Consider the following 57,671-nt stretch of genomic DNA (forward strand, 5'->3'; position numbering starts at 1 on the left):
TGAGGGTGGTGCGGCCGGCGGTGGCGCCGAGGACGAACCCGCGGGCCATCTGATCCGCGGCGGCCCACAGGCCGTCGCCGGTGCGTTGGAACCCGAACATCGAGTAGAAGATGTACAGCGGGATCATCGGCTCACCGTGGGTGGCATACGAGGTGCCGACCGCGGTGAACGAGGCGGTCGAGCCGGCCTCGTTGATGCCCTCGTGCAGGATCTGCCCGATCTCCGATTCCTTGTAGGCGAGCATCAGCTCCGCATCCACCGCGGTGTACAGCTGCCCGTTGCGGTTGTAGATCTTCAAGGACGGGAACCAGGAGTCCATCCCGAAGGTGCGGGCCTCGTCCGGGATGATCGGCACGATCCGCTTGCCGATCTCCTTGTCCCGCAACAGCTCCTTCATGATCCGCACCAACGCCATGGTGGTCGCGACCTGCTGCTTCCCGGAGCCCTTGCGGACCACGTCGTAGGTCGAGTCCGCCGGCTGCGGCAACGGCGCCGGGCTGGTGCGCCGCTGCGGCAGGAACCCACCCAACGCCTTACGCCGGTCGAGCATGTACTGGATCTCCGGGGCGTCCTTACCGGGGTGGTAGTACGGCGGCATCTTCGGGTCCTTCTCCAACTCTTCGTCGGAGATCGGGATGCGCTGCAGGTCCCGGAAATTCTTCAGATCATCGAGGGTCAGCTTCTTCATCTGGTGGGTGGCGTTGCGGCCCTCGAAGTGCTTGCCCAGGGTGTAGCCCTTGATGGTGTGCGCCAGGATCACCGTCGGCTGCCCCTTGTGCGCCATCGCCGCCGCGTACGCGGCGTAGATCTTGCGGTAATCGTGGCCGCCGCGCTTGAGGTTCCAGATGTCGCGATCGGAGAGGTTCTTCACCAGTTCCTTCGTCCGCGGATCCCGCCCGAAGAAGTGCTCGCGCACGTACCCGCCGTCGTTGGCCTTGTAGGTCTGGTAGTCGCCGTCGGGGGTGACGTTCATCAGGTTGACCAGGGCGCCGTCGCGGTCCGCGTGCAGCAGTGCGTCCCACTCGCGGCCCCAGACCACCTTGATCACGTTCCAGCCGGCGCCGCGGAAGAACGACTCCAACTCCTGGATGATCTTGCCGTTGCCGCGGACCGGGCCGTCGAGGCGCTGCAGGTTGCAGTTCACCACGAACGTCAGGTTGTCGAGGCCTTCGGTGGCCGCCACGTGCGCCAGGCCGCGGGATTCGGGTTCGTCCATCTCGCCGTCACCCAAAAATGCCCACACGTGCTGATCGGAGGTGTCCTTGATGCCGCGGTCGTGCAGGTAGTGGTTGAACCGGGCCTGGTAGATCGCGTTCATCGGGCCCAACCCCATCGACACGGTCGGGAATTCCCAGAAATCCGGCAGCAGCCGCGGGTGCGGGTACGACGGCAACCCGCCGCCCTGATCGGCGTGCGAGTGTTCCTGCCGGAACCCGTCCATCCGCTCCGCCGGGATCCGCCCCTCCAGGAACGCGCGGGCGTAGATGCCCGGCGAGGCGTGGCCCTGGATGAAGATCTGATCCCCGCCCCCGGGATGGTCCTTGCCGCGGAAGAAGTGGTTGAACCCCACCTCGTACAGGGCCGCCGACGACGCATACGTCGAAATGTGGCCGCCGACCCCGACGCCGGGGCGTTGCGCGCGGGTCACCATCACCGCCGCGTTCCACCGGATGAACGCCCGATACCGGCGCTCGGTCTCCTCGTCGCCGGGGAACCACGGCTCGTTCTCCGTCGGGATGGTGTTCACATAATCGGTCGACGTCAACGCCGGCAACGCGACGTGCTTCTCCCCGGCCCGCTCGAGCATCCGCAACATCAGATACCGGGCACGGGTCGGTCCGGACCGGTCCAACAGTCCGTCGAACGATTCCAACCACTCCGTGGTCTCGTCCGGGTCGATATCCGGCAGATAAGACGCAACACCCTCACGGATGACGCGAACCGAGCCGGCGCGGCCGGGGTCTACGGAGGTCGTGGTCTGTTCGAGCAAAGGGATACTCCATCGTTGCGGGCGCGGGATAGGGCGCCGTAGTGGCCGTCCGGGGTGAGGACGAAGCTGTACAACTCACTGCAGAGGTGACTACCGCGGTTTCGCGAGCGGCCATCCCGTGATCTGCTTGGGACGCGGGGGCGCGTAGGTGCGCACCTTCGAAGTCGAGAGACCCAACCCTACAAGAGATTCCGCCAATGTGACAGCGGCACTGACGCCGTCGACCACCGGAACGCCGGCGCGCTCACGGATCCGGTCATCGAGGCCGGCCATTCCACCGCAGCCGAGGCAGATCACCTCGGCCTTGTCTTCGCGCACAGCAGCTTCGGCCTCGTCGACGATCGCCTCGATCGTGTGCTCGGGGTCGGATTCCAGCGCGAGGACGGGCAGTCCGCTCGCGCGTACACTCGCGCACTTGGCGTCGAGGCCCGCGAGCCGGAGCCGGTCTTCGATGAGCGGTACGGTGCGGTCGAGGGTGGTGACGACGGAGTACTTGTGTCCCAGCATCATTGCGATACTGGCGGACGCCTCGGTGATGTCGACGACGGGTACGTCGAGCAACTCCTGCAGTCCTTCCCTGCCGTGTTCGCCGTATCCTGCCTGGATCACCGCGTCGTACGGTTCCGGGTACGACCGCACCCGGTCCATCACGGCGATCGCGGCGAGGTAGCTCTCGAAGTTCCCTTCCACGGATTCCGCACCGATCTCCGGTGTGAGCCCGACGATCTCGGTACCGGGTGCCGCGGCGGCCTCGGCCTGTTTGGCGATGGCGTCCGTGATGGACGTGGTGGTGTTGACGTTGACGACGAGAATACGCATCGAAAGCTCCTGTCAGTGGTCGCCGTGGCCGCTGTCCACGGCGATGGACTCGCCGGACACGTCCACGTACTGCCGGGTGCGGTCGCCGACGACCGCGTAGATTGCCGCCGCCAGGCCCGCTCCGATGAACCAGGAGAACGGGGCGACGAGATGGAAGGCGGGGACGATCGCGAACAGGGTGCTGACGAGCGCGGCGGGGACGAGGGCATAGATCGCCCGAAGGTTGAATCCCTTGCGGTAGTAGTAGGGTCCGGTCGGGCTGTCCGAGTAGAGGGCGGGTACGTCGACCTTCGTGCGGCGGATGAACCAGTAGTCGACGAAGATGATGCCGAACAGCGGGCCGAGGACGGCGCCGAGGCCGCCGAGGAAGTAGTTGATCACCACGGGGCTGTCGTAGAGATTCCACGGCAGCAGGACCACGCCGATGCAGGCGCTGATGATGCCGGCCTTGCGGAAGCTGATCTTCTCGGGGGCGAGGTTCGACAGCACGTACGACGGTGCCACGAAGTTCGCCATGACGTTGACGGCCATCGTCACGATCACGAGGGCCAGGCAGGCCAGCGACAGGAACAAGGTGTTCGGGATCGCCGCGACGATGTCCGTGGGGCTGTCGATGATGGTGCCGTCGATCTGGAACTGCGCGCCGCACAGAATGAACGCGATGACGGCGAACGCGAGGACGTTGACGAACAGGCCCCAGAAGTTGCCGCGCACGACGGCGGTCTTCGACGGGGAGCGCCGCGAGAAGTCGCAGAAGTTGAGGATCAGGGTGCCGTAGATCGACATCCACAGGGCTGCGCCTGCGAAGACCTGCCGCCACATCTCCCCACCCGAGGCGGGCTGATCGGACGTCCACGCGATGGAGAAGTCGGTGCGGAACAGCATCCACAGGGCGAGCGAGCCGACCGTGACCAGGATCAGCGGACCGGCCAGGCTCTCGAATCGTCGCACGGCCTCCATCCCGTAGACGAGGACGACGATCTGGATCGCCCAGATCCCGATGAAGCAGATCCACCCGAGGCTGGAGAGTCCGAGGATCGAGTTCTGGTCGAAGCGGTCGAGCGACGGCGCCACGGCGACGAGGAAGATCCGGAAGACGATCGACGCGAGGTAGGTCTGGATTCCGAACCAGACGATCGCGATGACCGCGCGGACGATGGCGGGAATCTGGGCGCCGCGGATTCCGAAACTGATCCGGCTCATCACGGGGAAGGGCACGCCCGTCTTCTGTCCCATGAAGCCGGCGTAGGTCATCGCGACGCACACGATGACCGCTCCGATCATGAGCGACAGGATCATGTGGCCGCCGCCCAGGCCGAGCGCGAACAGGCCGATGGCGAACGAGTAGTTGGCGATGTTGTGGACGTCGTTGGTCCACAGCGTGAAGATGCTGTAGCTACCCCAGCGGCGACCCGAGGCCTTCGTGGGTGCCAGGTCCAGGTTGTAGAGTGTGGTACTCGTCTGGGTCGCTGGCGGCGCCGGCGGCGCGACGGTGGTGGTGTGCCGCGAGACTGTGTCGTCTATGAGCATGTGCCTGTCCTTGCGTGGCGGCGAACGAACTTCCGTATCACGGAAAGCTTGTTCCATTGTCCCTCCAAGTGTGAGCCAGGCAACAGTGACCGGTCAATGATTTCCGCAGGATATATCTTGGTTCCGTACCACCCGGAACACGACAAACCCGCTGCAGCACTGGATCTTTCGGACCCAGGCCCATGCAAGGGTGCGGCGGCGTCAGGCCAGACCGCGGCTGAGCAGCCGGCCCCGGGGGGCCTCGTCGAGGTCGATCCGCTTGCCGGCCAGCCAGGTACTGCGCACGACGCCGGCGAGGGCACGCCGGTCGTAGGCGGAGACGGGATTCTTGTGCTGCAGGGCGGCCACGTCGACGACGAACGCCTCCTCGGGCGCGAACACGGCGAAATCCGCCGCATACCCCAGCGCGATGTGCCCTTTCGTGTTCAGCCCGACCTGCTCGGCCGGGTTCTCCGCCATCCACCGGACCACGTCGTTCAGGCTGTGCCCGCGACGTTTGGCCTCCGACCACACCGCGGACAGCGACACCTGCAGCGAGGCGATGCCGCCCCACGCCACACCGAAGTCGCCGATGTCGAACCTCTTGAGGTCGACCGTGCACGGGGAGTGATCGGTGACGACGCAGTCGATCACGCCGTCGGCCAGGCCCTGCCACAGCAGCTCACGGTTCCCGGCCTCGCGGATCGGCGGGCAGCACTTGAATTGCGTTGCACCCGAGGGAATCTCCTCCGACACGAACGACAGATAGTGCGGGCACGTCTCGACGGTGAGCTTCACGCCGTCCTTGCGTGCCGACGCGATCATCGGCAACGCGTCGGAGCTCGACAGGTGCAGAATGTGCACCCGGCATCCGGTCCACCGCGCCAGCTCGATAACCTCCGCGATGGCGAGATTCTCGGCGCCCCGCGGCCGCGAGTCGAGGAAGTCCGCATAGTTCTCGCCGCCGGGTGACGTCGCGCGGTCGATCGCGTGCGCATCTTCCGCGTGCACGATCATCATCGCCCCGAAGCCCGCGATCTCCTTCAGCGCCAGTTCGAGCTCGGCCGGATCCAGCGGCGGAAACTCGTCGACGCCGGAGTGCAGAAGGAAGCACTTGAACCCGAACACGCCCGCGTCGTGCAGGGCCCGCAGGTCCGGGACGTTGCCGGGCACGGCGCCGCCCCAGAACCCGACGTCGACGTATGCCTGATCGGCGGCGACCCGGCGTTTCACGTCGAGTGCCAGGGCGTCGACGGTCGGCGGGATGCTGTTGAGCGGCATGTCGACGATCGTGGTCACCCCGCCTGCGGCCGCGGCCCGGGTCGCGCTCGCGAATCCCTCCCACTCGGTGCGGCCCGGTTCGTTGACGTGCACGTGCGTGTCGACGAGACCGGGGATCAGCACCTCGTCGTCGCCCAGTTCGACCACGACCTCGGCGTCGAGCTGGGCGCCGAACGGTTCGATGACGACGATCCGGCCGTCCCGCACACCCACGCAGCGGGCGACCTCCCCCGCCGCGGTGATCACCCGCGGGGCGCGGAACAGCAGGTCGAGCCGGTCAGACATCGTGTTCACCACCTGCGCCGGCAACGCTGCGCACCGCCGCGGCCACGGCCGGGGCGACTGCGGCATCGAACACGCTCGGCACGATGTACGTGGGGTTGAGTTCCGACGGAGACACCGAATCGGAGATCGCGCGGGCGGCCGCGATGAGCATGTCGTCGGTGATCTCGACGGCGTGCGCGTCGAGCAGGCCCCGGAACACGCCCGGGAACGCGAGCACGTTGTTGATCTGGTTCGGGAAGTCCGACCGTCCGGTCGCGACGACGGCCGCGTGCCTGCCGGCTGCGACCGGATCGACCTCGGGCACCGGATTCGCGAGGGCGAACACGACCGACCGCTCCGCCATCGTCTCGATGTCGCTGCCGGTCAGGATGTCCGGCGCCGAGACACCGATGAACACGTCCGCACCGACCAGTGCGTCCCGAAGCGATCCGGACCGAGCTTCCGGGTTGGTGTTGTTCGCGATCCAGGACCGGAACGAGTCGGATGTGTCGTCGGGCGAGAGGATGCCGTTCCGCCCGCACGCCACGATGTTCGTGGCACCCTGCGCGACCAGCAGTCGGATGATGGCGTGTCCGGCGGCGCCGACCCCCGAGACCACGATCTTCACCGTGTCGAGGCTCTTCTCGACCACCCGCAGGGCGTTGGTCAGTGCGGCGAGAACCACGATGGCGGTGCCGTGCTGATCGTCGTGGAACACCGGGATGTCCATCATGTCGCGGAGCCGGGCCTCGATCTCGAAGCAGCGTGGGGCGGAGATGTCCTCGAGGTTGATTCCCCCGTACACCGGTGCGAGGGCCCGGACGATCTCGACGATCGCGTCCGTGTCCTGGGTGTCCAGGCAGACCGGCCACGCGTCCACGTCCGCAAACTGTTTGAACAGGGCCGCCTTGCCCTCCATCACGGGAATCGACGCGGCGGCACCGATGTTGCCCAGCCCCAGCACGGCCGAGCCGTCGGTGACGACCGCGACGGTGTTGCGCTTGATCGTCAGCCGCCGCACGTCCTCGGGGTTCTCCGCGATCGCGGTGCAGACCCGGGCGACGCCGGGTGTGTACGCGCGGGACAGGTCGTCGCGGTGCTTGAGCGGAACCTTCGGCACCACTTCGAGTTTCCCACCGAGATGGAGCAGGAACGTGCGGTCACTGACCTTGCCGACCACGACACCGGGCACGTCGGCGATCGCGGACGCGATCTGCTCGGCGTGCTCGACGTCGGAGGCGTCGCACGTCACGTCGATGACCATGTGGTCGGGGTGGCTCTCCACCACGTCCAACGCGGTCATGGCGCCCTTCACGGAGGCCACCGCCCCCGCGAGAGTCGAGGTGGTGCCTGCGCCGACCGGGGCCGTGACGCGAACGGTGATGGAGTAACCGGGACTGGGATTGGGCATGCGTGTTTCCTCGGGTTCGTCAGGTAGGGGTGGAGAGCGCGCCGGTGCTCCGACTAGCGCGGCGCCTGGTCGGCGACGAGCGCTTGATGGCTCTGGGGCAGGGCTTCCCACCAGGTGCGTCGCGTCTCCGCCAGCGCAGTCGCGTCGAGGTCGCCGAACAGCCGCAGCCGGGACAGGCCACCGTCGGGGTAGACGTCGAGTCGCAGGTGCGTGGCCGCCTCGGTGGCGTCCAGAACGAAGCGGTGCCTCGTGTCGGGCTGCACGGCCGTGCGGGACAGCAGTTCGGTCCACGCGCTCTCGTCGGCGATGTCGGCGGTCCGCGCGTCGGCGGTGCTCAGCCGCACCCAGCCGGGCGCGTTCCCGACGTAGTAGCTGGTGTCGATCTCGACGTGCCGGGGAATGCCGGCCGCGGCCAGCGAGAACACCGCGAAATCGTTGCCGCCGCCACGACGCCGGGAGTTCTCCCAGCCCTCCCCCATGTTCCGGGCCCGCCCGGGAAGGATGATGTTCGCGGGCGACGCGTAGAACGCGTCGGAGCAGCCGACGAGGCGTCCGCCGTTCTCCGCGGCCAGCAGGTCCACCGTCCCGTCGAGGAACCGGGGGTCGGGCACGACCTCACCGTGCACCCGCAACCGTGCGACGCCGCCGTCGGGGTAGATGGACAGCCGCACGTGTGTCCACCGGTGCCGGTCGGCGACGGCGTAGGCGTTCGCGGCGTGGCCCTCGGCCGGGGACTTCTCGACGATGGTCTGCCAGTCCGCCTTCATGACCTCCTCGATGGACGGGTAGCCCTCGATCGACGCCGCCTCGATGGAGATGAAGGGCGGGTAGTTGCCCTTGAAGTGCGCGGTGTCCACGATGATCCCGTGGATGATGCCCGCAGCCCCGAGCCGGACGATCGCGTAGTCGTGGCCGTCGTCGCGGCGGCGGCGGGTCTCCCACCCGTCGTACACCTTGCCCTTGTGCCCGAAATCGGACGGGTCGAAAAACGGGGCCTCCGCCTTGATGAGGTTCTCCCGCTGGGCGAACAGTTCGTCGTTGGCCGCGGATACGCTTCCGCCGAGGGCGCGTGAGGCGAGGTCGGGTAGTGCGGTGAAGTCGGGTGACGTCATGATTCTCCTCGTGTGCTGAGTGGTGCGAGTTCGGCAGTCGATGCCGCGATCGTGCAGCCGATCCGGCGCAGTAGTTCCGCCGCATCTCTGATCGATCGATGAAGGTCCGGTTCGAGGTCCGCGAGTGCGTATGTCGCGGAGATGCCGGCGGCGTGTAATTTGATGTCGCTGAGCAGGTTTCGGCCGCAGACGGCGAGGACGGGAATTCCGGCCTTGCGCGCCTCGATCGCGACGCCGATCGGCGCCTTGCCGTGGAGGCTCTGCGCGTCGAGTGCCCCCTCACCGGTGATGACGAGGTCCGCCCCCGCGAGTCTCCCGGGAAAGTCGACGAGCCCGAAGACCGTGTCGATGCCGGGCCGCGTGTCGGCCCCCAGCACCGAGATCGCGCCGAACGCCGCGCCTCCCGCAGCGCCCGCACCCGCGATCCGGCTGTCGTCGCGGCCGGTCGCGGCGCGCACGACCTGCGCCCACCGGGACATGGCGTCCTCGAGGACGACCAGTTCTTCTGCGGCCGCGCCCTTCTGGCTTGCGTATACGGCGGTGGCGCCCGTCGGGCCGAGGAGCGGATTGTCGACGTCGCAGGCGAGCCGGAAGTGCGCCGCACGCGCCGCCGGGTGGAGACCGGTCAGGTCGACCCGGGCGGCGTGGCGCAGCGCCGCTCCCCCCTGCGCGACCTCGTTGCCGCCGGCGTCGAGGACACGCACGCCGAGGGCCTGTAACAAGCCGGCACCGCCGTCGGTTGACGCGCTGCCCCCGAGACCGACGATGATCTCGCGGGCTCCCCCCTCCAGCGCGTGCCTGACGACGGTGCCGAGTCCGAATGTACTGGCACCCATGGGATCCATCACACCGTCCGGGAGCAGTACCAACCCCACGGCCGAAGCCAGTTCGACCACCGCGGTCGAGCCGCGCACCGCGTAGGACGAGGTGACGGGTAGACCCGTCGGCCCCGTGGTGGTCACCGCGACCGGAGACCACCCTGCGGCGACGGCCGCGGCGACGGTGCCGTCGCCGCCGTCCGCGACCGGAACACGATCGATCACCCAGGACGGATCACCGGCCAGGAGTCCGTCAGCGAGGGCGTCCGCCACTTCCGCGGCGGTGAGGGATCCCTTGAACTTGTCGGGTGCGACCAGTACACGTGTCACGGTGCCCCCCCTAGTCCAGCAGCATGAGGGCTGTGGGAGCGTGCTCCCAGCTCTCCGCCAGATCCTCGAACTCGGCGACGTTGTCGAGTTCGGTTCCCATCGCGATGTTGGTGACCCGCTCGAGGAAGACCTCGACCACCACCGGCACCTTGTGCTCACCGGCGAGCTCACGGGCCTTCTCGAGGGCGCCTGCGATCTCGCCGGGCTCGGTGACCCGCAGCGCCTTGCAGCCCAGCCCCTCGGCGACCTTGACGTGATCGACGCCGTACCCCTTCGGGACCGCGGGCAGCACATCGTGTTCGGTGGTTTCCTGGGTGTTGATGTTGTCGAAGCCCAGCTGCACGCAGAAGTCCATGTCGAATGCGCGCTGCGCCTGACGGATCAGTCCCAGGTAGGAGTTGTTCACCACGACGTGGATGTACGGCAGGTTGAACTGGGCGCCCACCGCCAGTTCCTCGATCATGAACTGGAAGTCGTAGTCACCGGACAGCGCCACGACGGGTGTCTCCGGCTCCGCGGCCACCACTCCGAGAGCGGCGGGGATGGTCCAGCCCAGCGGCCCGGCCTGGCCGCAGTTGATCCAGTTGCGGGCCTTGTAGACGTGCAGGAACTGGCCGCCGGCGATCTGCGAGAGCCCGATCGTGCTGACGTACCGGGTGTTGCGCCCGAAGACGCGGTTCATCTCCTCGTACACCCGCTGCGGCTTGACCGGGACGTCGTCGAAGTGGGTCTTGCGCTGCATGGTCCGCTTCCGGGTGGCACAGTCCTCGACCCAGGTGCTGCGGTCCGCGAGTGTTCCGGCGGCCTTGCGCTCCTTCGCGACGGCGACGAACAGTTCGAGCGCCGCCTTGGCGTCGGAGACGATCCCGTAGTCCGGTGCGAACACGCGGCCGATCTGGGTGGGTTCGATGTCGACGTGAACGAACTTGCGCCCCTTGCGGTAGGTGTCGAGACCGCCCGTGTGCCGGTTGGCCCAGCGGTTGCCGATGCCCAGGACGAAGTCCGACGCCAGCATGGTCGCGTTGCCGTACCGGTGGGCGGTCTGCAGACCGACCATGCCCGCGGCGAGGCGGTGGTCGTCCGGGATGGTGCCCCAGCCCATCAGCGTCGGCACCACCGGAACGTCCAGCAGTTCCGCCAGTTCCACGAGCAGATCCGCGGCGTCGGCGTTGATGATGCCGCCGCCGGCGACGATCAGCGGGCGGTCGGCGGCCCCCAGCATGTCGAGGGCCTTCTCCGCCTGCGCCCGGGTCGCCGCCGGCTTGTACACGGGCAGCGGCTGGTAGGTGTCCGGGTCGAACTCGATCTCCGCCAGTTGCACGTCGATCGGCAGGTCGATGAGAACCGGTCCCGGCCGACCGGACCGCATCAGGTGAAATGCCTGCGCGAACGCACCCGGAACCTGGGCCGGCTCGAGCACCGTCATCGCCATCTTCGTGACCGGACCCGCGATCGCGGCGATGTCGACGGCCTGGAAGTCTTCCTTGTGCAGGCGCGCGACCGGGGCCTGCCCCGTGATCGCGAGGATCGGGATCGAGTCCGCCATCGCCGAGTACAGGCCGGTGATCATGTCGGTCCCGGCCGGCCCGGACGTCCCGATGCAGACACCGATGTTCCCGGCCTTGGCGCGGGTGAACCCCTCGGCCATGTGGGATGCGCCCTCGACGTGGCGGGCGAGGACGTGCTTGATCCCACCGTGGTCACGCATTGCTGCGTAGAACGGGTTGATCGCCGCACCGGGGAGGCCGAAGGCCTGGGTGGCACCTTCGAGTTCCAGAATCTTGACCGCTGCGTCAGCGGCGCGCATACGAGGCATATCAGTTCTCCATCGAGGATTACGAGTTGAAGCGGGTCACTGGGAGGGGCGGCCGGACAGCCGCTCCACTCCGCGCAGCAGACCCGAATGATCCAGGCCACCATCACCGTTCGCACGGGCGGAGGCCATCAGCTGGGCGACGACGGCGCCGAGGGGTGTCACGACGCCTGCCTCACGGGCAGCGCTGGTCACGATGCCGAGGTCCTTGTGGTGCAGGTCGATCCGGAATCCGGGTTCGAACGACCGGTCCAGCATCTTCTGCGCCTTCTGGTTCAGGACGGCCGATCCGGCGAGCCCGCCGCCGAGTACCTCCACGGCGGCCGCGGTGTCGACACCGTAGGCCTCGAGGAAGATGATCGCCTCCGCGAGGAGCTGGATGTTGCCGGCCACGATCAGCTGGTTCGCTGCCTTCACCGTCTGTCCGGAGCCGTTCGGGCCCACGTGGACCACCGTCTTCCCGACGACGTCGAGGATCGGCCTGGCCGACTCGAAGTCTTCCGGGGCGCCGCCGACCATGATCGACAGTGCGGCGTTGACCGCACCGGCCTCGCCACCCGACACCGGGGCGTCGATCAGCCGGAATCCACGCTCGGCCGCCTGCGCGGCGAGTGCGGTGGTGACGTCGGGCCGGATGCTGGAGAAGTCGATGATCAGAGCGCCTGCCGGGGCGTGCTCGAAGACTCCGTCCTCACCGGCGAGTACGGCCTGCACGTCGGGCGAGTCGGGGACCATCACGGCCACGACGTCGGCGCCGGCAACGGCCTTGGCGATGGAGTCCGCTGCGGTGCCGCCGGCCTCGACGAGTGCCGCGGTGCGCTCGGGCGAGCGGTTGTATCCGACCACCTGGTGGCCGGCCTTGGCGAGATGAACGGCCATGGGGCTGCCCATGATTCCGAGTCCGATGAATGCGATAGTGCTCACGAGTGTCCTCGATTCCGTCGAAGTGGTGGTGTGTCAGTGGCCGGCGCGGGACGCGCGCTGTTCGCGGGGCAACCAGTCGAAGGTGTCCGGTCGGGTGGACTTGTACTCGAGCCCTACGTATCCGCGGTAGCCGTGTCCGGCGAGCCTCGTCAGGTAGCCGTCGATGTCGAGTGTTCCGGTGCCGGGTTCTCCGCGACCAGGAGCATCCGCGATCTGTACGTGCCCGATGCGGTCCGCGTACGTGTCGATCGCGGCGCCGACGTCGTCGCCGTTGACCTCGAGGTGGTAGAGGTCTGCGAGGAGCCGAAGCGAGTCGACACCGTGTTCCGCCTTCACCCGGTCGATCACGGCAATCGCGTCGGCCGCGCTCTTCAGCGGGTACGCCGGCGTGCCGCTGACCGGTTCGACGAGCACGACCGCACCGATACGATCCGCCGCCTTGCCCGCCTGGGCGAGGTTCTCGGTGGCCGTGTCGTCCTGAATCTTCGGATCCGTGCCGTCGATACGATTACCATACAGGGCGTTGAAAGCTTTGGTGCCCAACCGTTCTCCGATTCCGACAGTGATGTCGATGTTGTCGCGGAACGCCGAGACCTGCGCCGGGTCGGACAGCAGTCCGCGGTCCCCCGCCGGCATGTTGCCCGCCGCGAAGTTCAACCCGGTCAGCTGCACTCCGGCGTTCTCGATCGCGCCCACGAACGCGTCGACGTCGCTGTCCCGCGGTACGGCGGTGTCGAAGGGCCACCAGAATTCGACGGCGTCGAATCCGGCATCCCGGGCAGCCTGTGGGCGCTGCAGGAGCGGCACGTCGGTGAGCAGGATCGAGCAGTTCAGGGTGTAGGCCAAGGTATCCATCGGTTGTTTCTTCACTTTCCGGGTTTTCAGGAGACTGTGGTGTTGTCGGGCTCGGGCAGGCCTCGGTAGCGTCGCCAGCCGCCGTGATCGGTGATCTCGGTGAGCTCGCCGGCTCGGCTCTCGAGGAGGCCCGGTCGCAGGCCTACCGCCAGAACCGAACGGCCGTCGGACAGTTCGATCACGGTGAGCTCGAGCTCCTCGGGCTCCTCGGGGAGGAAGTCGGTGCGAATGTCTCCGATCGGCACGTCGTAGAGCTCGCCCTCGATCGAGGCTCCCCCAGTCTCCATCAGCAGCAGTGCGGGGAATTCGTCACGCACGGAGAAGAATCGGTACTTCGGGGCGGTCCGGACCGTGCCGAGGAACGTGTGCGCGGACACGTTGTGATGCAGGTTTCCGCCACGCATCGCTCCACCGTTGCAGAACAATTCGGCCATCTTGTCAGCTCCTTCTTCCGTGGGCAGGTGTCGCCGCTTCGGGCTTGCCCGCCAGTTCGATCGCTACCTGGAGCAGCGCTTCGCGTAGTCGTTTGGTGTTGGCGTCGAGTCCTTCGCGCACCAGGTCCTGGGTGACCGGCCACGGGGTGTCGCTGATGACGTCGTGATCGGTGACCAGGGCGATGCAGGTGTAGGACATGCCCAGTTCCCGGGCCAGCGCCGCCTCGGGGTACGGGGTCATGCTGATCAGGTCCCATCCCTGGGCCGCGTACCAACGTGATTCGGCGCGGGTCGAGAATCGTGGGCCGCGGATCGCCACCATCACACCGCCGTCGTTGACCACCCAGCCGTTCCGGCGGAGCGTCGACACCACCGCTCGGCGCCCGTGGGCGCAGAACGGGTCCGCGAAGGAGATGTGGACGTCGTCGTCGTGGAAGGTGTCGTCGGTGCGGCCCGTGCGGTCGACCAGCTGGTCGGGCACTACGACCGAGCCGACGCCGATCGCCGGGCGCAGCGAGCCGGAGGGGGTGGGCGCGAGGATCGTGCGCACGCCGAGGCTGTGCAGGGCCCAGATGTTGGCGCGGGCATTGATGCGGTGGGGCGGGATGTTGCGGTGTCGTCCGGTGCGGGTCAGGTAGGCGAGCCGGCGGCCCCCGGACGACCCGAGGACGATGCTGTCCGACGTCGGCCCGTACGGGGTGTCGATGTCGACCTGTTCGGCGTCGTCGAGGAGTCCGTGGTATCCCCAGGTGCCGAGCACTGCGACGGTGGGCTGGGTGTCAGGCATGGTGGTTCACCGTTCCTTCCGCGGCCCCGTTCGTGGTCAGCGCTTCGCGCCTCTCGATCGCCGGCCGTGCCGGGGCGTCCTGGAGGTGTTCGTGCCCCGGGTGCGGGTGGATGGTGACGTCGTCCGGGTCGTCGGGTGTGACCTTCCCGTCGAGTACCGCTCGCATCTTGTCCTTGTCGAGCATGCCCTCCCAGTTCGCGACCACGAACGTGGCGAGGCAGTTGCCGAGCAGGTTCGTGAATACGCGCATGGAGTCCATGAGCCGGTCGGCGCCGAGCAGCAACGCGACCGCGGCCACGGGGAACGCGCCGATTGCGGCAGCGGTCGCGGACAGGGCGACGAAGGCCGACCCCGGCACACCCGCCATTCCCTTGGAGCTGAGAATGAGGATGCCCATGATCGCGAGCTGCTCGCCGAATCCGAGGTCCACCCCGACCGCCTGCGCCAGGAACATCATCGCCAGCGACAGGTAGATCGCGGCTCCGTCGAGGTTGAATGAGTAGCCGGTAGGGATCACCAGACCGACGACGGCGCGGTCGCATCCCGCGTTGTCCAACTTCTTGATGATGCGGGGCATGACCGCCTCGGACGATCCGGTGCCCAGGGCGAGCATGAATTCTTCGCGGCAGTACTTGATGAACTTCCACGCGTTCACTCCGGTGATCAGCTTGACCACGATCGACAGGACGGCGATGAAGACCAGTGCAGCGCCGTAGCACGCCAGGATGAGTACTCCGAAGGATTTGAGGGAGCCGGCACCGTAGTTGCCGACGGTGAATGCCATCGCACCGAACGCTCCGAGAGGCGCCAGGTACATGATGTAGCCGACGATGCGGAAGATGACGTGCAGCGTCTGGTCGATCACATCCATCAGGATCGGCGGAGCCGATTCACTGAAGGACGCCAGCGCGACACCGAACAGGATCGCGAACAGCAGCACCTGCAGCAGGTTGTTCTGTGCGAACGCATCGAACACGCTGGTCGGGATGATGTGCATGACGAACTCGACGCCACCCGGCAGGTGGCCGCCCTGTGTCTTCTCGTCCAGGGCGCTGGTGTCCAGCGTGGCCGGGTCGATGTTGAGCCCGCTACCCGGCTTGACGAGGTTTCCGACGAGCAGGCCGAGCCCGAGCGCGAAGGTCGTCGCGGCCGTGAACCAGAGCAGCGCCTTGCCGCCGATCTTGCCGAGCGCCTTCATGCTGCCGACCTTGGCGATGCCGGTGACGATCACCAGGAAGATCAGCGGCGACACGACCATCTTGATCAGCTTGATGAAGCCCTCACCCAGTGGCGCCAGGTGATGGGAGAACTCCGGAAACAGGATTCCGGTGGCGATGCCCAGGGCGATTCCGATCAGGACCTGGACGAAAAGTGATCTGTACCAACGCTGCTTTGTGGGTTTCGCAGCGATTTCGACTTCAGACACGGGGCCCTCCCTCGGGGCTTGGTGTTTTCCATATTATGGAAGTTGTATTTCGTATCTCGATATAGTGAACGCCGTCACACCGACGTTTGTCAACCGATGTAGCGCAGGAATCGTCGCGATCCGCCACTCCCGCGCTATCGTCATACGGAGCACCCTTTCCGTCTGACGGAAAGAATGTGGGGGCTCTCGCGCAGTCAGAGGATGGAGACAGACATGACGAACGGTCAGAGTCCGGCCGGCGGCGTGCAGTCGGTCGAGCGCGCATTCGACATACTCGAGATCATGGCGAGTGCCGGCGGGTCCATCGGGGTCAGCGAACTCGCCGACCTGGCCGGACTCCCCCTCCCGACCATTCACCGGCTCATCCGCACCCTGATGAACCGCGGATACGTGCGGCAGCTACCCACCCGGCGGTACGCGCTCGGGCCCAAGCTCATTCGCCTCGGCGAGAGCGCCACCCAGCTGATCGGCGCCTGGTCGCGACCGCACCTGTCCGAACTGGTGCGAGGCACCGGCGAGACCGCGAACATGGCCGTCCTCGACGGCACCATGGCCGTCTACGTCGCGCAGGTGCCGTCCGAACACGCGATGCGCATGTTCACCGAGGTCGGCCGACGCGTCTACCCGCACTGCACCGGCGTCGGCAAGGCCATCCTCATGCAGCTCTCGAATGACGCCGTGCGCTCACTGGTCGGCCGGACCGGAATGACGACGTACACCGAGAACTCCCTCACCGACCCCGACATGCTGATCGCCGATCTCGAATTGAGCCGAAACCGCGGGTTCGCGATCGACGAGGGCGAGCAGGAGATCGGCGTCCGCTGCTTCTCGGTGCCGGTGCCGAACGCTCCGACCCCCACCGCCATCTCCGTCTCCGGGCCCGCGGCCCGGGTCACCCTCGAGTCGGCGGACCATATCGTGCCGCTGCTCAAGCGCGTGGCGAAGGAACTCGGCACCGAGTTCGACAAGAACGCCGCGCTCTGATTCCGGTCGACCCATCAACAAAGGTTGACGGATCCGTCTCATCAACTTAAGTTGATACCGTGGGTGACGATCCGAACCCGGCGACCGCTTTCGCTGCCGTCGTCGCGCTGCGGCGTCAGGCCGATCAGCTCGAGCGTGACGCCGTCGCACACGCACTGTCCGCGGGCTGGACCTGGGCGGACATCGGTCACGCTCTCGGCGTCTCGGGTCAGGCGGCGCACAAACGCCTCGGTCCCGGACGATCCTCCGACAAGAAGACGAGGGGCACACGATGACATTCACCCGGGCATGGCGCGACATGCGGACGATGAAGACGCTGTTCTCGGAAACGGAGGCCGAAGCCGACCGGCTGGGCGACCGGGATCCGGGCCTCGAGCATCTGCTGCTCGCCTCGTTCGTACTGCCGGACGGTACGGCAGCCCGAGTGTTCGAGCGTCTCGGATCGAACCGGGACGCACTGCGCGAGGCGGTCATTCGCGTGCACGGGGAAGCCCTCGCGGCGGCAGGCATGACGGACGCGGGCGTCGCCACCAGCGCCCTGAGCCGCCCGCGCACCGGGCCGCTGCGACTGACCGAACCGGCCCAGGCCGCGTTCCGCAATGCGGTGGCTCTCGCGAAGTCGGAACGGCGACCGATCGTCGGAGCCGACCTCGTCGCAGCCGTCGCCACCATCACGCACGGCACCGCGGCGCGGGCACTGGAATCACTGGGACTCGTCCGGTCCGACGTCGTCGATGCCGCCCGCGCCGAGCCGGCACCGTGAGCGGACGGCCCAGGCCCGGCAGCCGCCGCCTGCGCGGATAGGCTCGACACGTGGTTCTTCCCAGCTCGACTTCTGTGTCCCCTGCAGATGTTCTCGGCTCCATGCGGGACGTCATCGACGGTCCGCTGCCCGACATCGCCGTCCGCTTCTCCAAGTTCCTCGCCGACATCTGGCCGCACACCGCGCTGGTGATCTTCACCCGGGAATGCACGGGACGTCCCCGCAAGGTCAGCGGAGATCCGTCGGTGGTCGAGCGCGTCACCATCGCCGAACTGGACGCGTTGCGCACCCGCATGACGGAAGGCACTCCTTTCGACGACCACACCGTGATTGCCGGAGCGAAACGGAAGGTGTGGGCGCTGCTGGACGCGACGGGGACCCTCCTCCTCGTTCTGCCCAAGCCGCGGCAGCGCATTCGTGAGGTCCCGCTGGTGGCGGGCGCGTTCGGCGTCGTCGCCGTGTCGATCCGGCATCAGGTGGCGCAGGCGAGCCCCGCATACCTGGCGGAGTCGCGGGCGGCGTCGAGCGAGCGGGCCAGGACCATCGTGGAGCTGACGGACCTGCACGCGGCAACGCTCGAATCGATCCTGTCGACGCTCCGGTCCAAGGACCTCGACGACCGTCGGTCGCGGATCACGGCGAGCGAGACGGCGTCCTCGGCGCTGGTGACCCTGCGCTCCGCGGGCGAATCCGACCGCAACCTCGCGGAGGAAGCCGTCACCACCGCGTTCGCCCGGCTGCAGGGCGAACTGCGGCCGCTGCTCCAGCACCGGCCCGTGCGGGTCGACTACGTCGATCCGCCGGTGGACGGTCGCGCGCTGCCCGGCGAGGTGGCCAGTGCCGCCCGGGCCGTCGTCCGGAGCGCCGTCCTGGCATTCGCGGCGCAAGCCGCCCTCGAGCGAATCCGCATCGCCTGGGACTGTGACGGCGCGAACCTCCTGGTCGAGGTCCGCGACGACGGCGACGGCGGTCTCGACACCGACGCGCTGGTGCGGCAACTCTCCGGCCGGGTGCACACGCTCGGTGGCCGGATCGACGTGGAGTCGGTCGACGGGTGGGGGTCCCGGGTAGCCGTCGCGATCCCCCTCGACGTACCGGTGGCGCGACCGGACGAACAGCAACTGGGCGATCTCAACCCCCGCGAACTCGAGGTCCTGGGTCACCTCGCGACCGGCAAGCGGAACAAGGCGATCGCCGACAGCCTCGGCATCAGCGAGAGCACCGTCAAATTCCATGTCGCGGGTGTGCTGAAGAAGCTCGGTGTGGCGTCCCGAGGTGAGGCGGGCGCGATCGCCCTGGAGGCGGGCATCCGCGCCGACACCACCAGTAGGCACGCATGAGCGTCGCGACGCCGCCGATCGGGCACTGACCCCCTCACGTGAGTGGCAAAGTGTGCGGGCGCACGCTTTGCCACTCACGTCAGGTGATGCGGTCCGGGTGGGTGTAGATGTTCATGGTGGTGCCGCGGAGGAACCCGATGAGGGTGAGCCCGGTGTCGTGGGCGAGGTCGATCGCCAGCGAGGAGGGTGCGGACACGGCGGCGAGGATCGGGATGCCGGCCATCACCGCTTTCTGCGCCAGCTCGAACGACGCCCGGCCGGACACGAGCAGGATGCTTCCCCGCAGCGGGACCCGGTTCTGTTCGGTGGCCCAGCCGATCAGCTTGTCGACGGCGTTGTGCCGCCCCACGTCCTCCTTGATCGCGAGCAGTTCCCCGGTCCGGGTGAACAATCCGGCCGCGTGCAGGCCCCCGGTGGTCTCGAACACCTTCTGCGCGGCCCGCAACCGGTCGGGCAGCTCCGCGATCGTCGCGGCCGGCACCCGCACCGTATCGGTGGCCGGTGAGTGCTTCGTGCGTTGCCGGATCGCATCCAGCGACGCCTTCCCGCACACCCCACACGAGGAGGTGGTGTAGAAGTTGCGTTCGATACCGGTGTCGGGCAGGAACACCCCGGGCGCGAGATCGACGTCGAGGACGTTGTAGGTGTTGACACCGTTGTCGTCGACGCTGTTGCAGTAGCGGATCGACGCGATGTCCGCGCGGTCGCCGATGATGCCCTCGGTCAGCAGAAACCCCTGCGCCAGTTCGACATCGGAACCGGGGGTGCGCATGGTGACCGCCAGCGGTGTCCCGTTCACCCGGATCTCGAGCGGCTCCTCCACCACCACGGTGTCCGGTCGGGTGGACTGCCGGGTGTCGGTGATCCGGGTGACCGGGGTCCGGGTGGTCACACGCCCCATCAGGGTCGCCGTTCGAGACGGATGGTGATCGCCTTCGACACCGGGGTGTTCGACTTGCGGGCCACGTGATCGAGTGGGATCAGCGGATTCGTCTCCGGGTAGTAGGCTGCGACGTTCCCCCGCGGCGTCGGGTACGGCACCAACCGGAAGTCGTCGGCCCGGCGCTCCTGCACCGTCCCGTCCGGGGCTTCCCACTCGGAGATCAGGTCCACCCGGTCCCCGTCGACGTACCCGAGGGCGGCGATGTCCTCGGCAGCGATGAACAGCACCCGCCGACCGCCCTTCACGCCGCGGTAGCGGTCGTCGAGACCGTAGATGGTGGTGTTGTACTGATCGTGTGAGCGCATCGTCTGCAAGATGAGCTTCCCCTGCGGGACCGGCAGCCAGGACAGCTCGTTGACCGTGAAATTCGCCTTCCCCGTGTCCGTCACGAACCGGCGCTCGTCCCGCGGTGGGTGCGGCAGTCCGAACCCGTCCGGTTGACGGACCTTGCGGTTGAAGTCCTCGAACCCGGGAATGACCCTTGCGATGGAATCGCGGATGCGGTCGTAGTCGGCGGCGAATTCCGCCCACGGCACCGAATGGTCGGGACCGAACAGGGCCTGCGCGATCCCGCAGACGATGGCGACCTCACTGCGCAACTGGTCGCTCGCGGGTGACAGGCTGCCGCGGGACAGGTGCACCATCGACATCGAGTCCTCGACCGTGACCTGCTGTTTCTTCCCGGACTGCACGTCCTTGTCGGTGCGCCCCAGCGAGGGCAGGATCAGCGCGGTCTGCCCGGTCACCAGGTGCGAGCGGTTCAGTTTCGTCGACACCTGCACCGTCAGCGCACAGCCCCGCAACGCGGCCTCGGTGGTCTCGGTGTCCGGGGTCGCCGAGACGAAGTTGCCGCCCATCCCGAGGAACACCGACGCCTTCCCGTCCCGCATCGCCCGAATCGAGTCGACCGCGTCCAACCCGTGCTCGCGCGGCGAGCGGATACCGAATTCGGCGTCGAGCGCGGCCAGGAACGATTCGGGCATCTTCTCCCAGATCCCCATCGTCCGGTCACCCTGGACGTTCGAGTGCCCGCGCACCGGGCACACCCCGGCCCCGGGTTTGCCGATCATCCCCTGCAACAGCAGCAGGTTCACCGCGTCCTGGATGGTCGCGACCCCGTGCGTCTGCTGAGTCAACCCCATCGCCCAGCAGATGATGGTCTTCTTCGAGGAGATCAACGCGTCCGCCGTGGCCTGGATCTGTTCGAGGGTGAGCCCGGTCGCCGCCGCCACCGTGCCCAGATCGACCTGCCGCAGATGCGCCGCGCACTCCTCGAAGCCTGCGGTGTGCCGGTCGATGAACTCCCGGTCCAGCACCGTCCCGGGATTGCGGTCCTCCGCCTCGAGCAGCAACCGGCCCAATCCCTGGAACAGGGCCTGGTCGCCGCCGATCCGGATCTGCAGGTACTCGTCGGCGATCTGCACACCGTCGCCGACCACCCCGTGCACCTTCTGCGGGTCCTTGAACCGCATCAACCCGGCCTCGGGCAGCGGGTTGATCGCGATCACCTTCGCCCCGTTGGCCTTCGCCTTCTCGAGGGTCGAGAGCATCCGCGGGTGGTTGGTGCCCGGGTTCTGCCCGGCGATCAGGATCAGGTCCGCGTTCTCGAGGTCGGGAACCGACACCGACCCCTTCCCGATCCCGATCGTCTCCACCAACGCACTGCCCGACGACTCGTGGCACATGTTCGAGCAGTCCGGCAGGTTGTTCGTCCCGAACGCCCGGATCATCAACTGGTACACGAACGCCGCCTCATTGCTGGTGCGCCCGGACGTGTAGAACACCGCCTCGTGCGGCGACGCCAACGCCCGCAACTCCCCGGCGATCATCGCGAACGCCGCGTCCCAGCCGATCGGCTCGTAATGCGAGGCCCCCGGCAACAACACCATCGGATGCGTCAACCGGCCCTGCTGCCCCAACCAGAACTCGGTCCGACCCAGCAGATCCGACACCGAATGCGCCGCGAAGAACTCCGGCCCGACCTTGCGGGTGGTCGCCTCCTCCGCGACCGCCTTCGCCCCGTTCTCACAGAACTCCGCATGCTTGCGGTGCCCCGGAGTCTCCGGCCACGCACACCCCGGACAGTCGAACCCCTCCCGCTGATTCAACTTCATCAACGTCCGGGCCGTGCGCACCGGACCCATCTGCTCGAGCCCACGACGCAACGACACCAACACCGCAGGAACACCTGCCGCATAGGATTTCTCGTGCGTGACGACGACATCATCTTCGTCGAAGGTGTACCTGTCGGTGGTGTCGGTCATGGAGTCAGTTTCCTCGTGCAATCCATTCGGCGAGGTGCGGGGCCTCGGTGCCGATCGTGGTTCCGTCACCGTGACCGGTGTGGACGAGCGTGTCTTCGGGAAGAGCGAACAGCCGGTCCCGGATCGACCCGATGATGGTCGGGAAATCCGAGTACGACCGGCCGGTGGCGCCGGGGCCACCCGAGAACAGGGTGTCGCCGGAGAACAGTGCCCCGGCCTCGGGCAGGTACAGGCACACCGACCCCGGCGAGTGACCGGGCGAGTGGATCACCTGGATCTCGGTGCCCGCGATCGCGATCCGCTGTTCGTCCTCGAGATGCCAGTACTTGGCGTCGGGGTGGCTCATCTTCCACAGCACGTCGTCGCCGGGGTGCAGCAGCACCGGGGCATGCAAACGCTCGGCCAATTCGGGGGCGACGGTGACGTGGTCGTTGTGACCGTGCGTGCAGATCACGGCATTCACGTGCCGGCCTCCGACCGCGTCGATGATCGGCTGCGCGGTGTGGGCGGCGTCGACGATCACGACGTCGGTGTCGTCACCGATCAGCCAGATGTTGTTGTCGACGTTCCACTCTCCGCCGTCGAGGGCGAACGTTCCCTCGGTGACGACCCGCTCGATCCGCAACTGCCCGCTCACAGAACGACCACCGAACGCAGCACCTCACCGGCGTGCATGCTGTGGAACGCCGCTTCCACCTCGTCGATCTTGATGCGCTCGGTGACGAACTTGTCCAGCGGCAGCCGGCCCTGCTGGTACAGGTCGACGAGCATCGGGAAGTCACGCTCGGGCAGGCAGTCGCCGTACCACGAGGACTTCAGGGATCCGCCGCGGGAGAAGAAGTCGATCAGCGGCATCTCGAGGGTCATGTCGGGGGTCGGGACACCGACCAGCACGACGGTGCCGGCGAGGTCGCGGGCGTAGAACGCCTGCTTCCACGTCTCGGGGCGGCCGACCGCATCGATCACGACGTCGGCGCCGAAACCGCCGGTGAGTTCCTGGACGGCCGAGACGGCATCCACCTGGCCGCCGTTGATCGTGTGCGTCGCGCCCAGGTCCTTCGCCCATTCGAGCTTCTTGTCGTCCCGGTCGATCGCGATGATCTTCACGGCGCCTGCCAGGCGGGCGCCCATGATCGCGGCATCGCCGACACCACCGCAGCCGATGACGGCGACGGTGTCACCGCGGGAGACGTTGCCGGTGTTCACGGCGGCACCGAGGCCGGCCATCACGCCGCAGCCGAGCAGCCCGACGACTGCCGGGTCCGCGGAGGGATCCACCTTGGTGCACTGTCCGGCGTGGACGAGCGTCTTGTCGGCGAACGCGCCGATCCCCAGGGCGGGAGTCAGTTCGGTGCCGTCCTCGAGCGTCATCTTCTGCGCGGCGTTGTGCGTGTCGAAGCAGTACTGCGGGCGGCCGCGCTTACAGGCCCGGCACTGACCGCAGACGGCGCGCCAGTTCAGGACGACGAAGTCGCCGACCGCCACGGACGTGACGCCTTCACCGACACTCTCGACGATCCCCGAAGCCTCGTGGCCCAGCAGGAACGGGAACTCGTCGTTGATCCCGCCGTCGCGGTAGGTGAGGTCCGTGTGGCACACACCGCACGCCGCGATATCGACCACCACCTCACCCGGACCGGGGTCCGGAATGTTGACGGTCGCGATCTCGACGGGGGCACCCTTGGAGCGGGCGATGACGCCTCGTACCTGCTGCGGCATTGGACTCATTCCTTCGGTCGATCAGTCATAGCGGGATCGATGCATGGCCATATATGCACCTCTCCCGAGACCTTACGTTCCGGAAGATCACCGAGGGACTGATCGAAGTGAGAGGTTGACCTAGCCGGAATGCCAGCCGCTCACCACGGTCTTGCGATGGAGGTCATGACGGGAAACTGACGGTTGACACGTCGCGGTATATACAGGACTATACATCTCGAAGAGTGAGGCACACCACATCGATCACGGAGTTCTGATGACCCGGAGAGATTCCAGCTCGACCGAGGAACCGCACCCGCCCCTTCCTGTGGTGCTCGACGGCGCCCAGCTCACCGTCGACCAACTCACGGCGCTGGCCCGGGAACCCGTCGTGATCGAGCCCGACCCCGCAGCGCTCGACCACGCACGCCGTTCGTGGGAGACAGCCGTGCGCATCGCCGAACGGCAGCCCATCTACGGACGCACCACGGGTGTCGGGGGCAACCGGGACACCTCCGTCTCCGACGGCGTCGACCAGGACCTTCGACTTCTCCGCAGCCACGCCACGGGTTCGGGCCCCGCGCTGCCGGATCACGTCGTCCGCGCCGCCATGATCATTCGCGTCAACCAGATTCTCAACGGCGGATCCGGTCTGCACCCCGACATCGTGACCGCGCTGATCGATGCCGTCGCGGCGGACGAACAGCCCACCGTGCACGCTCGCGGGGCGATAGGCACCGGCGACCTCAGCGCGTTCTCCGAGATCGCGCTCGGGTTGATGGGCGAGGCACCGCTGAGGGACGGTCGACTCGTCACCCGGTGGACCGCACACCAGGGTGACGCACTCCCGCTGATCTCGACCAACGCGATGACGGTCGCGCTCGCGGCGTCGGCCACCGACAGCGTCGCGAACTGGCTGGAGCACTCGCTGATCGTCGGTGTGGTGTCGCTGCTGGCGACGCGCAGTTCCGTCGAACCGTTCGCGGCACGGGTGCAGGCTGCCCGCAGGCACCTCGGCCAGGAGGAGGTGGCCGGCCGGGTCCGGGAGCTCCTCGCGGGCCACCGCGTACAGGCTGCCCGCGTGCAGGATTCCTACGGGTTCCGCGCCCTGCCGCAGATCCTCGGGGCGACGTGGCAGGCGCTGCAGCGGTTGCGGGGCACGCTCGCGATCGAGATGAACTCGTCCTCCGAGAACCCCCTCATCTCCGTCGAGGACGACGCCGTGTTCCACAACGGGAACTTCCACGGAATGCCGATCGCCCTCGCCGTGGACGAGGCGAAACTCGCGCTGTCGAGCGCGGCGCTGTTGTCGCAGTGCAGGCTTGCCAATCTCTCCGATCCGGTGGTCACCGGTCTCCGGCCGTTCCTGGCCGACGGTCCGGCGGGCAGTAGCGGCACCATGCTGCTGGAGTACACGACGTCCGCGGCCATCGCCGAGATCCGGATGGCCGCGGCGCCGGGCTCTCTCGGACACACCGTGATCTCCCGCGGAACCGAGGACCACGCGAGCTTCGCGTCGCAGGCCGCCACCCAGCTCACCGACATCCTCGCCCAGTCTCGCATCGTGCTCGCGTGCGAACTGATCTCGGCGGTGCGCGCCCTCGGCCAGCAGAACCACGAACTCGACACGACCACCGAACTCGGCGCGTACCTGGACCGGGCACGCGCATGCCTGGACCCCCGGACGACCGACCGTCCTCTGAGCGACGACCTGAAAGCAGCGGTGAAGTTTCTGGAACAGATGCCGAATCCGGAGAAGGACACAACTCGGTAAAGCAGTCCCACGACACCGAACTTCCGAGTGTGTCTCCACTCGGATTACACGAAAGTAGCACGCGGATGATCACATTCGACAAAGTCACCAAGGCATATCCGGACGGCACGACAGCGGTGAACGAACTGGACCTCGAGTGCCCGAGCGGGAAGATCACAGCACTCGTCGGGCCGTCGGGATGCGGCAAGACCACGTCGCTTCGCATGATCAACAGATTGATCGAACCGACGTCCGGAACCATCTCCCTCGACGGCGAATCCACGGCGGACATGGATCCGGCGCTGCTGCGCAGGCGGATCGGGTACGTCATCCAGCATGCCGGACTGTTCCCACACCGCACCATCGTGGACAACGTCGCGACCATGCCCAGATTGCTGGGAAAGACGAAGAAGGAGGCCCGAACCCGGGCGATGGAGCTGCTCGAGACGGTCGGTCTCGCGGCGAACTTCGCGGACCGGTATCCGTGGCAGCTCTCGGGTGGCCAGCAGCAGCGAGTGGGGGTCGCGCGCGCCCTCGCCGCGGATCCGGCCTTCATGCTGATGGACGAACCGTTCAGCGCTGTCGACCCGGTGGTCCGGAGCCAGCTCCAGGACGAGTTTCTGAGACTGCAGAAGGACATCGGCAAGACGATCATCATCGTCACGCACGACATCGACGAGGCACTCAAGCTCGGCGATCAGGTCGTCGTGTTGCGGACCGGCGGGATCCTGGCGCAGGCGGCGACGCCGCTGGAGTTGCTGACCGAACCCGCCGACGAGTTCGTCGCCGACTTCGTCGGACGCGACCGCGGCTACCGTTCGCTGGGTTTCTCGAACCTCGGCGGCCGCGTGGAGACGGTCGCCGAACCCGTTGCCCGTCTGGGTGATTCGGCGTCCGACGCCCGCACCCGGACCACGGACGACTGGTTGCTCGTCGTCGACCCGGCGAACAAGCCGATCGGCTGGGTGCAACCGGCGAAGGTCGTCGACCGCATCCGCCCGGACGACGTGAATCTCAGCGGGACGGTCGCCGATGCGCACGGAACGATGCGGGCCCTGCTCGACGCCGCCCTGTCCGCACCCAGCAAACGCGGTGTCGTCGTCGACGGCGACGGTGTGCTCGTGGGAACCGTGACGGCACACGCGGCGGTCGCGGCGATCGAGTCTGCGGATCTCGTAGCCACGGAGGCGATGGCCCGATGAACATCGAATGGCTCGGCCGCCAGTCCGATCGCATCGCCGAACTGGTCGGCTGGCACATCCTCCTCGCGCTCGTGCCGCTCGTCGTCGGTGTGATCGTCGCGTTGCCGATCGGCTGGCTGGCGCATCGCAGTCGCCGGATCAACCCCTATGTGGTGGGCACGGCCGGCCTGCTCTACACGATCCCGTCGCTGGCGCTGTTCGTCCTGCTCCCGCCGATCCTCGGAACGAAGATTCTCGATCCGATGAACATCGTCGTCGCGCTGACGATCTACACCGTCGCCCTGCTCGTGCGCGTCATCGCCGACGCCCTGGATTCGGTGCCGCAGGAGACGGTGCTCGCCGCCACGGCGATGGGCTACCGGCCGTACCAGACTCTGCTGAAAGTTCAGCTGCCGGTGGGTGTTCCCGTCATCTGCGCCGGACTGCGCGTCGCGGTCGTGTCGAACGTCAGCCTGGTCTCTCTCGCCGCGCTGCTCGGGATCCCGCAGATCGGTTCCCTGTTCACCCAGGGCTTCCAGTTGCGTTTCTACACACCGATCATCACCGGTATCGCGCTGTGCCTGCTGCTGGCGCTGGTTCTCGACCTGCTCATCGTGCTCGCCAATCGGTTACTCACACCGTGGACCCCGAAGGTGGTCTCATCATGATCGACTTTCTGCTCGACGGTGCTCATTGGACCGGGCCCGAGGGCATTCCTGCTCTCCTCCTCCAGCACCTGCTGTACACATTCCTCGCCCTGTTCGCGGCGGCGCTGATCGCGGTTCCGCTCGGTTTGTACATCGGGCACACCGGTCGCGGAGCGGTCGTCGTCGCGGGCCTGGCCAACTCGCTGCGCGCTCTTCCCACCATCGGCTTGCTGATCCTGCTGGTGCTCGTCATCGCACCGTCGTTCTCGACCAAGCTGGCCTATCTGATTCCGAGCCTGATCGTGCTGGTCTTGTTGGCCATCCCGCCGATTCTCACCAACACGTACGCAGGCATTCGCTCGGTCGACCCGGCCGCCGTGGACGCTGCGCGGGGCATGGGGTTCCGGTCGATGCGCATCCTCACCGAGGTGGAGATGCCCTGCGCGCTGCCGCTGATGCTGTCGGGTGTGCGCAGCGCCGTGCTGCAGATCGTCTCGACCGCGACCGTCGCCGCCTACATCTCGCTGGGCGGACTGGGACGTCTCCTCATCGACGGCAAGGCGCAGAGCGACTACGCGCAGATGGCCGCCGGAGCGGTCCTCGTGTCTCTCCTCGCGCTCGCATTCGACCTGGCGATCGGATTCCTCACGGTTCGGGTCGTCTCACCCGGTCTGACGCGACGCGAGCGGAGCGGCGCGAACAAGCGATCCGATTCCGAAGACACCGCCGTCGCAGCCCGAACCGCGTCCGCTCCCGAGCCCTCGCTGATCTGAAGGACATCATCATGAAGAAGGCATTGATCGTCGCCCTGACCGGCGCCACCCTGATGTCGTTGACGGCATGCGGGATCGGCAAGGACCCGTTGGCATCCGACGACGGCGGAAGCAGCGACGGTGCCATCGTCGTCGGCTCCGCGGACTTCCCCGAAAGCCAGCTGATCGCGACCATCTACGCGGAGGCGCTGCGCGCGAACGGCATCGACGTCACCGAGAAGCTGAACATCGGAAGCCGGGAGGTGTACGTCCCGGCCATCCGGGACGGCTCCATCGACCTGCTGCCCGAGTACTCGGGTGCGTTACTCCAATACCTCGACAGCGCCACCACCGCTACTGCGTCGGACGAGGTGACCGAGGAGATCAAGGCCAAGCTGCCCGCCGGGCTCATCGCACTGGAACCGTCCCCCGCCGAGGACAAGGACGTTCTCGCGGTGCGGCAGGAGACCGCGGACGAGTACTCACTCGAGACGATCGAGGACCTCGTGCCCCACGCCGACGAGCTCACCCTCGGCGGCCCGCCCGAATGGAAGACCCGGGAGAACGGCGTCGCCGGCCTGCGGGACAAATACGGACTGACGTTCAAGGAGTTCCTGGCACTCGACGCCGGCGGTCCCCTGACGCTCAACGCCCTGCTGAGCGGTCAGATCGAGGTGGCGGACGTGTTCAGCACCGACCCGGCGATGCGGTCGGAGAACCTCGTGGCACTCGAGGACACCAAACACCTGTTCCTGGCGGAGAACATCACCCCGATCATCAACGAGAACAAGGCAGGCGACGATGTCCGCGGCGTCCTGGCCGACGTGTCGGCAGCACTGACGACCGAGGATCTCATCGAGATGAACCAGCGGGTGGCCGACCTCGAGGACATGGGCGACATCGCCCGGGAATGGCTGCAGGACAAGGGGCTGGCGTCCTGATCACGCCCCGGGCGGGCGCGTCAGCTCAGCGCATCGAACGTCGCCGTCGCATATTGGGCGGTCCGGTCGGAGCCGAGAAGTCCCGGCCCCATCTTGTTCATCACGTACGTCATGGTCATCCGGCGTTCGGTGTCGACGACGACCTGCGAGCCGCCCCAGCCACCCCAGAAGCAGATGCGTCCCTCGGGGACGAACGGCACCGACACGGGCGTCGGCAGACCGTACCCGATGCCGAATCGAATCGGTTGCCCCAGAGCCAGATCCACGCCGTTCGACTGCTCCTCGAAGATCAGGGAAATGGTGTCCGGCGACAGCAGGCGGACGCCGTCGAGTTCTCCCCCGCAGGCCACGACGGACTGGATCCGGGCGAGCGACCGGGCGTTGCCCTGACCACCGGCCGCACCGTTCTCCGCCTGGCGCCACTCGTCGGACCACGACGCGGACGCGTCCGGTCCGGGGCCGGTGAACGTCCTGACGATGACACTGGCGGGGTCGAGGGAGGCCAGATCGATCGGCAACGGCGGCGGCGGGACCACGTTCGACACCCGGCCGAACTCCGACGGGTCCAGTCCGATGTGGAAGTCGGCCCCCAGCGGTCCGGCGATCTCCTCCGCGACGAAACGGCCGAGCGTGCGCCCGTCGATTCGGCGGACGACCTCACCGATCAGATGGCCGTAGTTCAGCGCGTGATATCCGGACGCCGTGCCCGGCTCCCACCACGGCGCCTGGGCGGCGAGCCGTTTCGTCGACCCGGCGAGGTCGAACGTGTCCTCGACCGTGATCGGCTGATCCCACCCCGACACACCCGACGTGTGCGACAGGAGATGGCGGACCTCGACGCGGTCCTTGCCTGCCGCGGCGAATTCCGGCCAGTACTTCGCGACGGGCGCGTAGACGTCCAGCAGTCCGCGGTCGACGAGCATCAGTGCGGCGAGCGCGGTGACCGTCTTGGTGCACGACCACACGTTGGTGATGGTGTCGCGCTCCCATTCGGTGGCGTGATCGGTGTCGGACCATCCGCCCCACATGTCGACCACCGGCTCTCCGTCGAGGGTCACGACGATCGACGCGCCGAGTTCCTCACCGGAGTCGAGATTGTCCTTCAGTGCCTCCTGCAACGCCGTGAAGCGCTTGTCGCACACTCCTCCGAGCTTGGTCACCTGTGGTTCCTCTCCACCAGCCGACGCAATTGATCTTGACATCGGATTCAATTTGAGGGTTCCAGTGTGATCCCGACCCTCCTGTGATGTCAATCACTCGTTTCGTGGCGACTCATCCGGACGAGCCCCGACCTCAGCCGGTCACGGGCAGCACCAGCGCCTGCCCCGGGTCGCCCGAGGCGATGGTGACCTGGTGCGGCACCAGACTTCCGCGGAAGCTCGGATCTCCCCCGGACACCACGAGGCGAACGCGGTGCCCCTCGTCGAAGCGGTGGACGATGGCCGGCATCGTGACCCGGACGGGCCCACCGGGTGCCACGATGCGCACCGGAGCGACCTGTCCGTTGATCAGCGTTTCGGTGCCGTCAGGAGCCACGTCGTACAGCTTCGCGAAGACCACGACCGAGTCCTCGACACCGGTGACCGCGGGTGCGGCGGCGACGCGGACGTCGAGCGTCGGGGCGCCGACCACGTCCAGCGGGGCGTCGAGGATGCCGGACGACCATTCGGCCTGGGTGCCGGGGATCATGCCCTGCGGGACCTGATTCCCCGGCCGGGTGTCCGGTGCCTCCCGGTCCGTGGGGAGGCCGCCGGGCAGCGTGTTCAGCGTCTGCGCGCCGGGAACGATGCCGTCGAGTCGGTCGGTCAGCGCGCCGTCGCCGGAGAGGTAGAGCGAATAGTCCTGGCCTACCGCGATATCCGAGGATTCGGCGTACGCGGGTGCGGCGTTGCCGGTGTAGTCGACCCAGTTGCGGAAGTAGCTGAACACCGGCCCGGTGTCGACCGCGCGATCCTTCAGGTAGTGGTCGAACCAGTCGACCATCCGGCCCGTCTCGTACTGGGTGTCCGGGTTCGGATCCTTCATGCTGATCTCGCCCTCGGCGGGAGTGAGATCGGAATGCCCCCAGCTGTGCCAGATCATCTTCACGTCGTTGCCCTGCGCCTGCAGGGTCTCGAACGTGGCCGTCGCTTCGTTGAGGTCGAAGAGGGTGTCCTGCTGACCCTGCATGATCAACGCCGGAATCTTCACCCGGTCCGCGTACGACACCACGGACGACTGGCGCAGGAAGTCGACGGACCCCGGGTCCGGGTAGCCCTGCACCGCTGCCTGCGTCAGCGCGGGGCACGCGGGGTCGGCGAAATTGGGGCAACCCAACGCCCGCACAGGGTCCTGCGCGTAGCCCTCGGCCCGGGGGTTGGTCACGCCGATGGCCCCGAACATGAGCGACCACACCACCTTCGACGCACCGGGAACCGACGTGCTGACCCCGGTGATCTGGTCGGTGCCGTTGGGCGCGAGGGAGTAACTGAGGTCGTTCCACGTGATCATCGGGATGATCGTGTCGATCCGGGGGTCCACCGAGGCCGCGGCGAACTGTACGGCCCCGCCGTAGGAGCCGCCGACCATGCCGACCCGCGGATCGTGCGCCTCGGCGACGCCGTGGTGAGCGGTCGGGTCCTGCACCACGTAGTCGAGTCCGGGGACGGGGACGGTGTGCGCGGGATCGACGAACGCCATGCCGTCGCGTCCGCCGAGGAAGCTCACCAGTTCACTCGCGGCGCGCCCGTCGTAGTCGGGGTTGTCCATGTGAATCTTGCAACCGGAACCGCCGAAGCCCAGCCCGGAGTACGCGAGCACCGCGTAGCCGCGGGACGCGAGGAACGACGCGATGCCGGCCTGATCGTTCTTGGAACCGCCGAAGCCGTTGGTGGTGAGCACGGCGGGCACCCGATTCGACGCCGACGCCGAGTCGGGCTTGTACACGTCGCCGATCACGTCGCACGGCTCGTCCCGGTTCGGTCCGACGAGAACCTGGAAATGGAGCGTGGTCTTCGTGAACCCGAGCGGATCGGCTGTCACCGGGGCCGACGCCGCGATCGGTGTCAGTACCGCGGCCGCCGCCGTCACCACCGCCAGAGTCGATCTACGCGCCCTGTGTTTCACAGCCCACCCGCCGTCCGTCACTCCGCCCCGAGCACCTCCGACGAGCGTAAACGCTCTGGACGCACGACCAACTCAGGCTGCCGGTGTGTCGCGGCACCGGTGTGCGGCGCGGCGCGCAGACTCGCGCAGGTCGTCTGGCGCACGGCTGCGCCCCTCGTGCGGTTTATATTTGAGCTGTGGTAATGACCAAGCGCGCCGAAACGTCCCTGTTGACCGACCAGGTCTACGAGACGATGCACGAGGCGATCATGAACGGCGATCTGCCTGCAGGCTCCCGCCTGCGCATTCGCGACATCGCCGCGCAGGTCGGGACGAGCGTGATGCCCGTGCGCGAGGCGATCCGGCGGCTCGAGGAAGCCGGTCTGGCCGAGCGCGTCCCCCACAAGGGCGCGGTCGTGAAGGGCTTGACCTTGGCCGAACTGGTCCACGTCTACGACGTGCGACGGTTGCTCGAAGTGGAAGCCGCACGATTGGGCGCCCAGCAGATCAGCCCGGCGGACGTCGACCGGATGCACGCCGAGTACGAACTCATGCAGACCGCCATCGCCGAACGCCGGGTGGTGGCGCTGCTCGATCACGACGAGGCGCTGTTGACGATTCTCTACGAAGCATCAGCGAACCCCGTGCTGGTCGACTCCATCCGTACCCTGTGGCAGCACTGCCGTGCCTACAAGATCGTCGGTGCGCAGGGCACCCTCGACACGCCGGGGGACGACTCGTTGTGGAGGTACCAGGAACGTCTCGTCGAGGCCGCCCGCAAGGGCGACGCCGACGCTGCGGCCGCCGTCAACAACGAGTCGTTGATCAACGCGACGTCGCGGATCAGGGTGCAGCTCGCCGCCCAAGAGGATGCCGGTTAGCCCGTAGCGACAACGGTTTTCGCGGACCCGCCGGGTGCAATCCGTCCACCTCCACGGTGAGCGTCAGGGCACCTTCGGCGGGTTGTCGGGGAAGAGGAGGGCGCCGATCTCCTTGCCGATCGGCACCGTGTTATTGGCGTTGGCATTGGCCGTCGGTCCGAGCGTGGCGTAGACGACGATCGTGGTCTTCGACTCCGTTTCGTAGAGGGCGATGCCGTTGTAGCCCCCGAATGCCGGGTTCATGAGCAGCCAACTGCCCAGGTGAACGGTTCCGAATGCGAAGTACTTGTCCGCAGTCAGCGGGCCCAGCCCGGCGGTCTTGTCCGCCATCATCTCCGTGAACGCCGTGTCGGACAGGAGTTCGCCGGTGCCGAGCGCACGAACCCACCGCGCGACTTCGGCCACCGTCGAGTTCATGTTGCCGCTGTTGAGGAACGCCGTGGGATTCCAGAACGTGGAGTCCTCGAAGACGCCACGTTCGTTGGTATAGCCGTGCAGGATCGGTTCACTCATCTGAGGTGTCAGCACCACGCTGCTCGCGTCCATCCCCAGCGGCGTGAAGATCCGCTCCTTCAGGAGGTCTCCCAACGGCTTTCCCGCCGCCTTCTCGAGTACCACACCGAGCAGGCACAGGTCGCTGTGCGCGTAGGCAAAACTGGTCCCCGGTTCGAACAGCGGCGGGCGGGCGTTCGCCAAGTCGAAGATCTCCTGAGACGTAAAGCCTTTGATCGGATTTGCGTAGAAGATCTTCAGGAAATCGGGGTTGGTCACGTAGTCCGAAATGCCGGTGGTGCTGTTGGCGAGCATCCGCGGGGTGATCTTGTCGGCTCGCGGAAAGTCGGGCACCCACTTGGCGATCGGCTCGTCCAGGCTCAGCGTTCCGGCCTCGCCCAGCTGCAACAGAATTGTCGACAGCATCGGTTCCATCGGCTGGCCGACTCGCAATTGCATGTCACGCGTCGCGGGAACGCCGAGCGGAGACTCCCCCACCGCCCCGGCGGCGATCTCCTCGTCGCCGCGCCACACACCGAATACGGCGCCGCTGAGATCGAGCTCCGTCAGCTTGTCGCGAACGATAGCGGCGATCTTGTCGGCGTTGGGATCATCGGTGTGCGCGACGTCGGGACCGTTTTCCGCTGATTGCTGTTCGCCGCTGCGACCGTCCGATCCGCACGAAACGGTGGCGAGGGCAAGAACGATGCTGAGCGCGGTGGCCGTTCGACGCAGCCGGCTACGAGTCGACAAGCTCATGGGGTCGATCCCTTCGTACGCAGAGGTCGAGTGGGAGTCGCTGCTCACTGGGATTCTAGGCGCAGACCGTCGTTGCCCAGGGAGGTTCCGGCCGTTATCCGATCGGCTGGTCGAGCGGCAACAACCAGCACTTTTCATCCGAGAACGGCCAGGTGGTGCCATGTGGCACCACATTTGAGCCACTAAACCCTTGCCGTGGTGCCATTGCTGTGCCACGATGGCACCATGGATTTGACACCGTATGTGAGCAACCTCGGACGTGAATTCGCCACCCTCGCCGAAGCCGGCGGTGACGAATCCCGTGCGTTGGTCGAGCGCCTGACCGGGTCGCTCGAGTCTGCGATCCGGATGACGTTGCTGGACGCACTGTCCGCCGCCACGGACGAGATCACCCAAGATCTGGCCCCGGGATCGGTGGAGTTGCGCCTGCGCGGACGCGACCCGAACTTCGTCGTGACCGCACGGCCCGCCGAGCCGATCGAAGACGCGACCGAGGACGATGCCGCACCGGCGGACGGCGGCACACCGATCGCCGAGGACGGCCCGACCGCGCGGATCAACGTGCGCCTCCCCGAACAGCTCAAGGCCGCGGTCGAGGAGGCCGCAGCCAAGGAGGGGCGCTCGGTCAACGCCTGGCTGGTCCGCGCGGCCTCGACCGCGCTGCAGCAACCGGACCGCGTCCAGCACGCCCAGCAGCGCGGCAAACAGACCAAGCAGAGCCTCACCGGCTGGGTGCGCTAGCCGCACCGCCTCACCTCACACCACGTCCCCGACCTGCGGGGATGTTTCACCAACTCATCCCGAGGGGACAGCTATGCCCAATTTCGATACACCCGAACCGATTTCCGTCACGCTCGAACTCGGCGTCGGCAATGTGCGGATCACCGCGAGCGACCGCACCGACACCACCGTCGACGTGCGCCCGAGCGACGCATCCGATGAGTCCGACGTGCAGGCCGCCCAGCGGGTCCGCGTCGACTACGCGAACGGCGTGCTCCAGGTCATGGGACCGAAAGCGCGCGTACTCGACTTCTCCCGCAAGTCCAGGTCGGTGGAGGTGTCCATCGACCTGCCCAGCGGTTCGCAGGTTTCCGGCGAGGTGCAGGTGGGAGACCTCAGCGGCACGGGCCGGCTCGGGCAGTGCCGGTTCAAGACCTCCACCGGGAACGTCCGGCTCGAGCAGACCGGTCCGTTGCGTGTGGACACCGCGGCCGGTCACGTCACCGCGGACGGCGTCGCGGGCAACGCCGAGATCCGCACCGGCTCCGGGAAGGTCCGCATCGGCGAGATCGAGGGCTCCGCAATCGTCAAGAACTCCAACGGTGACACCGCGATCGCCGCGGTCACCGGCGACGTCCATGTGCGCTCGGCGAACGGCGACATCTCCGTCGACCGGGCCGGCGCGAGTGTCGAGTCGAAGACGTCCAACGGCAGCATTCGCCTCGGCGAGGTGGCCCGCGGTTCGGTCGAGCTCGGGACCGCGATGGGCGACCTGGAGATCGGCATCGCCGAGGGCACCGCCGCCTGGCTGGAGGTGAACACCAAGTTCGGGCAGGTTCGCAACCTGCTGGACAACACCACCCGGCCCGAGGCGTCCGACGAGACCGTCGAGGTCCGCGCGCACACCTCGTTCGGCGGCATCACGATCCGTCGTTCCTGATCCACTTCTGGACCTCGAGAAAGGGAAACCATGACCACCAGGCAATCTCAGCCGGCCATCGCGGTGACCGGGTTACGCAAGTCGTTCGGCGACCACATCGTGCTCGACGGCATCGATCTGACCGTCCCGCAGGGAACGGTCTTCTCCCTGCTCGGCGCGAACGGCGCCGGGAAGACCACCACGGTCAACATCCTGTCCACCTTGATCAGCGCCGATGCCGGTGACGCCCGAGTCGCCGGCCACGACCTCACCCGCGAATCCGACGCGGTGCGCGCCGCAATCGGTGTCACCGGCCAGTTCTCGGCGGTGGACAACCTGCTCACCGGCAGGGAAAACCTACTGCTGATGGCGGATCTGCACCACCTCGCCCGCAGCGACGGCCGGCGGCGCGCCGCCCAGCTGCTCGAACAGTTCGACCTGGTCGACGCGGCCTCGAAGCCGGTCTCGACCTACTCCGGAGGCATGCGGCGGCGGCTCGACCTCGCGATGACCCTGGTCGGCAGCCCGCGCGTGATCTTCCTCGACGAGCCGACCACCGGCCTGGACCCACGCAGCCGCCGGGCCATGTGGCAGATCGTCCGGGACCTGGTGGCCACCGGCGTCACCATCTTCCTGACCACCCAGTACCTGGAGGAAGCCGACGAACTGTCCGACCGGATCGCGGTCCTCGACCACGGCCGCCTGGTCGCCGAGGGAACCGCGGACGAGCTCAAGCGCCGCATCCCCGGGAGCCACGTCCGCCTGCAGTTCGCCGACCCACACGGCCTCGAAGCGGCCGAGCGCGTCCTCGACCAGGTCTCGCGCGACCCCGACGCACTCGCCCTCCGCGTGCCCAGCGACGGCGGCCTCCGCTCGCTCAAGACCCTGATCGACCGGCTCGACGACGAGGCCATCGAGGTCGACGAGCTGTCCGTGCACACCCCCGATCTCGACGACGTCTTCCTCGCCCTCACCGGCAACCCCCACAACGAGAAGGTGACCTCATGAGCGCCCCCGCCCCCACTCTCGCCGGGCCGGCCCCGGCGGACCTCCGGTTCCACCCGCTGCGCGACTCGGCAACGATGCTGCGCCGCAACCTCAATCACATGCTGCGGTACCCGTCGATGACCGTGACGCTCGTCGGAATGCCGGTCGTCTTCCTGCTGCTGTTCGTCTACGTGTTCGGCGGGACGTTGGGCGCAGGGCTGGGCGGGGTGTCCGGCGGGCGCGCCGAGTACGTCAACTACGTTGTGCCCGCGATCATCCTGATGACCGTGACGGCCGCGGTGCAAGGGACAGCGATCTCGGTCGCGATGGACATGACCGAGGGCATCATCGCCCGGTTCCGCACCATGCACATCGCACGCGTCTCGGTGCTGACCGGACACGTGCTGGGCAGCGTGATCCAGGCGATGCTCAGCGTCGCGATCGTGATCGGCGTGGCACTGCTGGTCGGCTTCCGGCCCACCGCGGGGGTGGGCGCGTGGCTGGCCACCGTCGGCTTCCTGGTGGTGGTGACGTTCGCGCTCGTCTGGCTCTCCGTCGCGCTCGGCCAGGTGAGCAAGACCGTCGAGGCCGCGAGCAATGTGGGTATGCCGCTGGTTCTGCTGCCCTTCCTCGGCAGTGGGTTCGTCCCCACCGACTCCATGCCTGCCGGATTGCGCTGGTTCGCCGAGTACCAGCCGTTCACCCCGATCATCGAAACCCTGCGCGGCCTGCTGATGGGTACCCCGATCGGGAACAACGCATGGATCGCGCTCGGCTGGTGCGCCGTCATCGCCCTCGGCGGATACCTCTGGTCGAAAAGGCTTTTCAACCGCGAGTACTCGCGGTAGCGGCACGGCCCCGCAACCGACACTGCCACGAAAGGACATCCGATGAGTAACACGGTCGCCGTCCCGTACGGCCTCCCCATGGAACGCGATGCGGGCCCCTTCGACCCGCCCCGGCAGATCACCCGGCTGCGCGAGACTCGTCCCGTCAGTCCCATGGTCTTCCCCGACGGTCACGAGGGCTGGCTCGTCACCGGCTACGACGCGGTCCGCCGGCTCATGGCCGACACCCGGTTCAGCTCCCGCCAGGACATCGGCATTCTCCACGTGCCGTACGAGACCCCCGGCATGCCCGCCGCCACCGAGCCGTCCCCGCAGATGCCGGGCGTGTTCATCGCCATGGACCCGCCGGACCACACCCGGATGCGGCGCACACTCACCGGCGCCTTCACCGTCAAACGCATGAAGCAGCTCGAAGACCACATCATCGACGTCGCCGAGCGGCAACTGGACGAGATGGCGCGCCTGACCCCGCCGGTCGACCTGGTCAAAGAGTTCGCGCTGCCGGTGCCCTCGCTGGTGATCTGCGAACTGCTCGGTGTCCCCTACGCGGACCGGGACACCTTCCAGGTCAACTCCGCCAAGTTCCTGATCAAGGACCAGCCGCTCGACGAGAAGATGGCCGCGTACGGCGCACTGAGCACGTACCTGGCCGAACTGGTTACGCACAAGCGCGCCGCCCCCGGAGACGACATACTGTCCGATCTGGCCCGCGATGACGACCTCACCATCGAGGAGCTGACCGGCGCCGCCTTCCTGCTGCTGCTCGCCGGCCACGAGACCACCGCCAACATGCTGGCGCTGGGCACCTTCGCGCTGCTGGAGAACCCCGAGCAGCTGGCGGAACTGCGCGCCGACCCCGACCTCCTCCCCGATGCCGTCGAGGAACTCCTGCGCTACCTGTCCGTCGCCGACATCTTCTATCGCTACGCCACCGAGGACATCGAACTCGGCGGCGAAACAATTCGCGAGGGATCGACGGTCGTCGTCTCGTTGCTGGCCGCCAACCGCGACCCCCAGCGCTTCGACAACCCCGACACCCTCGACATCCGCCGCAAGGCCCGCGGTCACCTGTCCCTGGGCCACGGCGTCCATCTGTGCCTGGGCCAGCAACTGGCCCGCCTCGAGATGCGCGCCGGATTCGAGGGACTGCTGCGCCGCTTCCCGACCCTGGGGCTCGCCGTCCCCGCCGGCGACGTGAAACTCAGGACCGACATGAACATCTACGGCGTCCACGACCTGCCGGTCACCTGGACGGAAGCGTCCCGGTAGAACCATCGGCCGAGCGCGTCAGCCGATCCAACCAGTCGCCGAACAGAGCGGCAAGTAGTTCGGGCCGCTCGTGCATGAGTGCATGACCGACGTCCTCGACGACAGCCAGGGTGGCGTGCGGGTAGCGCTCGAGCAATTCGGCCGCGTCGGTGTACCCGACGACCGAATCGCGGCGGCCCGCCACGATCAACGTCGGCCCCGGGAACGCATTCGATCCGACGTCGACCGTCCACCCGGCGAAGATGCGCCCGAGAGCGTCCTCGTCGACGAGCGTCGTACCCGGCAGAACATGGTCGCGGTAGCGGCGCGCAGTGGCCGGCGTGCGCACGACGAAGTACTCGTCGAACCCCGCCCACTGTGCACGTTCGAGTTCGTCGTAGGCATCGGCGTCCTGGCGAACCACGGCGTGGTCGGGCACGTGTCGTGACCGCTCGGTGACCGGGCACAACAACGCCAGGCCGAGCACCGTGTCCGGTCGCTGTGCGGCCACCCCGCGTGCCAGGTAGGCGCCGTAGGAATGTCCGACCAGCAACACCGGGCCCGCACCCAGGCTGTGGATGAAGTCACCGAGCAGCGTCACCACATCGTCGTTGCAGGTCAGGCCGTCGGCTGTCGACAGGCCCATCCCCGGCAGGTCCGGGTAGATCCGTCGGTATCCCGTGCCGGGAACGACGGCCTCGATTGCCGCCTCGATCTCACGATGATCGACGCCGGCGCCGTGCAGAGCCACGAGCGGCACGCCGGTGCCGTGCTCGACGTAATGGACCAGGGCTTCGTCGATCCGGCGTTCCATGTCGACACCTTAACGATCCACGCGACCACAGGAGCCGCGCTCGACCAATTGCCCGATCCCCCGTCGACGACTGAAATATGCTGTGTGAGGTGGACATTGTCGATGCTCATCATCACTTCATCAACCTGCCCGATCTCGCGTACCCGTGGATCGACAGTCGCCCACCCCCGCTCACCGCCTTGCTGCCGAACTACTACGACGCTGCGCACCGGTACCTGCCGCACGACTATCGGGCACAGCTCGAGGGGACGCCCGTCACGGCCTCGGTCGTGTGCGAGTTCGGTGCTGCAGACGGTGTCGCGGAGGCCATCTGGGTTCAGCATTGCGCCGACCGTGTCGGTGTTCCGAACGCCTTCATCGCGGCCGTGCAGCTCGATTCAGGCGATCTGACAGGCGTTCTCGCGCAATACCGGGATCTCCCGGTGGTCCGGGCTGTGCGTCAGCCGCTGTACTGGGCGGCCGACCCGATCAAGCGCCTGGGTGCGCGCGGCGACTACCTGTCAGACCCGGCCTGGTTGCGTGGATTCGAGCAGGTCGCCGATGCGGGGCTGGTGTGGGATCTGCTCGTCTACGACGAGCAGTTACCCACCACGCACGAACTCATCGCCGCGTTTCCCGACACCACCTTTGTGCTGGAGGCGGCCGGTTGGCCGGTCGATCTCACTGCCGAGGGCTTCACCCGTTGGGAAGAACGCCTCACGGCGGTGAGTCAGTTTCCGAACGTCGTCCTCAAGTTGCAGGGAATCGCCCTCATTTTCGGAACATCCCTGGAGGCGATCGGTCGGTGGGTCCGGACGGCCCTCAGCATCTTCGGCGCCGGGCGATGCATGTTCGCCTCGCATTACCCGATCGACCATCTGCTGTGGGATACCGAAACCATGGTGTCCACCGTCCAGGCAGCACTCGGCGACTTGTCACCGTCAGAACAAGCGCTCTTCTTCGGCGAAACCGCACGACGGGTGTATCGCCTGCCCGCCGGTGACGCCTAGTATGAGGGAGATCGGAGTACCTGCAGTTTCGACGCCGCCAATCCACTTTCGGCGTCCGGCCCACACTGTGAGGAGTCCACGTGACGCGAGAGGGCAGTATCCGGGTCGGCGACCGGACCATCACGTATCTCGAAGCCGGTGACCCGGGCGGACCGCTCGTGCTGCACAACCACGGCGGACCCTCGAGCCGGCTGGAGGCCGAACTGTTCGATTCGCATGCGAAGGCCAATGGACTGAGATTCGTGTGCGCGGACAGGCCGGGCATGGGCGGGTCCGATCCTCAACCGGGCCGCACCTTCGAAGGCTGGACCGATGACCTCCTGCTGCTGGCCGACTCCTTCGGCGCACAACGATTCGCGGTGACCGGCTGGTCCGAGGGTGGACCGTGGGCACTGGCGGCCGCCGCGTATCTGGACCCCGCGCGCCTGGCCGATGTCGTGTGCATCGCCGGTGGCAATTACGGAACGTTCGGATCGAACTGGGCCGCGAAGTATCTCAGCAGCGTCGACGCGCTGGGCGGCCGCCTGGCACTTCACTTCCACCCCGGTTTCACACTGATGTACGACGTGCTCGGGATCAGTGCCACCCACTTCGCGGATCGCTACGCTAAGGCGATCACGCAGTCGGCGTGCACCGCGGACCGGGAGGTGCTCGCTGACGAGAAGGTCCTCGACGCGTTCCTGAGGGCAGGGCGCGAGTGCTTTCGGCATGGCGCGGACGGACTCGTCGTCGACGCCACGATGCTCTACAAGGCCTGGCCGTTCGACATGACGAAAGTGACGCGCCCCGTGCACTTCTGGCAGGGCAGCGCCGACACCCTGGTGCCTGAGATCATCAACAAGACGGTAGCGGACAAGACCCCGGGCGCCGTCTGGCACCCGATCAGCGGTGGTGGTCATTTCATTGCCGTCAGTCACGCGAACGACATTCTCGCACTGGTATCGAACGATCTTGCGCCAGTGCAAAACTGACCCTCCAGGTCAGGCCGGGACTTCTCGGGCGTCGAACCGAGTCTGATAGAACAGCACCGTCACGGCGACGATCGCTTCGAGTGCGGCCGTCGCGAGTGCCGCCGCCATCGGAGTCGACATCGAATGACCCATCGGAGCCGACGCCGCTGCGTGCATCGCGTGCCCGTGGTGACCGCCACCGGACCCGGGACTCATCACGGTGACGTGCAACGCGATCATGCCGACGTTCATCAGCGCGACGAGACCCCAATCCCGGTGTGAACCACGCATCCACAGGTGCCGGGCGCAGTACAGGCATCCGAAGATCATCGCGGCGGTCACCATGCCGACCATCGGCGACGACGTCGCATGCTCACCGAGCGACGCGGCGTGGAGCGCTGCCGCGGCAACCGCGAGGGCCGCGGCCGCCCGCCGCAACCAATGACTGGCGCGGCGGGCGATCGGAGAGAAGACGGCGGACACGACTTCTAGCCTTCGCAGCAGTGCGTCGCGGTGCTCGCCGGCACGTCGAGCGCGGGGTTGCGGTCGAAGAATCCGACCGGCTTCAGCGTGAACCCGGCATAGTCGACCGGCATGACCGGCCAGTCCTCGGGCCGGGGGAAGTGCGTCAGCCCGAACGTGTGCCACAGCACCAGGTCTTCGCCCTCGATGTCCCGGTTGCCCGCCACGAACGTCGGCAGACCCGCCTGGCCCGGGTGCTGGTTGACGAAGTCGCCTGCGGGATAACGCTCGGACTCGTCGTATTGCGTGACCCACAGGTGCTTGGTCGCGAACGCGGCACGGGAGGCGATCGAACTGGACGGATCCGCCAGGAGCACCGGCTGACCTTCGGGGTGCAGCGCGTACCCGACGTCCTGCCCCAGCCGGTTCTGCTTGGTGGGATTGGTGATGTGCCAGACCCGGGCCTTGAGGTTGTCGGCGGTGCGTTGCCCCTCGGATTCGGTGGTCAGCTTGGTCTTCTGGCAGCGGAAGGCATTGCCCCACGGGTTCTCCGGACCCATCGGGACGGGCACGGCATCCACTTCCTCGACGGTGTTCACATTGCCGTCGACGGCCATGTCGAGCCGGGCGGAGAAGAGGTGCTGGTGGAACGGGGCGCCGAGCCCGGGCGCCATCTGGGTGGAGAATCCGTCGGCACCGCGGTAGGCGGAGGTGAAGACGATTCCGGTGGCCTTCGCCTCGAGTTCGATGGTGCCGTCGAGGTAGAGGTACCAGTAGAAGCCGTAGTCGTAGTTGCCGATGGTGAGGAAGAACGAGATGACGAGGCGGCGCGAGCGGCGGGTCTCGGTCATGCCGTTGAACATGTCCGTGTGCTTCCACAGGACGCCGTAATCCTCCTCGTGGAGGCAGATCGCGTTCTTCATGACGCGCGGGTCACCGGACTCGTCGGCGATCGTGACGTCGAAGTACTGGATCTCGCCGAGGCAGTCGCAGCCGAGTTCGAGCGAGTTGGTGTACCGGCCGAACAGGTACTCGCCCTGGTCGAAGTAGTTCTGCCAGTACCGGACCGGGGACGGATCGGCGTAGGGAACCACCATCTCGGCGATCGAGGCACGATAGATCACGGGACGTTCCACTCCCCCGTCGTCGAACGAGAGCTGGTGCAGCGTCAGACCCTCGCGCACGTCGAAACCGAAGCGGAACTTCCAGTCGGCCCAGGTGATCTCGTTGCCGTCGACGGAGAAGCTGGCACCTTCGGGTTGAGTGATCTCGATCGGCTTGAGGTCGGTCCGCGTGGGTGTGGCATGCGGTTCGGCGTTCCATTCGCCGCGCTCGGCGGGGACGGGTAGCTCGATCTCGTCGACCACCTTCACGACGCGACGCTCGGTGAGGTCGACGTAGGCTACGACCCCGTCGATGGGGTGAGCCCACGGCAGGTCCGCCTTGTCCTCCTGGTGGAAGGCGAGGACGCGGACGATGCGGTGCCCGACCTCGTCCTCGTGACCGAACACGCCCGCCGACAGGGGAACCGCCCGGACCTTCGACGGCTCGATGCCGCGCTTGGCCATCGCCGCGAGCCAGTCGGAGCTGCCGAGCAGGAACGCCTCGATGTCCTCGAACTCCTCGTCGAGGATCGGCACGTGGCCGTCGGTGGCGGAATCGACGATGGCCCTGCTGATCACGCGGTTCTCCGTCACCGACACGACGAGGTCGGTGCCGATGCCGGTGGATCGGTCGAGCAGCAGGATCCGGGCGCGTCGCTCGATCGGGTCGCCCGGTGTGAACGCGAGGACCGTCGACTTGTGCGGCTCGGCGAGCGCGACGAAGACGAAGCGCACGTTCTCGCCGATCAGTCCCTCGTCGGTGAGGAGTGCCTTCGCCGAACGGATCTCGTCCGCAGACAACGGGGTGAGCGGATGATCCGGGGCGGCGGAACCGACGGTGGCCGGGGTCTCGGTGGTGGCGGTGCTCATCGTGCGATCTCCTTGTCGATGATGGTGTCGTTCGTGTCGTGCTGCGGTAGAGCGGTGTCGTGGCGTGCGGCGTGGGGTCGGAGCACGGCGACGGCTGCTCCGCCGGCGAAGGTTCCGACGAGCAGGATCCCGATGACGGCGGCGAGAGTGCTCGACCCGCCGACGAGAAGGGGAAGGTTGGCGACGGTCATGATGAGTAGCCCGGCCAGGCCGACGAGGCCGAGCAGGGGTGCGATCACGGTGTTCCACACCCGCCGGTCCACCCGGGTCCGGCCGAAGTAGACGAGGACGGCGACGGAGGTCAGGGTCATCAGTGCGACGATGCCGACGGAGGACACACCGGCGAACCACGCGAACACCTCGGTCACCGGGTCGAGTCCGGCAACGGCGGACGCGACGATCAGGACGAGAGCCGATGCCGTCTGCACGACGGACGCGATGTACGGCGACGCGTGCTTGACGTGCGAGCGGCCGCATCCCGCGGGCAGGGCCGCACTGTTCCCGAGGGAGAAGATGTACCGGGAGAGCACGTTGTGGAAGGACAGCAGGGCGGCGAACAGGCTCGTGATCAGGAAGATCTGGACCAGGTCGCCGGCGATCGCGCCCACGTAGCGGGTGGCGGTCTCGGTGATCATCCCTTCCGGATTCTCGGTCGCGATGACCACGGCACCCTCGTCGCCCCACGCGCTGACCATCGCCCAGCTCGACAGTGCGTAGAAGCCGCCGATGACCAGCAACGCCACGTAGGTGGCCCGGGGGATGGTGCGGCCCGGGTCCCGGGCCTCGTCACGGAAGACGGCGGTGGCCTCGAATCCGATGTATCCGGCGATGGCGAAGATCAGTGCGATGCCGGGTGCTCCGGAGAAGAACTCGGCGGGGTGGAACGCCGCCGTCGAGAATCCTTCGTCGCCGCCGCCGCCGCGGACGATGACGGCGGCGTCGATGACGAGGACGATTCCGACCTCGCAGACGAGTAGTACACCGAGCACCTTGCCGGACAGGTCGATGTGCCGGTATCCGAGGATCGCGACCACGGCCGTCACGGCCAGGGCCCACACGTACCAGGGAAGTTCGGGGCCGCCGTGAGCGGTGACGAAATCGTTGACGGCGGCTCCGATGTATCCGTACACCGCGCCCTGGACGGCCGTGTAGGACAGCAGCGCGAGGAACGCGGAGCCGAGACCGGCATGCCGGCCCAGGCCCTGCGTGATGTAGGTGTAGAACGCGCCGGCGCCGGGGAGGTGCTTGGCCATCGCCGTGAATCCGACGGCGAAGAACAGCAGTACCACCGTGCAGACGATGTACGACGCGGGGTAGGCGGCGCCGTTGCCCGCTGCGATGCCCAGAGGGACGGTTCCGGCGATCACGGTCAACGGGGCCGCCGCTGCGACGACCATGAACACGATGGCACCCGGACCGAGGGTGCCTGCCAGTCTGCGAGGGGCGCCGTCGCTGACCGCACTCGAGTGCGTGGGGGCGTTGGTTGTCATGGTTTCCTTCGACTTTCACGAGGAGAGGGCCTGCGTGGAGGCTCCGCGGTGAGCTCTGGGACGAGCATGCGACTGCGGGTTGTCGGCGCAGTTGCCGAAGCGTCACAGTCCGTCGACAGCAAATGAGAACGCACGCAGGACGATTCTCATTCGGGTCCGGTCGAGGAATCTAGAGGGCGATGTTGACGGACTTGCTCTGGGTGTATTCGGCGATGGCGCCTTCACCGAGTTCGCGTCCCCACCCGGACTGCTTGTAGCCGCCGAACGGAAGCGCCGTGTCGAAGGCATTGTGGCAGTTCACCCACACCGTGCCCGCCTTGATCTCGGCGGCCACCTCGTGGGCGCGGGACACGTCCCGGGTCCACACGCTGGCGGCGAGGCCGTAGGGGGTGTCGTTGGCGGCCGCGCGGACGCCTTCTTCCCGGTTGAACGGCACCGCCACCGCGACCGGTCCGAAGATCTCCTCCTGGTACACGCTGAAGTCACGGTTCACGTCGACCAGCAGGGTGGGCTCCACGTAGAAGCCGGTGTCGCCGTGCCGCTGCCCGCCGGAGAGCGCGCGAGCACCGTCGGCGAGTCCGGCGTCGATGTATCCGGTGACCTTGCCCAACTGCTCCTCGGAGATCAGCGGGCCGATGTCGTTGGTGGGGTCGAGTCCGGGTCCGATCTTCTGGGACTTCGCGAAATCGGCGACACCGGACGTGAATTCGTCGAAGATCCGGTCTTCGACGAGCAGGCGCGTTCCGGCCGTGCAGGCCTGGCCGTGGTTGAACAGGAAACCGCCGGCCACGCCCGGGATCGCGGCCTCGAGGTCGGCGTCGGAGAAGATCACCTGCGGGCTCTTGCCACCGAGTTCGAGGGACACCTTCTTCAGGTTCCCCGATGCGGCAGTGACGATCTTCTTTCCGACCTCGGTCGAACCGGTGAACGCGACCTTGTCGACGTCGTCGTGGCTCGACAGCGCCGCGCCGATGTCGCCGAAACCGGTGAGCACGTTGAACACGCCGTCGGGGACACCGGCCTCGGCGATCACCTCGGCGAGGAGCAGCGCGCTGAGCGGTGTCTGCTCGGCAGGCTTGAGGATCATGGTGTTCGCGCAGGTCAGCGCGGGTGCCACCTTGAACGCGGCCATCACCAGCGGGAAGTTCCACGGGATGATCTGTGCGCACACACCGACCGGTTCACGGGTGGTGAAGGCGTGGAATCGGGCTCCGGGCGCCCACGGCACCGACACGGGGATGGTGCGGCCTTCGATCTTGGTGGCCCAGCCGGCGTAGTAGAAGAAGATCTCCGCCGCCCACGTCACGTCGACGGCCTTTGCCACCGCTACGGACTTGCCGTTGTCGATCGACTCGAGCTGTGCGAACTGATCGGCCCGGGCCAGAATCCCCTCGCCGATCTTCCAGAGGATCCGCTGACGTGCCGCGGGGGTGAGCGAGCGCCACGGCCCGGACTCGAAAGCCCGCCGGGCCGCCGCTACCGCCCGGTCCACGTCTTCGATTCCGGCGTGCGGCACTGTCGTGATCACCTGTCCGGTGGCGGGATCGACCGTCTCGAACGTCCTGCCCGACGCGGAGTCCACCCATCGGCCGTCGACGAACATGCGCTTCGGCGACGAAACGAAGTCGACGACCCGGGGGTCGAGTCCGGCGGGGGTGTGAACGACTGCAGTCATCATGTCCTCTTCGATGGAGTGAATGAATCTGTGAATGAATCCGGCTTCTGCAGAACACTTTTGGCGGAAGTTTTCGCCTCGTCGTGCTGCGGCCCGAACCCACGATAAACCCCGAATGTGTCGCCGGTCACTACTAAATCCGGATGGGAATCAGCGACTGCGGCATTCTCATTCGACTTTTCCGGCCACGACGGCGCCGATTCTCATTCCGGCTTTTCGGGTCGGTGCAGCTGATCCGCCGTGTACGCCGGCGCAGGCTCCGGAATCGGGAACGAATTCTCCGGCCATTCTCATTCGAGGTGATCGAAAATTAATTCCGATCGGCGCATCGCGCTCGTCTGCTGCGCTAGCGTGCAACTCATGCAGCCCCGGGTTGATCACTCGCGCGGGGCCGGCCGGAAAGTGTGGAGAGCAGGTGCGTGGTGTCCGGTACACCGAGAATCAGAAGTAGATCACCGGTCGCCGGTCTCGAGCGGGCGCGTCTGAGTTTCGTCCAGGTGCTCGGGCAGTCCGTTTCCGCGGTCGCACCGTCGGCCGTGATGGTCACGCTGCCTGCTCTCGTCATACCCGACGCGGGCCGGGCGACCATTGCGGTGTTCGTCGCGGCGGCGATTCTGATGACGGCGGTCGGCTACTGCATCGGACAGTTCGCCACCCGGATGGTCGCCGTCAGCGGTCTCTACAGCTACATCGTGAAGGGACTTGGGGCGGTGCCCGGTTTCGGCGGGGGCTGGTCGCTGCTCGTCGGCTACGCGGCCGCGGCCATGGCGAGCACACTCGGTGCCGCGAGTTACCTCGCCGCGCTGCTCGGCCGAGTCGGGCTTCCGGCGGGGTCGCCCCTCATCGCGGTCCTCGCGGCGATCGTCGGACTGCTCGCCCTTCTCCTCATGGTCCGGGGCGTGCAATTGTCGGCGCGGATCATGCTCGCCATCGAGGTCTTCGCAATCGTGGCCGCCTCCGCCGCGCTGGTGGTCGCGTTCGTGCAATCGGTCCGCGAGGGCGCGACCCCGTCCGCGGGCGGCGCGAAGTCAGGATCCGCGGTCGGGTTCGCCGTGCTGCTCGCGATCACGTCGTTCGTCGGATTCGAGAGTGCGGGCACGGTGGCGCGGGAAGCCCGCAACCCGTTCGTCGCCGTCCCCCGCGCCATCCGGTGGACCCCCATCGCCCTGGGCGTTCTGTACGTGTTCGCGGCCGCCCTGCAGTTGCCGGAGCCGGTGCGGCAGGGAGTCGACTCGCTGCCGATCGTCCTCACACTGCCCGACACGTCCGGCGCAGGTTCGTCGGCGCTGTCGATCGTCATGGAACTCGGCATCACCGCCTCCTGGTTCGCGTGCGTCCTCGGTTCGACGACGGCGCTGTCGCGCACCCTGTTCGCGATGGGCCGCGAAGGGGTGGTTCCGAGCGTGTTCGGCCGGACGCACCACCGGTTCCACACTCCGCACGTGGCATTGACGGCGGCGATGCCGGTCGTCGTCGCGGTGCCCGTCCTCTACCTGTTCGTCAGCGGTTCGAGCCGCGACGTCCTGATCGGACTCCTCGCCGTGTCCGCCCACGGCTACGTCCTCGCGTACGTCCTGCTGTGCGTCGCGACGCCGGCGTTCCTCCGGCGGATCGGCGAACTGACTCGGCTTCCCCTGATCGTCGGCGTGCTGACGGCGACCGCGATGGTCGCCCTCGTCGGGTGGGCGGCGTTCTCGCGCACATATGTCGCGGGCGCGGCGACCGCCGTCTACGTGCTTCTGATGCTTGTCGGCGCCGCGGTCTTCGCGATCCGCGCCAGGAGATCCCCCGGAATCGGAGAACGGATGGGTGTGTACGACGAGGCCGTGGCCGACGACCTGCTGGGCCGGTACCGCCCGTGGGAGGTCCGCCGGTGAGCCCCGACGACAGAGCCCTGTCGGGGCGGCAGCCGAAAGCCGTCACCAGCGCGCTGCGGGTGCTCGAGGAAGTGGCCCGCGCCGGCTCGGGTGTGACCGCGAAAGACATCGCGGCCCGCCTGTCGATGCCATCGGCGACCACGTATCGACTACTCAACATTCTCGTGGGCGAAGGCTATGTGGTGCGGCTCCCCGATCTGTCCGGGTTCGCGCTGGGCCAGAAGATCGGGATCCTCGTCGACGCCGCCGTCGTGCCCACCGTGTGTGCGGCGGCGCGTGAGGTTCTCGCCGAACTGCGACTGTCGGTGCGCTTCGGGGTCCACCTGTTCTACTACACCAACGTCGCCGTCCGCACGGCCGACGCCGACCCCGAATACCCGCCGCCGGAGGACGAATCATTTCTCAACCAGCACCTCTACGCGTGCGCAGTCGGCAAACTCCTTCTCGCGGAGAAGTCGGAACTCGAATCCGTGATTCCGCGTTGGGAGCCACGGGCGCTGACGGCCCGCACGATCGTCGCGCGGAGCGAACTCCTCGCGAATCTGGACCTGATCCGAAGCCAGGGCTTCGCCACCCAACTCGCCGAGCTCCGGGACGCGTCGGCCTGCGTGGCCGTCCCCGTCCGGTCCGGAACGGGGTCGCTCGTCGGCAGTCTGGCCCTGTCGGGACACGTCGATCACGAACACCTCATGCTGCGCCACGTCCCGTCGCTGCGGGAACATGCGGAGCGGCTGGCACCGCTGATGGCGTAGCGCTCAGATCCCACCCGGCGAGGTAGCCGCCGACGTCAGGCGCCGACGGCCACTCCGCGCGGTGCGGGAGTGAGACTCGCGCCGCCCAGACCGAGGTGGTCGCGCAGGGTGCTTCCGGTGTAGTCGGTGCGGAAGAGTCCACGCCGCTGCAACTCGGGAACGACGAGGTCGACGAAGTCGTCGAACGACCCCGGCGCCTGGGCCGCGGACAGGATGTACCCGTCCGCCTCCCCGCCGAGGAATCCTTCCTCGATCTGATCGGCGATCTGCGACGCCGTCCCGACGAACTGCGGCAGCAGCACACCCTGGGCATACAGCTTGCCGATGTCGCGCAACGTGAGGTCGTCCTCGACGCTGAGCCGGCGCGCGACGTCGAACAACCCCTGGGTGCCCGGCACGACGACATCCTCGATCGGGGCGTCGAGGTCGTACTGCGAGAAGTCGTGATCGGTGTGCACCGACAACGTGATCAGGCCGGAGATGGGGTCGGCGAGTTCGTTGTGGAACGCCTGCTTCTCCCGCGCGATCGACTCGGTCTCCCCGACGAACGGCACGAACGACGGGAAGATCTTGATGTCGTCGGGGTTGCGCCCGAAGTTCGATGCACGCGACTTCACGTCGTCGTAGTAGGCCTTACGGCCCTCACTCGTCGGGTCGATCTCAAAGATCGCCTCCGCCCAGCGGGCAGCGAAGTCCTTACCGACCGAGGAGGACCCGGCCTGGATGATCACGGGACGGCTCTGCGGTGAGTGCGGCACCGTCAACGGTCCGCGCGTCTTGAACCACTCGCCCTCGTGGTCGACGGTGCGCACCTTGTCGGGATCGGCGAACACACCCGACGCCTTGTCCTGCACCAGGGCGTCACGCTCCCAGCTCCCCCAGAGCTTGAATGCGACCTCGAGGAATTCCTGGGCGCGGTCGTACCGCTCGTCGTGACCGAGGTGGTTCTCGATGCCGAAGTTCTGGGCCTCCGCCTGATTGAGCGAGGTGACGACGTTCCAGCCCGCCCGGCCTCGGGACAGGTGGTCGAGGGTGGCGAAGATTCGCGCCACCTCGTACGGGTGGAAGTAGGTGGTGGACTTGGTGATCGCCAGACCGATCTTCTCGGTTACGTTGGCCAGGCCCGCCGCCACCAGCGAGGGGTCGATGGTCGCCGACGCCTGCGTTCCACTGCTCAGCGGGACACGGATGTCGTTGCCGTATCGAACGGGTGTGGCAAGGAGATCGGCGAAGAACAGGAAGTCGAACTTTCCGCGTTCGAGTGTCTGCGCCACGCGCCGGTAGTAATCGGGTCCGAGGTAGTCGGTCTCCGACGCCGGGTCCCGCCACGCGGCGTGGGAGTGGGTGACGTGCGAGGCGATGAGGAAGCCGGCGAGGTGTAGTTCACGAGACATGGTGTGGCTCCTTGATCGGTCGGAAGTCTTAGTTCAGCCTTCAACAACGCGGCGATGGATGTCACCGATTGGACTCAGCGTGACGTGAAGTCCGCGACTTGCGCAGACTCGCATGGAGCCGAGTCCGTCGAAGTCAGGTCGATATCCGGTGCACCGCAATATGATGAGTGATGACGAAAAACCCGCCGGTCCCCCACCATCCGGTCGTCCTCGAAGCGTTCCCGTGAAGTCGGCGCTGTCGTCGGTCCTCGCCGGGTGCGTGGTGGCGCTCGCACTCCCGTGGTCGCATGTCGCCATTGCCGACGCCGCGCCGGACTCCGCCATCCGGTACGTCGCGTTGGGTGATTCGCGGGCCACCGGGTCGCCTCACGACCCGCTGTCGATTCGAGACGGGTGCTTCCGCACAGCCGACGCGTACCCGCAGATCGTCGCCGACACTCTGCGCGCGGCATCCTACGTCAGCAGGGCGTGCGCCGGAGCGAAGACCGAAAATATCACGGATACAGCACAATTCACCATCACCGGACCGCAGCCACCGCAGATCGGCGCACTCCAGCCGGACACGACGCTCGTCACCGTCAGCATCGGGGGAAACGACATCGCGTGGTCGTCGTTGGTGGAACCCTGCTACACACTCGCCCCGGGACTCGACGCGAACTGTCGCTCCGACGCCACCACGGCCCGGCGCATGAACGACGCTCTCACCGTGCTCGGCCCGAAGGTGTCCGCCACCCTGGCTGCGATCACCGGGAAGTCCCCCGCCGCAACGGTGCTCGTGGTGGGGCACGGGGGCATCTTCGGCGACCGCGGTTGCTGGCCCTACATCCCCACGAGCGACGCCGACGCCGCCTTCGTCGTGCAGTTCTTCGTGAGTATGAACGACGTTCTCGCCGACGCGGCGCGGAGCAATGGCGCGTACTTCGTCGACGTGGCCGCCGCCGCGGCGGGGCACGATGCGTGCGCCGGATCCGGCCGACGGTGGTTCGAAGGCCTCGTACCCCGATCGTTCACCATGCCCCTACACCCCACCCACGAAGGGCTGAGGGCGATGGCATCGCTCGTCGTCGCGTCCCGTCCATGACCTGCATCGCGGAAACCGGCTTGCGCCATTCCCCGGAGCGGTTAGCCTGCCCTTAGAACGTCGTGGCGAGGTGAGGAGTGACGGATGCGGGTTGCAGGGATCATGGCGGCGGTTCTCTTGGTCGGAACGGTGGTCGCCGGGTGCGCGTCATCCGAGACGGACTCACCCGCGACCTCCGCGAGCAGTGATGCCTTCCCCGTGACCACGACGGGCGCGCTGGGGTCGGCGACGATCGACGAGCGCCCGGACCGCGTCGTCGCGTTGAGCTGGACCGACGCCGACATTCTGCTGTCGCTCGGCGTGACTCCGGTCGCAATCGGGAAGGCGCCGAACGAGTCGGGCGTGCAGCCGTGGACGGCGGAAAGTCTCGGGGACTCCCATCCCGCCATCCTCCAGGGTGTCAACACCAATGTCTCGGTCGAAGAAGTCGCCGCACAGGCTCCTGATCTCATCGTCGCCACCAAGTCATTCGGGCTCGACACTCAATACAGCCAACTCTCGGAACTGACTCCCGTCGTGCACTATGCCGACACCCCCTCGGCCGAGACCTGGCAAGACGCGACGCAGACGATCGCCGCCGCGCTCGGTATCTCCTCGCAGGGAGACGACGTGGTGGCGCAGACCGAATCGGCTATCGACGACGCCGCCGCCGCCCACCCCGCACTCGACGGCAAGACCTACACCTTCTTCGTGGGACCGCAGCCCGACTCGACGTACGTCGTCAACTCGACCGACGACGCCGGAGCGAAATTCCTCGACCAACTGGGGTTGACGCTGACCCCGTTCGCCACGGCACAACCTGTCAGCAATATCCCCGGGCGTGCCCAGATCAGCACTGAACTACTCGCCGACACCGATGCCGATCTCATCCTGGCAACGAGTTCCAATGGCGCGTTGGAGAGTGTGGAACAGCAGCCGGCATTCCAGTCGCTCGGCGCTGTCGAGCGCGGCGCATACGTGCCGCTGGCACCGACGCTGGCGCAGTCGATCGCCTTCCCCTCACCGCCCAGCCTCGATTGGGCACTGGGACAGGTGGTTCCACTCCTCGACTCCGCCGTGCAACGCTAACGACCTCGGAAGCCACTCCCGACACACTCGTCAATCCGTCCGCAAGCACGTCGATGCACCGCCGCACCACTGGACATCCGACCCAGTGGCGCAGTCGTGTGGTCGTCCGGTATACCCTTAAACAGGCCGTCCGGTTTGTTAACGGGATAGCTCGTAACCGATACCGACGCTCACACGAAGAACATCGATATCTGTTTCCCGCCACGCGGTTCTGTTCCACGGGCGGGAACGGAAGGACCGCAGTGCTGTTGGCAGAAACGTCACGAACACCGGCCCCCGTGGCCGCACCCGATGCCGAGGACTGGCGCGAGCTGGCCTCGTGCCGCGGGGTCGCATCGTCGGTGTTCTTCTCTCCCGACGGCGAGCGCGGTCATGCCCGCGCCCGTCGCGAAGCGAACGCCCAGCAGATCTGCCAGGACTGCCCTGTGCTCGCCCAGTGCCGCGACCACGCCCTGGCAGCCGACGAACCGTACGGAATCTGGGGCGGGATGACCGAAGCCGACCGCAGGCGGCACGCCCGCCGACTCCGCTCCGGCAGCCGCCGTTGACCGGTTCCTCCCCTCCGCGGATCAGCGTGCCTCCAGCTTGTCGATGTCGGCGAGGACTTTCTTGTGCCAGGCGATCTCGGTCTGGATGCGCATCTTGGCGTGGGCGACGATGAGATCGTCGGCAGTACTCTGGTCGGGCCATCGACGATCGAGCTGGTGATCGAACTGCAGCTCGCGTGCCGCGAGGACCGCGATGCGGTCCTCGACGTAGCCGCGAAGTACCTCTCGGTCGAGATCCGCGCTCACAGCCAGGGCGAGGTCGACGGGGTCCGGTTTGAGTTCGAACTCGGTGAACGCCTCGTCACGAAGGGCTCGAAGCTCCCTGGCGCCTTCCGCCGTGATCTCGTACACGGTTCTGGCGGGCAGCGCACCGTCCTGCTCTGTTCGCAACGGCCGGATCAGACCCTCGTCCGCGAGCCGATGCAACGCACCGTAGAGCGACCCGGGCTTCACCTGTGACCACAATTCGGCTCGATCCAGACGCGCGTCGCGACGCAGCTGGTGACCGTGCATGGGTCCCCGCTTGGCGAGAGCGCCGAGGACGAACAGCCGCGTGGGATTCATGCCATCAGTTCTACCGGAGTACTCATATTTGAGTACTCTCTTTCGCATGGCTATTCGACCGATCCTCATTGCCGGAGACACCAGACTGACCACACCAGCGGTGCCGGTCACCGCGTTCGACAACGCACTCGCCGCCTTCGTCGACGACCTCTACGAGACCAACACCGCAGCTCACGGGGCCGGCCTGGCCGCCAACCAAGTCGGAGACCCGAGAGCGATCTTCGTGTACGACCTGATCGACGACACCCGACGGCATCGAGGGCACGTCATCAATCCGATACTCGAGACTTCACCTCTGCCCGAGACCATGCCCGACCCGGACGACCTCGAGGGATGCCTTTCCGTTCCGGGCGAGCGTTACCCGACGGGCCGGGCCGACTGGGCGCGAGTGGTCGGCGTGGACATCGACAACAACCCGATCTCCGTCGAGGGCACCGGTTACCTGGCCCGCTGCCTGCAGCACGAAACCGACCATCTCGCCGGGCATCTCTACCTCGACCGGCTCGTCGGACGCAATCACCGGGCCGCCCGCAAGATGATCAAACGGCGTCAGTGGACCGGCCCCGGCAACACGTGGGTACCCGGGGCGGACCGTGATCCTTTCGGTTGGTGACAGGCATGCCGTCCGTCACGAGGTCGATGGACTTCAGCGCCGCGGCGGCGATGGGCACGATCCGGCCGGGCGCCGAGGCCGGCTAGAACCCACCGTGGCCGCCGAAGTGACCGAAGTGACCGAAGCCGCCGAATTCGCCGAACCCGCCGTGGAAGGGCCCCACATCCTCGCGTCCGGGCCCGATAGGCCCGGTCGTTCCCGGCCAGCCCCACGGGAAACCCGAATCCGGAAGGTCCGTCACAGGACCCGCATCCGGCACGACGCGGGCGACAGGAGTAGCCACCCCATCGGGTACTGTTGCGGCGGAAGCAGTTCCGGCACCGAGGGCGACCAGGGGTGCGATTGCGGCTACGGCGACCGCCGCGCGGAGTGCGAACTTGCTCATTGTTCTCACCTTCATTTTCTTTCTGTGCCGCACCGACTTGTGCGGTGCAGGTGATGGGTTGATGATCGAACGACCATTGATGTAAATCGTCGTGGAAACGGGGCCCGGCGTCGCCACTGCCAGCAGGAGCTTCCGGATGCCACCAGCGCCAATCTCGGTCTTCCAGGTAGCTGCAATTCCATGACCGCTCGATGTATGCGAGGCCGCCTCACGGCGTGTCGGGCCCGGCGCCGATGACGTATTCTCGAAGTCGGTCACTTCGACGGTGATCGCGCGCTTTTCTTTTCTCACGGACGGCGAAACTCGGGGTCGACGATGGCCGAATTCCATCCTCCGGCGACGCGGTCCGATCCGCTCGGGACGATTGCGGTAGAGCTGGCCGCGGCCGGCTTCGACGATGCCCACGAAGTCGGACGTGGCGGTTTCGGAGCGGTCTACCGCTGCCGGCAGCGCTCCCTCGAGCGCACTGTTGCCATCAAGGTGCTCACTGCCGCCGCACTCGACTCGGACAATCTCGACCGATTTCTCCGCGAACAGCACGCCATGGGCAAACTGTCCGGGCATCCCAACATCGTCAGCATCTTCCAGAGCGGCACCACGGAATCGGGCGCACCCTACATCGTGATGCAGTACCACCCGCGCGATTCCCTCAACGCGCTGATCCGCGAGGTGGGCCCACTGAGCTGGCAGGAGTCGCTGCACATCGGGGTCAAGATCGCCGGGGCACTCGAGACGGCACACCGACGAGGCACCCTCCACCGCGACATCAAGCCCGCGAACATCCTGCTCACCGAATACGGGGAGCCTCAACTCACCGACTTCGGCATCGCGCGAATCTCGGGTGGCTTCGAGACCGCCACCGGCCTCATCTCCGGTTCCCCCGCGTTCACCGCACCCGAGGTACTCCAGGGACAGACCCCCACACCGGCGTCGGATCTCTACAGCCTCGGGGCCACGCTGCTGTGCGCGCTCAACGGTCACGCCCCCCGAGCCGAGCAGACGGCCACTCAGGTGCCGCAGACCACCGACGGAACGTTGCCCGGTGCCACGCAGACCGACATACCCGCCGACGTGCGCTCCGCCGTCAACCATGCGATGGCGGGCAACACCGAGGATCGTCCCGCGACCGCCGCCGAGTTCGGGCAGGAACTGCGGTGGATCCAACGCCGCCACGGCCTGACCGTCGACGACATGGCCGTGCCCACCGACACCGGCGACGACCACGCCCGCGAACATCCACAGTCGGCTCGGGCACCGGCGAGTTCGGCGAGCGGCCCGGTGACGACCCGCCTGCGCGTGATCCTGGCCGAAGACGACGTCCTGCTCCGCGAGGGTGTGGCGAGCCTGCTCACGCGCTCCGGCTTCGACGTCCTGGAACAGGCGGGCGACGCAACCACACTCCTCGACCTGGTCCGGGAGCGAGCGCCCGACCTGGTGATGGTCGATATCCGGATGCCCCCGACCCACACCACCGAAGGGCTCGACGCAGCTCGGGCGATCCGCGACGAATTCCCCGAAGTCGGCATCCTGGTCCTGTCCGCGCACGCCGACGTCGAACACGCGATGGAGCTACTCGCCAGCGGCCGCGGAATCGGCTACCTGCTCAAGAGCCGCATCACCGACGTGGACGATTTCATCGACACCCTCCAGCGCATCGCCGCGGGGGCCTCCGTCGTCGACCCCGCGCTGGTGCAGGAGTTGGTCTCCGCCCGCAGGCGCAACGACCCGCTCGCCGCACTCAGCGCGCGGGAGCGGGAGGTACTGGCCCTCATGGCGGAAGGACGTTCCAATGCCGGCATCGCCCGCCGGCTGTGGGTCACCGAGGGCACCGTCGAGAAACACGTACGCAGCATCCTCACCAAACTGAACCTCCCGGAGACCGGCGACGATCACCGACGAGTACTCGCGGTCGTCACCTTCCTCAAGGCCCGCTGACCGGGGCCACCCGCTCCCCTTCGGTTCCGTCACCGGCGCGGAGCACATCCCGGATGGCATCGGACGACAGATCGGACTTCGACACGAAGCCCACCGCGGGGCTCCCGGAGATCAACTCCGCCAG

Annotated in this window: 53 protein-coding genes (1 of these 53 running past the window's edge); 24 read left to right on the forward strand and 29 right to left on the reverse strand. The window is 67.2% G+C overall.

The genetic code is table 11. The features are described 5' to 3' along the window. The 13 genes from aceE to dctA form a co-directional block, all read right to left on the reverse strand. Positions 1-1,996 (reverse strand): pyruvate dehydrogenase (acetyl-transferring), homodimeric type (gene aceE / locus QM841_RS10880; RefSeq protein ID WP_283332298.1); only part of this gene is annotated, 1,996 nt, incomplete at its 3' end. 84 nt (positions 1,997-2,080) lie between these two features. After that, positions 2,081-2,809 carry an aspartate/glutamate racemase family protein gene (locus QM841_RS10885; RefSeq protein WP_283331973.1) on the reverse strand — a complete coding sequence of 243 codons (729 nt, stop codon included), beginning with the start codon at positions 2,807-2,809 and terminating at the stop codon, positions 2,081-2,083. Between the two features lie 12 nt (positions 2,810-2,821). After that, on the reverse strand, positions 2,822-4,339 hold the full coding sequence (locus tag QM841_RS10890; RefSeq protein ID WP_283331974.1) for an NCS1 family nucleobase:cation symporter-1: 1,518 nt from the start codon (positions 4,337-4,339) through the stop codon (positions 2,822-2,824). A 201-nt stretch (positions 4,340-4,540) separates the two neighbouring features. Beyond that, the gene (gene allB, locus QM841_RS10895; RefSeq protein WP_037226270.1) at positions 4,541-5,884 is read right to left on the reverse strand and encodes an allantoinase AllB; all 1,344 of its coding nucleotides are present in this window, start codon (positions 5,882-5,884) and stop codon (positions 4,541-4,543) included. After that, positions 5,877-7,274 (reverse strand): NAD-dependent malic enzyme, encoded by a 1,398-nt coding sequence (locus QM841_RS10900; protein WP_283331975.1) that lies wholly within the window; start codon positions 7,272-7,274, stop codon positions 5,877-5,879. The genes allB and QM841_RS10900 overlap by 8 nt, the downstream gene beginning before the upstream one ends. A gap of 53 nt (positions 7,275-7,327) precedes the next feature. Beyond that, complete coding sequence (alc, locus tag QM841_RS10905) at positions 7,328-8,386, reverse strand: allantoicase (protein ID WP_283331976.1); 1,059 nt, start codon at positions 8,384-8,386, stop codon at positions 7,328-7,330. Further along, a complete protein-coding gene (locus tag QM841_RS10910; RefSeq protein WP_283331977.1) occupies positions 8,383-9,534 on the reverse strand; it encodes a glycerate kinase in 1,152 nt (383 codons plus the stop codon). Before QM841_RS10910 ends, alc begins: the two co-directional genes overlap by 4 nt. A 10-nt stretch (positions 9,535-9,544) precedes the next feature. Continuing rightward, complete coding sequence (gene gcl, locus QM841_RS10915; RefSeq protein ID WP_283331978.1) at positions 9,545-11,350, reverse strand: glyoxylate carboligase; 1,806 nt, start codon at positions 11,348-11,350, stop codon at positions 9,545-9,547. Between the two features lie 36 nt (positions 11,351-11,386). Further along, a complete protein-coding gene (locus QM841_RS10920; RefSeq protein ID WP_280781351.1) occupies positions 11,387-12,271 on the reverse strand; it encodes a 2-hydroxy-3-oxopropionate reductase in 885 nt (294 codons plus the stop codon). Between the two features lie 33 nt (positions 12,272-12,304). Next, complete coding sequence (locus QM841_RS10925; protein ID WP_283331979.1) at positions 12,305-13,126, reverse strand: hydroxypyruvate isomerase family protein; 822 nt, start codon at positions 13,124-13,126, stop codon at positions 12,305-12,307. Between the two features lie 26 nt (positions 13,127-13,152). Next, entirely contained in the window at positions 13,153-13,560 is a 408-nt protein-coding gene (locus tag QM841_RS10930; RefSeq protein WP_283331980.1) for an allophanate hydrolase-related protein, read from the reverse strand. A gap of 4 nt (positions 13,561-13,564) precedes the next feature. Then, positions 13,565-14,347: an MTAP family purine nucleoside phosphorylase gene (locus tag QM841_RS10935; RefSeq protein WP_283331981.1), complete on the reverse strand. Its 783-nt coding sequence runs from the start codon at positions 14,345-14,347 to the stop codon at positions 13,565-13,567. Further along, entirely contained in the window at positions 14,340-15,773 is a 1,434-nt protein-coding gene (gene dctA, locus QM841_RS10940) for a C4-dicarboxylate transporter DctA (protein ID WP_283331982.1), read from the reverse strand. The genes QM841_RS10935 and dctA overlap by 8 nt, the downstream gene beginning before the upstream one ends. Before the next feature lie 213 nt (positions 15,774-15,986). Here dctA and QM841_RS10945 point away from each other — a divergent pair, with 213 nt between their 5' ends. The 4 genes from QM841_RS10945 to QM841_RS10960 all read left to right on the forward strand — a co-directional run bounded on the left by QM841_RS10945 (position 15,987) and on the right by QM841_RS10960 (position 18,860). Continuing rightward, complete coding sequence (locus tag QM841_RS10945) at positions 15,987-16,757, forward strand: IclR family transcriptional regulator (protein WP_005260937.1); 771 nt, start codon at positions 15,987-15,989, stop codon at positions 16,755-16,757. Positions 16,758-16,816: 59 nt separating this feature from the next. Further along, positions 16,817-17,032, forward strand: a complete 216-nt coding sequence (locus QM841_RS10950) for a hypothetical protein (RefSeq protein WP_283331983.1) — start codon at positions 16,817-16,819, stop codon at positions 17,030-17,032. Further along, entirely contained in the window at positions 17,029-17,520 is a 492-nt protein-coding gene (locus tag QM841_RS10955; protein ID WP_283331984.1) for a Clp protease N-terminal domain-containing protein, read from the forward strand. Before QM841_RS10950 ends, QM841_RS10955 begins: the two co-directional genes overlap by 4 nt. 101 nt (positions 17,521-17,621) lie before the next feature. Beyond that, a complete protein-coding gene (locus QM841_RS10960; protein WP_105414490.1) occupies positions 17,622-18,860 on the forward strand; it encodes a helix-turn-helix transcriptional regulator in 1,239 nt (412 codons plus the stop codon). Positions 18,861-18,939: 79 nt separating this feature from the next. On the opposite strand, the gene fdhD is transcribed toward QM841_RS10960, so the two are convergent. The 4 genes from fdhD to QM841_RS10980 are packed head-to-tail and all read right to left on the reverse strand — an operon-like array spanning position 18,940 to position 23,786. Next, the gene (gene fdhD / locus QM841_RS10965) at positions 18,940-19,761 is read right to left on the reverse strand and encodes a formate dehydrogenase accessory sulfurtransferase FdhD (protein ID WP_280781346.1); all 822 of its coding nucleotides are present in this window, start codon (positions 19,759-19,761) and stop codon (positions 18,940-18,942) included. Continuing rightward, a complete protein-coding gene (locus tag QM841_RS10970) occupies positions 19,761-22,067 on the reverse strand; it encodes an FdhF/YdeP family oxidoreductase (RefSeq protein ID WP_283331985.1) in 2,307 nt (768 codons plus the stop codon). Before QM841_RS10970 ends, fdhD begins: the two co-directional genes overlap by 1 nt. A 4-nt stretch (positions 22,068-22,071) precedes the next feature. Continuing rightward, positions 22,072-22,704 (reverse strand): MBL fold metallo-hydrolase, encoded by a 633-nt coding sequence (locus tag QM841_RS10975; protein WP_283331986.1) that lies wholly within the window; start codon positions 22,702-22,704, stop codon positions 22,072-22,074. Then, on the reverse strand, positions 22,701-23,786 hold the full coding sequence (locus tag QM841_RS10980; RefSeq protein WP_280781343.1) for an S-(hydroxymethyl)mycothiol dehydrogenase: 1,086 nt from the start codon (positions 23,784-23,786) through the stop codon (positions 22,701-22,703). The genes QM841_RS10975 and QM841_RS10980 overlap by 4 nt, the downstream gene beginning before the upstream one ends. A 256-nt stretch (positions 23,787-24,042) precedes the next feature. Between QM841_RS10980 and QM841_RS10985 the strand changes: the two genes are divergently transcribed. From QM841_RS10985 to QM841_RS11005, 5 genes are all read left to right on the forward strand, one after another. Further along, complete coding sequence (locus tag QM841_RS10985; RefSeq protein WP_283331987.1) at positions 24,043-25,539, forward strand: aromatic amino acid ammonia-lyase; 1,497 nt, start codon at positions 24,043-24,045, stop codon at positions 25,537-25,539. 65 nt (positions 25,540-25,604) lie between these two features. Beyond that, positions 25,605-26,720: an ABC transporter ATP-binding protein gene (locus tag QM841_RS10990; protein ID WP_283331988.1), complete on the forward strand. Its 1,116-nt coding sequence runs from the start codon at positions 25,605-25,607 to the stop codon at positions 26,718-26,720. Continuing rightward, positions 26,717-27,367 carry an ABC transporter permease gene (locus tag QM841_RS10995; protein WP_280781340.1) on the forward strand — a complete coding sequence of 217 codons (651 nt, stop codon included), beginning with the start codon at positions 26,717-26,719 and terminating at the stop codon, positions 27,365-27,367. Before QM841_RS10990 ends, QM841_RS10995 begins: the two co-directional genes overlap by 4 nt. Beyond that, complete coding sequence (locus QM841_RS11000; protein ID WP_280781339.1) at positions 27,364-28,119, forward strand: ABC transporter permease; 756 nt, start codon at positions 27,364-27,366, stop codon at positions 28,117-28,119. The genes QM841_RS10995 and QM841_RS11000 overlap by 4 nt, the downstream gene beginning before the upstream one ends. Positions 28,120-28,130: 11 nt before the next feature. Next, a complete protein-coding gene (locus QM841_RS11005; RefSeq protein ID WP_283331989.1) occupies positions 28,131-29,039 on the forward strand; it encodes an ABC transporter substrate-binding protein in 909 nt (302 codons plus the stop codon). A gap of 20 nt (positions 29,040-29,059) precedes the next feature. On the opposite strand, the gene QM841_RS11010 is transcribed toward QM841_RS11005, so the two are convergent. Both QM841_RS11010 and QM841_RS11015 read right to left on the reverse strand, forming a co-directional pair. Continuing rightward, entirely contained in the window at positions 29,060-30,199 is a 1,140-nt protein-coding gene (locus QM841_RS11010) for a serine hydrolase domain-containing protein (RefSeq protein WP_283331990.1), read from the reverse strand. A gap of 133 nt (positions 30,200-30,332) precedes the next feature. After that, entirely contained in the window at positions 30,333-32,111 is a 1,779-nt protein-coding gene (locus tag QM841_RS11015; protein ID WP_283331991.1) for a CocE/NonD family hydrolase, read from the reverse strand. A 215-nt stretch (positions 32,112-32,326) separates the two neighbouring features. On the opposite strand from QM841_RS11015, the gene QM841_RS11020 reads away from it, so the two are divergent. Then, positions 32,327-33,004, forward strand: coding sequence for a GntR family transcriptional regulator (locus QM841_RS11020; protein WP_283331992.1), 678 nt, complete (start codon positions 32,327-32,329; stop codon positions 33,002-33,004). Positions 33,005-33,067: 63 nt separating this feature from the next. On the opposite strand, the gene QM841_RS11025 is transcribed toward QM841_RS11020, so the two are convergent. Beyond that, a complete protein-coding gene (locus tag QM841_RS11025) occupies positions 33,068-34,255 on the reverse strand; it encodes a serine hydrolase domain-containing protein (RefSeq protein WP_283331993.1) in 1,188 nt (395 codons plus the stop codon). A gap of 225 nt (positions 34,256-34,480) precedes the next feature. Here QM841_RS11025 and QM841_RS11030 point away from each other — a divergent pair, with 225 nt between their 5' ends. The 5 genes from QM841_RS11030 (at position 34,481) to QM841_RS11050 (ending at position 38,998) form a co-directional block, all read left to right on the forward strand. Beyond that, the gene (locus tag QM841_RS11030) at positions 34,481-34,996 is read left to right on the forward strand and encodes a YlcI/YnfO family protein (RefSeq protein ID WP_283331994.1); all 516 of its coding nucleotides are present in this window, start codon (positions 34,481-34,483) and stop codon (positions 34,994-34,996) included. A gap of 73 nt (positions 34,997-35,069) precedes the next feature. Then, complete coding sequence (locus QM841_RS11035) at positions 35,070-35,915, forward strand: DUF4097 family beta strand repeat-containing protein (RefSeq protein WP_005260956.1); 846 nt, start codon at positions 35,070-35,072, stop codon at positions 35,913-35,915. 30 nt (positions 35,916-35,945) lie between these two features. After that, entirely contained in the window at positions 35,946-36,902 is a 957-nt protein-coding gene (locus tag QM841_RS11040) for an ATP-binding cassette domain-containing protein (RefSeq protein ID WP_283331995.1), read from the forward strand. Next, a complete protein-coding gene (locus QM841_RS11045) occupies positions 36,899-37,729 on the forward strand; it encodes an ABC transporter permease (protein ID WP_280781331.1) in 831 nt (276 codons plus the stop codon). Before QM841_RS11040 ends, QM841_RS11045 begins: the two co-directional genes overlap by 4 nt. 42 nt (positions 37,730-37,771) lie before the next feature. Next, the gene (locus QM841_RS11050; protein WP_283331996.1) at positions 37,772-38,998 is read left to right on the forward strand and encodes a cytochrome P450; all 1,227 of its coding nucleotides are present in this window, start codon (positions 37,772-37,774) and stop codon (positions 38,996-38,998) included. Here QM841_RS11050 and QM841_RS11055 read toward each other — a convergent pair. Further along, entirely contained in the window at positions 38,973-39,791 is an 819-nt protein-coding gene (locus QM841_RS11055) for an alpha/beta fold hydrolase (protein WP_283331997.1), read from the reverse strand. The genes QM841_RS11050 and QM841_RS11055 overlap by 26 nt on opposite strands. A 77-nt stretch (positions 39,792-39,868) precedes the next feature. On the opposite strand from QM841_RS11055, the gene QM841_RS11060 reads away from it, so the two are divergent. Both QM841_RS11060 and QM841_RS11065 read left to right on the forward strand, forming a co-directional pair. Next, on the forward strand, positions 39,869-40,780 hold the full coding sequence (locus QM841_RS11060) for an amidohydrolase family protein (RefSeq protein ID WP_283331998.1): 912 nt from the start codon (positions 39,869-39,871) through the stop codon (positions 40,778-40,780). Positions 40,781-40,860: 80 nt separating this feature from the next. Continuing rightward, positions 40,861-41,751, forward strand: coding sequence for an alpha/beta fold hydrolase (locus QM841_RS11065; protein ID WP_280781327.1), 891 nt, complete (start codon positions 40,861-40,863; stop codon positions 41,749-41,751). 9 nt (positions 41,752-41,760) lie between these two features. On the opposite strand, the gene QM841_RS11070 is transcribed toward QM841_RS11065, so the two are convergent. The 4 genes from QM841_RS11070 to QM841_RS11085 all read right to left on the reverse strand — a co-directional run bounded on the left by QM841_RS11070 (position 41,761) and on the right by QM841_RS11085 (position 47,330). Then, positions 41,761-42,213 (reverse strand): hypothetical protein, encoded by a 453-nt coding sequence (locus QM841_RS11070; RefSeq protein WP_283331999.1) that lies wholly within the window; start codon positions 42,211-42,213, stop codon positions 41,761-41,763. Between the two features lie 5 nt (positions 42,214-42,218). Beyond that, a complete protein-coding gene (locus QM841_RS11075; RefSeq protein ID WP_280781325.1) occupies positions 42,219-44,165 on the reverse strand; it encodes a primary-amine oxidase in 1,947 nt (648 codons plus the stop codon). Beyond that, a complete protein-coding gene (locus tag QM841_RS11080) occupies positions 44,162-45,655 on the reverse strand; it encodes an APC family permease (RefSeq protein WP_283332000.1) in 1,494 nt (497 codons plus the stop codon). Before QM841_RS11080 ends, QM841_RS11075 begins: the two co-directional genes overlap by 4 nt. 169 nt (positions 45,656-45,824) lie before the next feature. Then, positions 45,825-47,330: an aldehyde dehydrogenase family protein gene (locus tag QM841_RS11085; protein ID WP_283332001.1), complete on the reverse strand. Its 1,506-nt coding sequence runs from the start codon at positions 47,328-47,330 to the stop codon at positions 45,825-45,827. Positions 47,331-47,752: 422 nt separating this feature from the next. Here QM841_RS11085 and QM841_RS11090 point away from each other — a divergent pair, with 422 nt between their 5' ends. Further along, positions 47,753-49,207 (forward strand): APC family permease, encoded by a 1,455-nt coding sequence (locus QM841_RS11090; protein ID WP_280781322.1) that lies wholly within the window; start codon positions 47,753-47,755, stop codon positions 49,205-49,207. Then, positions 49,204-49,959, forward strand: coding sequence for an IclR family transcriptional regulator (locus QM841_RS11095; protein WP_283332002.1), 756 nt, complete (start codon positions 49,204-49,206; stop codon positions 49,957-49,959). The genes QM841_RS11090 and QM841_RS11095 overlap by 4 nt, the downstream gene beginning before the upstream one ends. A 35-nt stretch (positions 49,960-49,994) precedes the next feature. Here the strand turns inward: QM841_RS11095 and QM841_RS11100 are convergent, their stop codons facing one another. After that, complete coding sequence (locus QM841_RS11100) at positions 49,995-51,353, reverse strand: LLM class flavin-dependent oxidoreductase (RefSeq protein ID WP_283332003.1); 1,359 nt, start codon at positions 51,351-51,353, stop codon at positions 49,995-49,997. Positions 51,354-51,576: 223 nt separating this feature from the next. On the opposite strand from QM841_RS11100, the gene QM841_RS11105 reads away from it, so the two are divergent. From QM841_RS11105 to QM841_RS11115, 3 genes are all read left to right on the forward strand, one after another. After that, positions 51,577-52,434 (forward strand): SGNH/GDSL hydrolase family protein, encoded by an 858-nt coding sequence (locus tag QM841_RS11105; protein ID WP_283332004.1) that lies wholly within the window; start codon positions 51,577-51,579, stop codon positions 52,432-52,434. Positions 52,435-52,518: 84 nt separating this feature from the next. Beyond that, complete coding sequence (locus QM841_RS11110) at positions 52,519-53,502, forward strand: ABC transporter substrate-binding protein (RefSeq protein ID WP_283332005.1); 984 nt, start codon at positions 52,519-52,521, stop codon at positions 53,500-53,502. Between the two features lie 242 nt (positions 53,503-53,744). Beyond that, positions 53,745-54,050 carry a WhiB family transcriptional regulator gene (locus QM841_RS11115; protein WP_283332006.1) on the forward strand — a complete coding sequence of 102 codons (306 nt, stop codon included), beginning with the start codon at positions 53,745-53,747 and terminating at the stop codon, positions 54,048-54,050. A 21-nt stretch (positions 54,051-54,071) separates the two neighbouring features. Here the strand turns inward: QM841_RS11115 and QM841_RS11120 are convergent, their stop codons facing one another. Further along, a complete protein-coding gene (locus QM841_RS11120; protein WP_283332007.1) occupies positions 54,072-54,614 on the reverse strand; it encodes a PadR family transcriptional regulator in 543 nt (180 codons plus the stop codon). 46 nt (positions 54,615-54,660) lie between these two features. On the opposite strand from QM841_RS11120, the gene QM841_RS11125 reads away from it, so the two are divergent. Next, complete coding sequence (locus QM841_RS11125) at positions 54,661-55,227, forward strand: peptide deformylase (RefSeq protein WP_283332008.1); 567 nt, start codon at positions 54,661-54,663, stop codon at positions 55,225-55,227. An 82-nt stretch (positions 55,228-55,309) separates the two neighbouring features. Here QM841_RS11125 and QM841_RS11130 read toward each other — a convergent pair whose 3' ends face one another. Further along, positions 55,310-55,612 (reverse strand): hypothetical protein, encoded by a 303-nt coding sequence (locus QM841_RS11130; RefSeq protein ID WP_283332009.1) that lies wholly within the window; start codon positions 55,610-55,612, stop codon positions 55,310-55,312. Positions 55,613-55,927: 315 nt separating this feature from the next. Between QM841_RS11130 and QM841_RS43170 the strand changes: the two genes are divergently transcribed. Continuing rightward, entirely contained in the window at positions 55,928-57,547 is a 1,620-nt protein-coding gene (locus QM841_RS43170; protein ID WP_349307399.1) for a protein kinase domain-containing protein, read from the forward strand. Here QM841_RS43170 and QM841_RS11145 read toward each other — a convergent pair. Then, positions 57,534-57,671: the 3' portion of a LytR/AlgR family response regulator transcription factor gene (locus QM841_RS11145; protein ID WP_283332010.1), read on the reverse strand. It continues 288 nt past the right edge of the window; 138 of the gene's 426 nt are visible here — the last part of the coding sequence; its start codon lies off the right edge, out of view; it ends in the stop codon at positions 57,534-57,536. The two genes, QM841_RS43170 and QM841_RS11145, sit on opposite strands and share 14 nt — an antisense overlap.

Origin of the sequence: Rhodococcus sp. IEGM 1307 (genome assembly GCF_030056915.1) — a bacterium.
Lineage (GTDB): Bacteria > Actinomycetota > Actinomycetes > Mycobacteriales > Mycobacteriaceae > Rhodococcus_F > Rhodococcus_F opacus_D.

Bases quoted from the DNA above. Each gene is read 5' to 3' on its own strand.
- QM841_RS11030 (WP_283331994.1), top strand. From the start codon at position 34,481: ATGGATTTGACACCGTATGTGAGCAACCTCGGACGTGAATTCGCCACC.
- QM841_RS10985 (WP_283331987.1), top strand. From the start codon at position 24,043: ATGACCCGGAGAGATTCCAGCTCGACCGAGGAACCGCACCCGCCCCTT.
- QM841_RS10955 (WP_283331984.1), top strand. From the start codon at position 17,029: ATGACATTCACCCGGGCATGGCGCGACATGCGGACGATGAAGACGCTG.
- QM841_RS11125 (WP_283332008.1), top strand. From the start codon at position 54,661: ATGGCTATTCGACCGATCCTCATTGCCGGAGACACCAGACTGACCACA.
- QM841_RS11050 (WP_283331996.1), top strand. From the start codon at position 37,772: ATGAGTAACACGGTCGCCGTCCCGTACGGCCTCCCCATGGAACGCGAT.
- QM841_RS11100 (WP_283332003.1), bottom strand. From the start codon at position 51,353: ATGTCTCGTGAACTACACCTCGCCGGCTTCCTCATCGCCTCGCACGTC.
- QM841_RS11130 (WP_283332009.1), bottom strand. From the start codon at position 55,612: ATGAGCAAGTTCGCACTCCGCGCGGCGGTCGCCGTAGCCGCAATCGCA.
- QM841_RS10970 (WP_283331985.1), bottom strand. From the start codon at position 22,067: ATGACCGACACCACCGACAGGTACACCTTCGACGAAGATGATGTCGTC.
- QM841_RS11000 (WP_280781339.1), top strand. From the start codon at position 27,364: ATGATCGACTTTCTGCTCGACGGTGCTCATTGGACCGGGCCCGAGGGC.
- QM841_RS10995 (WP_280781340.1), top strand. From the start codon at position 26,717: ATGAACATCGAATGGCTCGGCCGCCAGTCCGATCGCATCGCCGAACTG.
- QM841_RS10980 (WP_280781343.1), bottom strand. From the start codon at position 23,786: ATGCCGCAGCAGGTACGAGGCGTCATCGCCCGCTCCAAGGGTGCCCCC.
- QM841_RS10925 (WP_283331979.1), bottom strand. From the start codon at position 13,126: ATGGATACCTTGGCCTACACCCTGAACTGCTCGATCCTGCTCACCGAC.
- QM841_RS11025 (WP_283331993.1), bottom strand. From the start codon at position 34,255: ATGAGCTTGTCGACTCGTAGCCGGCTGCGTCGAACGGCCACCGCGCTC.
- QM841_RS10990 (WP_283331988.1), top strand. From the start codon at position 25,605: ATGATCACATTCGACAAAGTCACCAAGGCATATCCGGACGGCACGACA.
- fdhD (WP_280781346.1), bottom strand. From the start codon at position 19,761: ATGGGGCGTGTGACCACCCGGACCCCGGTCACCCGGATCACCGACACC.
- QM841_RS11055 (WP_283331997.1), bottom strand. From the start codon at position 39,791: ATGGAACGCCGGATCGACGAAGCCCTGGTCCATTACGTCGAGCACGGC.
- QM841_RS10890 (WP_283331974.1), bottom strand. From the start codon at position 4,339: ATGCTCATAGACGACACAGTCTCGCGGCACACCACCACCGTCGCGCCG.
- QM841_RS11085 (WP_283332001.1), bottom strand. From the start codon at position 47,330: ATGACTGCAGTCGTTCACACCCCCGCCGGACTCGACCCCCGGGTCGTC.
- QM841_RS10930 (WP_283331980.1), bottom strand. From the start codon at position 13,560: ATGGCCGAATTGTTCTGCAACGGTGGAGCGATGCGTGGCGGAAACCTG.
- gcl (WP_283331978.1), bottom strand. From the start codon at position 11,350: ATGCCTCGTATGCGCGCCGCTGACGCAGCGGTCAAGATTCTGGAACTC.
- QM841_RS11040 (WP_283331995.1), top strand. From the start codon at position 35,946: ATGACCACCAGGCAATCTCAGCCGGCCATCGCGGTGACCGGGTTACGC.
- QM841_RS11110 (WP_283332005.1), top strand. From the start codon at position 52,519: ATGCGGGTTGCAGGGATCATGGCGGCGGTTCTCTTGGTCGGAACGGTG.
- QM841_RS11005 (WP_283331989.1), top strand. From the start codon at position 28,131: ATGAAGAAGGCATTGATCGTCGCCCTGACCGGCGCCACCCTGATGTCG.
- QM841_RS10935 (WP_283331981.1), bottom strand. From the start codon at position 14,347: ATGCCTGACACCCAGCCCACCGTCGCAGTGCTCGGCACCTGGGGATAC.
- QM841_RS11035 (WP_005260956.1), top strand. From the start codon at position 35,070: ATGCCCAATTTCGATACACCCGAACCGATTTCCGTCACGCTCGAACTC.
- QM841_RS10945 (WP_005260937.1), top strand. From the start codon at position 15,987: ATGACGAACGGTCAGAGTCCGGCCGGCGGCGTGCAGTCGGTCGAGCGC.
- QM841_RS10900 (WP_283331975.1), bottom strand. From the start codon at position 7,274: ATGCCCAATCCCAGTCCCGGTTACTCCATCACCGTTCGCGTCACGGCC.
- QM841_RS11075 (WP_280781325.1), bottom strand. From the start codon at position 44,165: ATGAGCACCGCCACCACCGAGACCCCGGCCACCGTCGGTTCCGCCGCC.
- QM841_RS10885 (WP_283331973.1), bottom strand. From the start codon at position 2,809: ATGCGTATTCTCGTCGTCAACGTCAACACCACCACGTCCATCACGGAC.
- alc (WP_283331976.1), bottom strand. From the start codon at position 8,386: ATGACGTCACCCGACTTCACCGCACTACCCGACCTCGCCTCACGCGCC.
- QM841_RS11060 (WP_283331998.1), top strand. From the start codon at position 39,869: ATGCTGTGTGAGGTGGACATTGTCGATGCTCATCATCACTTCATCAAC.
- QM841_RS11120 (WP_283332007.1), bottom strand. From the start codon at position 54,614: ATGAATCCCACGCGGCTGTTCGTCCTCGGCGCTCTCGCCAAGCGGGGA.
- QM841_RS11080 (WP_283332000.1), bottom strand. From the start codon at position 45,655: ATGACAACCAACGCCCCCACGCACTCGAGTGCGGTCAGCGACGGCGCC.
- QM841_RS10960 (WP_105414490.1), top strand. From the start codon at position 17,622: ATGCGGGACGTCATCGACGGTCCGCTGCCCGACATCGCCGTCCGCTTC.
- QM841_RS11045 (WP_280781331.1), top strand. From the start codon at position 36,899: ATGAGCGCCCCCGCCCCCACTCTCGCCGGGCCGGCCCCGGCGGACCTC.
- QM841_RS43170 (WP_349307399.1), top strand. From the start codon at position 55,928: ATGGCCGAATTCCATCCTCCGGCGACGCGGTCCGATCCGCTCGGGACG.
- allB (WP_037226270.1), bottom strand. From the start codon at position 5,884: ATGTCTGACCGGCTCGACCTGCTGTTCCGCGCCCCGCGGGTGATCACC.
- QM841_RS11020 (WP_283331992.1), top strand. From the start codon at position 32,327: ATGACCAAGCGCGCCGAAACGTCCCTGTTGACCGACCAGGTCTACGAG.